The 56703-nt window shown below is 64.6% G+C and carries 52 protein-coding genes (2 of these 52 only partly in view); 20 read left to right on the top strand and 32 right to left on the bottom strand.

Going from position 1 to position 56703, the window contains the following annotated elements; translation table 11 throughout:
* On the bottom strand, window positions 1-177 hold the 5' portion of the coding sequence (locus tag KUW17_RS20860; protein ID WP_222482240.1) for a mandelate racemase/muconate lactonizing enzyme family protein. 1032 nt of this gene lie to the left of the window's left edge; only the first 177 of its 1209 coding nucleotides appear in the window; its start codon is at window positions 175-177; its stop codon lies off the left edge, out of view.
* Between the two features lie 13 nt (window positions 178-190).
* Window positions 191-1849, bottom strand: coding sequence for a GMC family oxidoreductase (locus tag KUW17_RS20855; RefSeq protein WP_222482239.1), 1659 nt, complete (start codon window positions 1847-1849; stop codon window positions 191-193).
* Window positions 1850-1953: 104 nt separating this feature from the next.
* On the opposite strand from KUW17_RS20855, the gene KUW17_RS20850 reads away from it, so the two are divergent.
* The gene (locus tag KUW17_RS20850) at window positions 1954-2841 is read left to right on the top strand and encodes a LysR substrate-binding domain-containing protein (RefSeq protein WP_222482238.1); all 888 of its coding nucleotides are present in this window, start codon (window positions 1954-1956) and stop codon (window positions 2839-2841) included.
* A 42-nt stretch (window positions 2842-2883) separates the two neighbouring features.
* On the opposite strand, the gene KUW17_RS20845 is transcribed toward KUW17_RS20850, so the two are convergent.
* Complete coding sequence (locus KUW17_RS20845; protein WP_222482237.1) at window positions 2884-3999, bottom strand: cystathionine gamma-lyase; 1116 nt, start codon at window positions 3997-3999, stop codon at window positions 2884-2886.
* A 114-nt stretch (window positions 4000-4113) separates the two neighbouring features.
* Window positions 4114-5805 carry a thiamine pyrophosphate-binding protein gene (locus tag KUW17_RS20840; protein WP_222482236.1) on the bottom strand — a complete coding sequence of 564 codons (1692 nt, stop codon included), beginning with the start codon at window positions 5803-5805 and terminating at the stop codon, window positions 4114-4116.
* Between the two features lie 218 nt (window positions 5806-6023).
* Between KUW17_RS20840 and KUW17_RS20835 the strand changes: the two genes are divergently transcribed.
* Together KUW17_RS20835 and KUW17_RS20830 are read left to right on the top strand one after the other, a co-directional pair.
* A complete protein-coding gene (locus KUW17_RS20835) occupies window positions 6024-7277 on the top strand; it encodes an aminotransferase class V-fold PLP-dependent enzyme (protein ID WP_222482235.1) in 1254 nt (417 codons plus the stop codon).
* 298 nt (window positions 7278-7575) lie between these two features.
* A complete protein-coding gene (locus tag KUW17_RS20830; RefSeq protein ID WP_222482234.1) occupies window positions 7576-9993 on the top strand; it encodes an FAD-dependent oxidoreductase in 2418 nt (805 codons plus the stop codon).
* 57 nt (window positions 9994-10050) lie between these two features.
* Here KUW17_RS20830 and KUW17_RS20825 read toward each other — a convergent pair whose 3' ends face one another.
* The 3 genes from KUW17_RS20825 to KUW17_RS20815 all read right to left on the bottom strand — a co-directional run bounded on the left by KUW17_RS20825 (window position 10051) and on the right by KUW17_RS20815 (window position 11626).
* Window positions 10051-10437 (bottom strand): type II toxin-antitoxin system death-on-curing family toxin, encoded by a 387-nt coding sequence (locus KUW17_RS20825; protein ID WP_222482233.1) that lies wholly within the window; start codon window positions 10435-10437, stop codon window positions 10051-10053.
* Window positions 10434-10658, bottom strand: a complete 225-nt coding sequence (locus KUW17_RS20820; protein WP_174148499.1) for an AbrB/MazE/SpoVT family DNA-binding domain-containing protein — start codon at window positions 10656-10658, stop codon at window positions 10434-10436. The genes KUW17_RS20825 and KUW17_RS20820 overlap by 4 nt, the downstream gene beginning before the upstream one ends.
* An 80-nt stretch (window positions 10659-10738) precedes the next feature.
* Entirely contained in the window at window positions 10739-11626 is an 888-nt protein-coding gene (locus KUW17_RS20815; RefSeq protein WP_222482232.1) for a LysR substrate-binding domain-containing protein, read from the bottom strand.
* A 208-nt stretch (window positions 11627-11834) separates the two neighbouring features.
* Between KUW17_RS20815 and KUW17_RS20810 the strand changes: the two genes are divergently transcribed.
* A complete protein-coding gene (locus KUW17_RS20810; RefSeq protein WP_222482231.1) occupies window positions 11835-13187 on the top strand; it encodes an MmgE/PrpD family protein in 1353 nt (450 codons plus the stop codon).
* 29 nt (window positions 13188-13216) lie between these two features.
* A complete protein-coding gene (locus tag KUW17_RS20805) occupies window positions 13217-14755 on the top strand; it encodes a trimethylamine methyltransferase family protein (RefSeq protein ID WP_222482230.1) in 1539 nt (512 codons plus the stop codon).
* Window positions 14756-14826: 71 nt separating this feature from the next.
* Here KUW17_RS20805 and KUW17_RS20800 read toward each other — a convergent pair whose 3' ends face one another.
* Entirely contained in the window at window positions 14827-16248 is a 1422-nt protein-coding gene (locus KUW17_RS20800; RefSeq protein ID WP_222482229.1) for an aldehyde dehydrogenase family protein, read from the bottom strand.
* Between the two features lie 279 nt (window positions 16249-16527).
* On the opposite strand from KUW17_RS20800, the gene KUW17_RS20795 reads away from it, so the two are divergent.
* On the top strand, window positions 16528-17946 hold the full coding sequence (locus KUW17_RS20795) for an efflux transporter outer membrane subunit (RefSeq protein WP_222482228.1): 1419 nt from the start codon (window positions 16528-16530) through the stop codon (window positions 17944-17946).
* A gap of 34 nt (window positions 17947-17980) precedes the next feature.
* Here KUW17_RS20795 and nqrM read toward each other — a convergent pair whose 3' ends face one another.
* The 3 genes from nqrM to KUW17_RS20780 all read right to left on the bottom strand — a co-directional run bounded on the left by nqrM (window position 17981) and on the right by KUW17_RS20780 (window position 19559).
* The gene (nqrM, locus tag KUW17_RS20790; RefSeq protein WP_222482227.1) at window positions 17981-18223 is read right to left on the bottom strand and encodes a (Na+)-NQR maturation NqrM; all 243 of its coding nucleotides are present in this window, start codon (window positions 18221-18223) and stop codon (window positions 17981-17983) included.
* Window positions 18224-18256: 33 nt separating this feature from the next.
* Window positions 18257-19291 carry an FAD:protein FMN transferase gene (locus KUW17_RS20785; RefSeq protein ID WP_222482226.1) on the bottom strand — a complete coding sequence of 345 codons (1035 nt, stop codon included), beginning with the start codon at window positions 19289-19291 and terminating at the stop codon, window positions 18257-18259.
* Window positions 19292-19370: 79 nt separating this feature from the next.
* Window positions 19371-19559: a hypothetical protein gene (locus tag KUW17_RS20780; protein ID WP_222482225.1), complete on the bottom strand. Its 189-nt coding sequence runs from the start codon at window positions 19557-19559 to the stop codon at window positions 19371-19373.
* Between the two features lie 110 nt (window positions 19560-19669).
* On the opposite strand from KUW17_RS20780, the gene KUW17_RS20775 reads away from it, so the two are divergent.
* Window positions 19670-20194, top strand: coding sequence for a CBS domain-containing protein (locus KUW17_RS20775; RefSeq protein WP_222482224.1), 525 nt, complete (start codon window positions 19670-19672; stop codon window positions 20192-20194).
* Between the two features lie 26 nt (window positions 20195-20220).
* On the opposite strand, the gene KUW17_RS20770 is transcribed toward KUW17_RS20775, so the two are convergent.
* Window positions 20221-20664 carry a MarR family winged helix-turn-helix transcriptional regulator gene (locus tag KUW17_RS20770; RefSeq protein ID WP_222482223.1) on the bottom strand — a complete coding sequence of 148 codons (444 nt, stop codon included), beginning with the start codon at window positions 20662-20664 and terminating at the stop codon, window positions 20221-20223.
* Window positions 20665-20818: 154 nt separating this feature from the next.
* On the opposite strand from KUW17_RS20770, the gene KUW17_RS20765 reads away from it, so the two are divergent.
* Window positions 20819-21397: a YceI family protein gene (locus tag KUW17_RS20765; protein WP_222482222.1), complete on the top strand. Its 579-nt coding sequence runs from the start codon at window positions 20819-20821 to the stop codon at window positions 21395-21397.
* Window positions 21398-21528: 131 nt separating this feature from the next.
* On the opposite strand, the gene nqrF is transcribed toward KUW17_RS20765, so the two are convergent.
* From nqrF to KUW17_RS20685, 16 genes are all read right to left on the bottom strand, one after another.
* Window positions 21529-22752 carry an NADH:ubiquinone reductase (Na(+)-transporting) subunit F gene (gene nqrF, locus KUW17_RS20760; RefSeq protein WP_222482221.1) on the bottom strand — a complete coding sequence of 408 codons (1224 nt, stop codon included), beginning with the start codon at window positions 22750-22752 and terminating at the stop codon, window positions 21529-21531.
* Between the two features lie 16 nt (window positions 22753-22768).
* Window positions 22769-23377 (bottom strand): NADH:ubiquinone reductase (Na(+)-transporting) subunit E, encoded by a 609-nt coding sequence (nqrE, locus tag KUW17_RS20755; protein ID WP_019296950.1) that lies wholly within the window; start codon window positions 23375-23377, stop codon window positions 22769-22771.
* Window positions 23377-24030, bottom strand: coding sequence for an NADH:ubiquinone reductase (Na(+)-transporting) subunit D (locus tag KUW17_RS20750; RefSeq protein ID WP_039180203.1), 654 nt, complete (start codon window positions 24028-24030; stop codon window positions 23377-23379). Before KUW17_RS20750 ends, nqrE begins: the two co-directional genes overlap by 1 nt.
* Window positions 24030-24833 (bottom strand): Na(+)-translocating NADH-quinone reductase subunit C, encoded by an 804-nt coding sequence (locus tag KUW17_RS20745; protein WP_222482220.1) that lies wholly within the window; start codon window positions 24831-24833, stop codon window positions 24030-24032. The genes KUW17_RS20750 and KUW17_RS20745 overlap by 1 nt, the downstream gene beginning before the upstream one ends.
* Window positions 24826-26034 (bottom strand): NADH:ubiquinone reductase (Na(+)-transporting) subunit B, encoded by a 1209-nt coding sequence (locus tag KUW17_RS20740; protein ID WP_222482219.1) that lies wholly within the window; start codon window positions 26032-26034, stop codon window positions 24826-24828. The genes KUW17_RS20745 and KUW17_RS20740 overlap by 8 nt, the downstream gene beginning before the upstream one ends.
* Window positions 26035-26039: 5 nt before the next feature.
* On the bottom strand, window positions 26040-27383 hold the full coding sequence (locus tag KUW17_RS20735; protein WP_222482218.1) for a Na(+)-translocating NADH-quinone reductase subunit A: 1344 nt from the start codon (window positions 27381-27383) through the stop codon (window positions 26040-26042).
* Window positions 27384-27740: 357 nt separating this feature from the next.
* Entirely contained in the window at window positions 27741-28865 is a 1125-nt protein-coding gene (locus KUW17_RS20730; protein ID WP_222482217.1) for a mandelate racemase/muconate lactonizing enzyme family protein, read from the bottom strand.
* A complete protein-coding gene (locus tag KUW17_RS20725; RefSeq protein WP_222482216.1) occupies window positions 28862-29956 on the bottom strand; it encodes an alcohol dehydrogenase family protein in 1095 nt (364 codons plus the stop codon). The genes KUW17_RS20730 and KUW17_RS20725 overlap by 4 nt, the downstream gene beginning before the upstream one ends.
* Window positions 29957-30052: 96 nt before the next feature.
* Window positions 30053-30292 carry a hypothetical protein gene (locus KUW17_RS20720; protein ID WP_222482215.1) on the bottom strand — a complete coding sequence of 80 codons (240 nt, stop codon included), beginning with the start codon at window positions 30290-30292 and terminating at the stop codon, window positions 30053-30055.
* 3 nt (window positions 30293-30295) lie between these two features.
* Window positions 30296-31747, bottom strand: a complete 1452-nt coding sequence (locus tag KUW17_RS20715) for an aldehyde dehydrogenase family protein (protein WP_222482214.1) — start codon at window positions 31745-31747, stop codon at window positions 30296-30298.
* On the bottom strand, window positions 31744-32898 hold the full coding sequence (locus KUW17_RS20710) for an aromatic ring-hydroxylating oxygenase subunit alpha (protein ID WP_222482213.1): 1155 nt from the start codon (window positions 32896-32898) through the stop codon (window positions 31744-31746). Before KUW17_RS20710 ends, KUW17_RS20715 begins: the two co-directional genes overlap by 4 nt.
* 95 nt (window positions 32899-32993) lie before the next feature.
* Window positions 32994-33908, bottom strand: a complete 915-nt coding sequence (locus KUW17_RS20705; protein WP_222482212.1) for a LysR substrate-binding domain-containing protein — start codon at window positions 33906-33908, stop codon at window positions 32994-32996.
* Window positions 33909-34045: 137 nt separating this feature from the next.
* Window positions 34046-34996 carry a GlxA family transcriptional regulator gene (locus KUW17_RS20700; RefSeq protein ID WP_222482211.1) on the bottom strand — a complete coding sequence of 317 codons (951 nt, stop codon included), beginning with the start codon at window positions 34994-34996 and terminating at the stop codon, window positions 34046-34048.
* Between the two features lie 73 nt (window positions 34997-35069).
* Window positions 35070-36059 (bottom strand): glycine betaine/L-proline ABC transporter substrate-binding protein ProX, encoded by a 990-nt coding sequence (gene proX, locus KUW17_RS20695; protein ID WP_222482210.1) that lies wholly within the window; start codon window positions 36057-36059, stop codon window positions 35070-35072.
* Window positions 36060-36098: 39 nt separating this feature from the next.
* A complete protein-coding gene (locus KUW17_RS20690) occupies window positions 36099-37034 on the bottom strand; it encodes an ABC transporter permease (RefSeq protein WP_222482209.1) in 936 nt (311 codons plus the stop codon).
* Between the two features lie 12 nt (window positions 37035-37046).
* The gene (locus KUW17_RS20685; protein WP_222482208.1) at window positions 37047-38129 is read right to left on the bottom strand and encodes a glycine betaine/L-proline ABC transporter ATP-binding protein; all 1083 of its coding nucleotides are present in this window, start codon (window positions 38127-38129) and stop codon (window positions 37047-37049) included.
* Window positions 38130-38290: 161 nt separating this feature from the next.
* Here KUW17_RS20685 and KUW17_RS20680 point away from each other — a divergent pair, with 161 nt between their 5' ends.
* From KUW17_RS20680 to KUW17_RS20665, 4 genes are read left to right on the top strand one after another with little or no spacing between them, the layout of a single operon-like run.
* The gene (locus KUW17_RS20680; protein ID WP_222482207.1) at window positions 38291-39001 is read left to right on the top strand and encodes a GntR family transcriptional regulator; all 711 of its coding nucleotides are present in this window, start codon (window positions 38291-38293) and stop codon (window positions 38999-39001) included.
* Window positions 39002-39008: 7 nt separating this feature from the next.
* Window positions 39009-39926 carry a dihydrodipicolinate synthase family protein gene (locus KUW17_RS20675; protein ID WP_222482206.1) on the top strand — a complete coding sequence of 306 codons (918 nt, stop codon included), beginning with the start codon at window positions 39009-39011 and terminating at the stop codon, window positions 39924-39926.
* A gap of 3 nt (window positions 39927-39929) precedes the next feature.
* Window positions 39930-41429, top strand: coding sequence for an aldehyde dehydrogenase (locus KUW17_RS20670; protein ID WP_222482205.1), 1500 nt, complete (start codon window positions 39930-39932; stop codon window positions 41427-41429).
* Window positions 41426-42766, top strand: coding sequence for an NAD(P)/FAD-dependent oxidoreductase (locus KUW17_RS20665; RefSeq protein WP_222482204.1), 1341 nt, complete (start codon window positions 41426-41428; stop codon window positions 42764-42766). Before KUW17_RS20670 ends, KUW17_RS20665 begins: the two co-directional genes overlap by 4 nt.
* A 96-nt stretch (window positions 42767-42862) precedes the next feature.
* On the opposite strand, the gene KUW17_RS20660 is transcribed toward KUW17_RS20665, so the two are convergent.
* The 4 genes from KUW17_RS20660 to KUW17_RS20645 form a co-directional block, all read right to left on the bottom strand.
* A complete protein-coding gene (locus tag KUW17_RS20660) occupies window positions 42863-43597 on the bottom strand; it encodes an SDR family NAD(P)-dependent oxidoreductase (protein ID WP_222482203.1) in 735 nt (244 codons plus the stop codon).
* Complete coding sequence (locus tag KUW17_RS20655; RefSeq protein WP_222482202.1) at window positions 43594-44328, bottom strand: SDR family NAD(P)-dependent oxidoreductase; 735 nt, start codon at window positions 44326-44328, stop codon at window positions 43594-43596. The genes KUW17_RS20660 and KUW17_RS20655 overlap by 4 nt, the downstream gene beginning before the upstream one ends.
* Before the next feature lie 13 nt (window positions 44329-44341).
* The gene (locus KUW17_RS20650) at window positions 44342-45445 is read right to left on the bottom strand and encodes a mandelate racemase/muconate lactonizing enzyme family protein (RefSeq protein ID WP_222482201.1); all 1104 of its coding nucleotides are present in this window, start codon (window positions 45443-45445) and stop codon (window positions 44342-44344) included.
* Between the two features lie 68 nt (window positions 45446-45513).
* The gene (locus KUW17_RS20645) at window positions 45514-47070 is read right to left on the bottom strand and encodes a trimethylamine methyltransferase family protein (RefSeq protein WP_222482200.1); all 1557 of its coding nucleotides are present in this window, start codon (window positions 47068-47070) and stop codon (window positions 45514-45516) included.
* Between the two features lie 493 nt (window positions 47071-47563).
* Between KUW17_RS20645 and repA the strand changes: the two genes are divergently transcribed.
* The 8 genes from repA to hutU all read left to right on the top strand — a co-directional run.
* A complete protein-coding gene (gene repA, locus KUW17_RS20640; protein ID WP_222482199.1) occupies window positions 47564-48739 on the top strand; it encodes a plasmid partitioning protein RepA in 1176 nt (391 codons plus the stop codon).
* Window positions 48739-49719: a plasmid partitioning protein RepB gene (repB, locus tag KUW17_RS20635; protein ID WP_222482198.1), complete on the top strand. Its 981-nt coding sequence runs from the start codon at window positions 48739-48741 to the stop codon at window positions 49717-49719. The genes repA and repB overlap by 1 nt, the downstream gene beginning before the upstream one ends.
* Window positions 49720-49900: 181 nt before the next feature.
* Entirely contained in the window at window positions 49901-51043 is a 1143-nt protein-coding gene (gene repC, locus KUW17_RS20630) for a plasmid replication protein RepC (protein WP_222482197.1), read from the top strand.
* Window positions 51044-51395: 352 nt separating this feature from the next.
* Window positions 51396-52709: an MFS transporter gene (locus KUW17_RS20625; protein ID WP_222482196.1), complete on the top strand. Its 1314-nt coding sequence runs from the start codon at window positions 51396-51398 to the stop codon at window positions 52707-52709.
* Window positions 52710-52825: 116 nt separating this feature from the next.
* Window positions 52826-54034, top strand: coding sequence for an imidazolonepropionase (hutI, locus tag KUW17_RS20620; protein ID WP_222482195.1), 1209 nt, complete (start codon window positions 52826-52828; stop codon window positions 54032-54034).
* The gene (hutH, locus tag KUW17_RS20615; RefSeq protein WP_222482194.1) at window positions 54031-55554 is read left to right on the top strand and encodes a histidine ammonia-lyase; all 1524 of its coding nucleotides are present in this window, start codon (window positions 54031-54033) and stop codon (window positions 55552-55554) included. The genes hutI and hutH overlap by 4 nt, the downstream gene beginning before the upstream one ends.
* The gene (gene hutG, locus KUW17_RS20610) at window positions 55551-56336 is read left to right on the top strand and encodes an N-formylglutamate deformylase (RefSeq protein WP_222482193.1); all 786 of its coding nucleotides are present in this window, start codon (window positions 55551-55553) and stop codon (window positions 56334-56336) included. Before hutH ends, hutG begins: the two co-directional genes overlap by 4 nt.
* Window positions 56333-56703, top strand: the 5' portion of a protein-coding gene (gene hutU / locus KUW17_RS20605; RefSeq protein ID WP_222482192.1) for a urocanate hydratase. Its footprint extends 1312 nt past the window's final position; 371 of the gene's 1683 nt are visible here — the first part of the coding sequence; it begins with the start codon at window positions 56333-56335; the stop codon falls past the right edge of the window. Before hutG ends, hutU begins: the two co-directional genes overlap by 4 nt.

The following is a 56703-nucleotide window of genomic DNA, read 5'->3' as shown; positions in this document are numbered from 1 at the left end:
GGCAAACATCTCCTCCGCCATCGCGCAGCACAGGTCCGGGCCGAAGGTGGCGTTATAGATCTCGCCCACCCCGGTGATGCCGCAGGCGGTGGTCAGCCGCACAAAGATGAAATAGCGCCCGCCGTGGCGCGGCGGCGGGTTGCCGAACACAAAGGTTTCGATGGTGTCGAGTTTCATCTGCGTATCCCTGTCATTCCGCCGCCAAGGGCCTGTTTTCAGTGTCATCCAGCACCATCTGCGCGCCGCGCGCCGCCAGCATCATGGTCGGCGCATTGGTATTGCCGGAGGTCACATTCGGAAACGACGAGGCATCGATCACCCGCAATCCCGCCATCCCATGCACCCTGAGCCGCGCATCCAGAACCGAGTCGGTTGCATTATGCCCCATCCGGCACGTGCAGCTTGCATGAAACACGCTACCTGCGCGTTCACGGAAGTTCTCCAGCAGCGCAGCATCATCCATCCCGGCGATATCCGGCACCCGCCGCTCCCGCGTGACCCGTTTCATGGCGGGGGTTGCGGCCAGCGCCTGCAGCAGATGGCTGGCGCGGATGGCGGTCGCCTTGTCCTCCTCCGCCGACAGCGAATTCGGCTCGATCAGCGGTGCCTGGCCTGGGTCGGCGGACTGGATAGTGATCTGCCCGCGGCTGACCGGGCGGCTCGGCTGCACGCACAGCAGAAAGCCGTTGTCCTTGTCGATCTGAGGCTTGCCGTTTGCCTGCGTCGAATATGACGCCGGGTTGCAATAGACCTGCACATCCGGCAGCGCCGCGCCCGCCGTACGGACAAAGCCGCTGCACTGATTGACCGGCACGCTCAGCGGCCCCTTGCGGGTCAGCACATAGTGCAGCCCGGCCTTCATCTGCTTGGCCAAACTGCCCAGCCTGTCGTTCAGCGTCGCTGTATTGGCCCAGAAGAAATGCGAAACCGCCAGATGGTCCTGCAGCCCCTGCCCCACTTGCGGCAGGTCATGGGCAACCTCGATCCTGTGCCGCTGCAGTAGCGCCGCGGGGCCGATGCCAGAGAGCTGCAAGAGCTGCGGAGAGTTCACCGCACCCGCGCTCAGGATAACTTCGCGCGCCGCCAGGGCGGTATGCGGCTGGCCCTTCACCCGGAATGCGACGCCGGTTGCCCGCTTGCCGGATGTCAGTACCTTCTCCACCAGCGCGCCGCTGATCACCGTCAGGTTGGCGCGCTTCATCGCAGGCCGCAGGAACGCATCCGCCGAGGACCAGCGCCGCCCGTCTTTCACCGTGCTGCGGACATAGCCCATGCCCTCGCTGGGCAGCGTGTTGGCTCCCTCCTCCGCTGCCGCGTTCATGTCCGGCAGGAACGGCCAGCCCATGTCCTGCCCAGCGGCGAGAAAGTTTCTGGCAAATGGATGCATCCGCTCGCTGAGGTCGGTAACGCGCACCGGCCCCGTCCCGCGCAAGCGGCGGCGGCCCCGGTGCCATTCGTCATTTGTTTCCAGCGCCTCGTAGCCGCGGCGCACATTGTCCCAGCCCCAGCCGGTTGCGCCTGCGGTCTCCCAGTCGTCGAAATCATGCGGCAGCCCGCGCACATAGGCCATTGCGTTGATGGAGCTGGAACCGCCCAGCACCTTGCCCCGCGGCCAATAGGCGGGGCGCCCGTTCAACCCCGGATCCGCCGCGGCGGAGTAGCGCCAGTTCACCTTGGGGTCCGAGAAGGTGAAGCCATAACCGACCGGGATCTTGATCCAGAACCGCCGGTCGCTGCCGCCGGCCTCTATCAGCAGCACCTTGTGACGGCCATTGGCGGTCAGCCGGTCGGCCAGCACACAGCCCGCCGAACCGGCGCCCACGATGATAAAGTCGAATGTCTGCGCCATGGCACGCCCGGTCCGTTGAGTTCCCGCCAGATTGCGCAGCGCAAAAGGCACAAATCAAACAATGTGTTTTGCCCCTATGGCCTAACTGTGCTTAAAGCTAATTCATGACCGACCTGCCCCATGTCACCTGGCTCAAGGCCTTCGAGGCCGCAGCGCGGCTCAGCAGTTTCTCTGCCGCCGCCGAGGAACTTGGCCTGACCCCTGCCGCCATCAGCCAGCAGATCCGGCTGCTGGAAAAGCATCTGAACACCCAGCTGTTCAAACGGCTGCCGCGCGGGGTGGCGCTGACCGACACCGGCCAGGCCTATGCCCAGCCGATCCGCAAATCCTTCATCGATATGCAGCAGGCCACCGCCGGCCTGTTCGGCAAGAGACGCAAGCGGGTGGTCAGGGTTCGGGCCTCAATCTCCTGCGCAGCCTTGGTCATCGCGCCCCAACTTGGCCGTTTTCAGGCGGCGCATCCGGATATCCTGGTAGAGCTGACCACGTCGGTCTGGGCAAACCGGTTTGACGAGGAAGGCCTGGACATCGACATCCGCTATGGCGGCGACTGGCAGGAGAGCGAAGTCCTGCATCTGGGCCACGAAAACGCTGTGCCAGTCTGCAGCCCCTGCTACCTGCACGATCTGGGCGGCAGCCCATCGATCCATGATCTGGCCGGATCCGACGTGGTGCAGATTTTCGGCTCGGAAACCGACTGGGGCCGCCTGTCAGAGCTGCACGGGCTGAACCTGCAAACGCCGGCGGACTGGCTCAAGGCGGACTCGTCCTTGCTGGCGCTGCAAACCGTGGCGGCAGGCCACGGGGTGACGATGGTGCTGGAAAGCTTTGCCCGGCAGTACATCGAGCAGGGGCTGGTGGTGGTTCCGACGGCCTACAAGCTGCCGAAACGGCGCTCGCATTACATCGTGATCAACGACAGGGCGGGCCAGCGGGAGGAGGTCAAATCCTTCTGCAATTGGCTCATGGCGCTGTATCACGCGCTGGTCTGAAGCGGTTTCCCACCCGTTTCTGCTGCGGCAGTGGCGGCTTCGCTATCCCTGCAGAGCGTCCAGCGAAGTGGCCATAGCGCTCCACAATTCCTCTGCCGGTTCGGTGCCAACCGAGATGCGGATAAATCCCGGCGCCACGGCATCGCCCCAGCGGGCGCGGCGCTCAGCTGAGGTATGCACACCGCCGAACGACGTCGCGGAGCGGATCAGCGGGCAACTGTTGATGAAGGCATCCGCTTGTTCCGCGCTGTCCAGGGTGATGGAAATCAGAAAGCCGAACCGCGCCATCTGCTGTTTCGCCAGTTCATGCGACGGATCGGATTTCAGCCCTGGAAAGCGGATCGCTTGCACCAGCGGATGCGCGGCCAGCCGTTCGGCCAGCACCTCAGCGGTGCTGCACATCCGGTCAAAGCGCACCTCCAGGGTCTCCAGCCCGCGGTGCGCCAGCCAGGCCTCCTGCGGGCCAGGGATGCCGCCGCCGAACTGGCGCCACTCGCGCGCGGCCTGCAAAACATCCGCATTGCGGGTCGCCAGATGCCCCATCAGCACGTCGGAATGGCCGCCCGGCGCCTTGGTGTCTGAGGCAACAACCACATCGGCGCCCAGCTCCAGCGGCCGCTGGCCCAGCGGGGTCATGGTGGTGTTGTCAACGATCAGCAGCCCGCCCGCCGCGTGCACCGCCTCCGCAATCGCGCGCAGGTCGCAGAGGTCCAGTCCGGGGTTCGAGGGTGTTTCCGCAAAAACAACGTCAAAGCCATCAAACCCGCCCTTTGCGAAACTGGTGGTCGGCCGCTGGTGCACCTCAACACCGAGGTTCTGCAAGAAGCGTTCGCTCAGGCGCCGGGTGACGTAGTAGCCATCCGACGGGATCAGCAGTTTCGACCCTGCTTTGACGGTGGCAAACAGCGCCGCCGAGATCGCCGCCATGCCCGACGGATAGGCCAGCGCAGGCGCGTCCTCCAGGTACCCCAGCACATGCTCCAGTTGCTCCCAGGTGGCATTGTCCACCCGGCCATAGCTGGGGCCGCCGGTCCAGTCGCCCGGCAGGTGGTACATCGAGCTTTGCGTCAGCGGCAGCGCCACCGGATCGCCTTCGGAAAGCGTGTTGCCGCGCAAGTGCAGCATGGCGCCGGATTTGGGAGCGGTGGGTTTGTCCATTGGGACGCCTTTCCTGAATGCGGGTTCGGCAAATTCATAGCGGGCGCTCCGCAAAAGAGACAAGGCCGGAAACGCAATGTTCCCGGCCATCAGCTATGTCCGGCTTTTGGGGGTTCAACCCATCCAGCGCCGGACCGGGGCGGCGGATTCTTCCAGCGCCTGGCAGACCACGTCGATCAAGGTCGGGCCATCATGGGCAAAGGCCTCCTTGATCGCCTTATCCAGATCCTCAGGCCGTTCCACCCGCCAGGTCTTGACCCCGAACGCCTCAGCCACTGCAGCATGGTTGGTGCGGTTGAAGTCCACATTGTAATAGCGCTTGCCGCAGTCGTCGCGCTGGCTCGCCTTGATCCAGCCGAAGTTCGAATTGGAGAACACCACATAGGTGATCGGTGCGTTGCAGCGCACCACGGTTTCCAGCTCGCCGCAGGTGAAGTTGAAGGAGCCGTCGCCCATCATCCCCACGACCTTGGCTCCGGGCCGCCCGAACCAGGCACCCAGCGACGCCGACAGCGAATACCCCAGCGCGCCATGGGCACGGTTGGTGATGTACTGGCGGCCCGGGTGCTTTTGCTTTGAGTAGGCATTGTAATACGGGCAGCTGGTGCCGGGATCGGAAACCACGATGGCATCCTCCGGCAGGTTCTGATTCAACGCATGAATGATCTGCTCCGGTAGCACTTGGTCGGTCTTGCTGTGCGCCAGTTCTTCAAACTTGGCGAATTTGCGCTGCTTGATGTCGGCAATTTTTGCGGCACCAACAAATGAGGGCAATTCGCCCTCGCGGCTGTCGAGATAGGCGTTCACCGCCTGCAAGCTGAGTTTCAGGTCCGCAACCACACCGACCTCGGTCGGGTAGTTGGCGCCGATGGTCATCGGGTCATTGTCGAAATGCACGATGCGCTGGCCGGGCTTTGGCGCCTCCCAGCGCGAGGTGGTGGTGGACCCGGCGCGGCAGCCCATAAAGACGACCAGATCGGCGCCCTCCATCATCTCCCAAGTCTCATCGGTGCCGCCATTGGAGCCGACCACACCCAGCGATTGCGGATGGGTATCGGCCAGCGAGCCCTTGCCGGAGATCGAGCTGCCCACGGCAATGTCGAGGCGGGAGGCAAGCCTGCCCAGTTCCTCCATCGCGCCGGAGATCACCACGCCGCCGCCGCAGACAATCAGCGGCGATTTGGCGGTGAGGATGGCCTCAACCGCAGCCTCCGCCGCGCCCGGCTCCGGCGCCGCGCGGTAGGCGGGGTAGCTCTGGTGCTTGGGGTCGCCCCAGATGTCATCCGCCGGAACATCGTCATACTGGATGTCATAAGGCAGCCCCAGATGCGCCGAGCCGGAACGGCCGGTAGTCATCGCCCGGAACGCCTGGCGCACCATGCGCGGGATGTGGTCGGCGCGCTTGATCACCGTGTTGAACTTGGTCAGCGGCCCCATCAGGACCTCCTGATTGACCTCGGTCAGCGGGTATTTCCCGTAAGACCCCACGGAAATGTCGGTGGTGATCGCCAGCACCGCATAGGAGCTTTCATTGGCCTCGATCAGCCCCGGCAGGATATATGTGGCACCGCCGCCAGAGGGCCCTTCGCAGACACCCACCCGTCCGGTCACGCGGGAAAACCCGTCGGCCATATAGGCCGCGCTGCGCTCATCGCGGGTGAGAACATGGGTGATGCCATGCTCCAGCCGGTTCATCGCATCATAAAAGGGCAGCGTGGTATCGCCGCACAGGCCAAAGATATGGGTGACCCCGTGCGCTTCCAGCGAGCGCACCATCGCATCGGCGCCGTTCATCGTGTTCTTCATGGGGACCCCCAAAGCCTGCGTGAAACCTGCCCCGGGGAAAGACCCGGGATTCGTGTTCCAAACTGTATACAATAATGTAGATAAATGTGAAGGCAAAAATCGGACGGCAGCCGGCCACAGGGATTTCTGCCCCTCAGCCCCGGAAATTTTTGTATGCCGCCGGCCCGGAACCGCCCTACTGTGGCGGCAAATCAATTGCTTTCCCTGATGGACTTGCCATGCCCCAGATCACCGACGCCCTGCTGGATCAGATCCGCGCCCGTTTTGCCCAAGTGGAGGAGTGCCCGCAGCAGGGCAGCCGCATCTTCTTTGAAAACGCCGGCGGCGCGCTCACGCTGAATTCAGTGGTGGAGACCTCGGCACGCTATGCCGCGGTTCCCGACAACCAGGGCCGCGACAACCCCGGCAGCCGGGAACTGGTGCGGGTGATCAACAAGGCCAAGGAGGACATGGGCGAGATGATGAACGCGCCCGGCGGCCAGTTTTTCGCGGGCGAAAGCGGCACCGAGCTGCTGTTCCGGCTGATCATGAACGCCTGCCTCGGCACCGCGGAAGGCGGCACCGTGCTCGGCTCGACGCTGGAGCACCCGGCGACCCGCTCCGCCTGCGCACGCTGGGCCGGGGTGGCGCGGCAGAAGCACGTTCTGATCCCGCATGACGACGCCAGCGGCACCATCGCCGCTGAGGCCTATGCCCGGGCGGTCACGCCGGACACCGTTGTGGCGACCATCGTCCATACCTCTCCGGTCACCGGCATGGGCGTGGATGTGGCCGCCTGCGCCGCCGCCATCCGCGCGGTGGCGCCGGAATGCTTCATCATCGTTGACGGCATCCAGCACGCGGCCCACGGGCGCATTGACCTCACCGAATACGGCGTGGATGGCTATGTGATCTCGCCTTATAAGATGTTCTCGCGCCACGGCTATGGCCTCGCCTGGATCTCGGACCGGCTGACTGCCCTGCCGCACAATGCGCTGATCGACGGCCCGGAAGACAACTGGGAAATGGGCACCCGCGACACCGGCAGCTATGCGACGCTGTCGGATGTGGCAGGATACCTGGAGTGGCTCGGCGGCGAGGTGAGCGATGCCACCGACCGGCGCGCAAAATTCGTGGCGGCGGGCGAGGCAATTCATGCCCATGAGAAGGCGCTGACCGACGCGATGATCCGCGGCACCGGCAATCTGCCGGGCCTGGCGGAGATGGAAGGCGTCACCATCCTGGGCGGTCCGGACAACCCGGCGCGCGAGGGGCTGGTCTCGCTGACCGTTGCAGGCGTGCCATCGGTGGAAGTGGTAAAACGGTTGAACGAACAGGGCATCCGCACCCATCTGCGCAAGGCGGATCATTATTCCGGCAATATCCTGGCACCCTTGGGCATGGACAGCTGCGTGCGCGTCTCCATGTGCCACTACAACAGCATCGGCGAAGTGGCGAAGTTCCTGGGCGTGATGAAAGAGATCACAGGGTGATTGCCCGGTTTGTCTGACCTGCAAGCTGAAGCGTTTCACCGAAACGCTCCGCCCGGCCGACAGGCCGGGCAGCGCCTGACCTTCCCCATGGGAAGGCGCTATCGCGCCCACCCAAGGTCAGGCGCCGCCCTTCCACTAGTACGCTGCCCAATGACCCAACAAATCCGGGGCCATTGGGTCTGAATTCTTCACGGGTCATCTCCCGCCCCCGCCGCTAGGGTCGCCGGAAGGATTTGACGGCCCGCCCCGGCCTGCAGGGCGCGCCGTGCCAGAGGCGCAGGCAAAGGAACACGGACGCATGAAAACCCATGCACAGGCAGTTGTCATCGGCGGCGGGCTGGTCGGCTGCTCGATCCTCTACCACCTGGCGAAACTCGGCTGGAAAGACGTGGTGCTGCTGGAACGCGACGAGCTGACCGCAGGCTCCACCTGGCACGCGGCGGCCAACATCCACGGGCTGCACGACAACAACAACGTGACCCGCATCCAGCACTACACGATGAACCTGTACAAGGAGCTGGAGAAGGAAACCGGCCAGGGCTGCGGCGTGTTCCAGCCGGGGTCCCTGTACCTGGCCAAGACCGAGGAGCGCGAACACCAGCTGCGCCTGCAGGAGGCCAAGGCGAAATACTACGGCCTGAATTTCCATGAGGTCAGCCGCGAGCAGGCCAAGGAGCTGCACCCGCTGGCCCAGTTTGATGACATCCGCTGCATCATGTTCGAACCCGACGGCGGCAACGTCGACCCTTCGGGCGTGACCATGGCCTATGCCGCCGGCGCCCGTGCCATGGGCGCCCAGATCGAACGCTTCTGCCCGGTGATCGGCACCGAACAGCAGCCCGACGGCAGCTGGATCGTGAAAACCGAAAAGGGCGACATCCACACCCAGTGGGTGGTGAACGCAGGCGGCTTGTGGGGGCGCGAAGTTGCTGCCATGGCAGGCCTCACCCTGCCGCTGCAGCCGACCGAACACCAGTATTTCGTCACTGAATCCATCGACGAGGTCGCCAAGCTGGGCCGCCGCCTGCCCTCGATCGCCGACCGCGACGGCGAATACTACTTCCGCCAAGAAGGCAACGGCTTCCTGATCGGCGCCTATGAAAAGGACATGCGCTTCTGGGCCGAGGACGGCACCCCTCTGGACTTTGCCCATGAGCTGTTCCCCGACGATCTGGACCGGATCATGGAGAACGTAATCCGCGCCACTGAACGGGTGCCCTGCGCCGAGACCGCCGGCGTCAAGCGGGTGATCAACGGCCCGATGATCTGGTCGCCGGATTCCAACGCCATCTGGGGCCCGGTGCCGGAGCTGAAAAACTACTTCTGCTGCACCGGCATCATCCCCGGCTTCTCCCAGTCCGGCGGCCTCGGCCTGCTGGCAGCCCAATGGATGATCGAGGGCGAGCCGCAGTACGACATGTTCGCCTGGGACCTGGCGCGATTTGGCGACTGGGCCGACAAGAAATTCACCAAGGCCCGCGTCGAGGACCAGTACGCCCACCGCTTCGCCATCCATTTCCCGAACGAGGAACGCAGCGCCGGCCGCCCGGCCCGCGTGCGCCCCGCGTATGAGATGCAAAAGGAAATGGGCTGCGTATTCGGCCTGAACTGCGGCTGGGAGCACCCGTTGTGGTTCTCCGGCACCCCCGGCACCACCGACACCAACAGCTTCACCCGCCAGAACTGGTGGGAGCCGGTCGGCCGCGAGGTGAAGATGCTGCGTGAGAACGTCGGCGTGATCGACATCTCGAACTTCGCCAACTACGTGATCAAAGGCCCAGGCGCCCATGCGTGGCTGGACAAGCTGGTCGCCAACAAGGTGCCGACCGAAGTGGGCCGCAGCTGCCTCACCCCGCTGATCTCGGTCCGCGGCGGCGTGGCCGGCGATTTCACCATTACCAAGGTGGCGGATGACGAATACATGATGGTCGGCTCCGGCATGGCGGAACGCTACCACCAGCGGTTCTTCAACATGATTGAGCTGCCGGAAGGCACCACGTTTGAAGTTGCCACCAACCGCATCGCGGGCTTCAATGTCGCTGGTCCGAAATCCCGCGACATGCTGCAGCGGCTGACTAATGCGGACCTGTCGAACGACGCTTTCCGCTTCATGCGCTCGCGCACCATCGACGTCGCTGGCGTCGAGTGCCTGGCAATCCGCGTCTCCTTCACCGGCGACCTGGGCTGGGAACTGCACTGTTCTGAGACGGACCAGGTCAAGCTGTACTCTGCCCTGCTCGCGGCCGCCGCAGAATTCGGCGGCGGTCCGGCTGGCGGCCGTGCATTGGGCAGCTTGCGGATCGAGAAGGGCTACGGCTCCTGGGGGCGCGAGTACAGCCAGGAATACTGGCCGCAGGAGGTTGGCCTGGCCGGTCTGATCAAGCTGGACAAGGACTTCCTCAACAAGGACGCCTATCTGAAGGTCAAGGACAACGCCCCGCGCGAAGTGCTGTCGGCCTTCGAGATCGAGGCGGTGAACGACGCCGACGCCTCCGGCGGCGAGCCCATCTTCACCCCCGAAGGCAAGCCGGTGGGCCGGGTGACTTCGGGCGCCTACGGTTATTCGGTCGGCAAGTCGCTGGCGCTGGGATATGCCAACCCGGCCGTTGCCAAGCCGGGCGATGCGGTCGAGGTCTATATCCTCGGCAAGCCGCACAAGGCGCGCATCCTGGAAGCGGCGGCCTTCGACCCCTCCGGCGCGCGGCTGCGGGCCTGATGGAAACAGCAAAGCCGCCCTTCGGGGCGGCTTTTCTTTGGCGGCAGCGGCTGAGGGTCAGAGCGGTTTCATCCCGGCCTTCAGCCATTCAGCAAATGCGGCCTCATCCACATCGCCGGTGGCCAGGTCCTCCATCATCCGCACACCCTCCACCGGGTCCGGGCGGAACTGGTAGCCATTGAGCCGCAGAAAAGTCACGGCAGTCACAAAGGCCGTGCGCTTGTTGCCGTCAACGAAAGCGTGCGCCTTGGCAATGCCGAACGCATAAGCCGCGGCAACCTCCGCCACGCCTGCATCGGAATACGCCGCCAGGTTCATTGCACGGGCGCAGCCCATCTCCAAGAGCGCCTTGTCGCGCATCCCCGCGGCGCCGCCATGGCGCGAAATCTGCCGGTCATGGAAGATGGTCACCGCCGCCAGCGGCACCCAGATGTATGTGCTCACGCCAGCGCCTGAAGCAGGTCGCGGTTTTCGTCCATCACGACTTCGGCGGCGGCCAGCGCCTCGGCCACCGAGGGGTCATGCGCCATCACCTTGAGGCTGCCGTCATCGCCGCGCACCACAAACAGCGTATCGCCTTCCTTGGCATCCAGCATCGTCAGCATCTCTGTCGTCAGGGTGATAACGGCGGAGTTTCCAACTTTTCTGATCTTGGTCTCAATCATTGGCAGGCCTCATGTATATATACCCGTATATACGCGAGACGCCGTCAGAATTCAATGCAGCCGCAGTCCGCACGGTCCGGCTACGGCTGCATCTCTTCCGCGGCCTTCAACAGCCAGCTCTTGAAATGCTTGACCGAGGGCGTCGCCGCCTTGTCCTTGAAGGTGGCGAAATAAGTCCAGGGGCAATCAAGGTCGAAGTCGAAAGGCTCCACCAGCCGCCCGTCTTCCACATGGGAACGGACCAGTGTTTTCGGCAGCACTGCGCAGCCCAGCCCGTTGGCCGCAAACTCCACCCCCATGTTGGAGGAATTGGTCTGCAAACCGCCCTTCAGTTCGATGCCGGAAAGCCCGAAATGCTTGGCGATCTTCTCCCAGTAGACCGGCCGCCCCAGGATGTGGATCAGCCTGGCCTCCGCCAGTTGTTCGGGCCGGGTCAGGGCTGCGTCGCCGGCCTTGTAGTCAGGCGCGCAGACCAGCGCCAGCTTTTCGTCCCACAGCTTGACCGCCGGCCCCATCACGTCATCCACGTGGTTGATGGTGATCGAAATGTCCGAGACATTGGTCTCCACGTCCACCCAGATCGTGCTGTGAATGGTCAGGTCGATATCCGGATGCGCCACTGAAAACCCCTCGATCACCTTCAAGAGCCAGCGCTCCGCCAGGCTGACGGGGCAGGAGATCACCACCTCCCGCTTGTGGCTTTGCGAAATCAACAGCTGGGTGGCTGAATCAATCTCCTGCAGCGCGTGGCGGACCGAGGGCAGATAGGCCTCGCCCACATCGGTCAGCGACAGGGACCGCGGATGGCGCACGAACAGCGGCCGGCCAATGAATTCCTCCAGACTGCGGACATGGTTCGATACCGCCGACTGGGTGCAGTTCAGCTCATCTGCCGCCGAGGTAAAGCTGAGATAGCGCGCCGCGGCCTCAAATGAGCGCAGGAAAGTCAGATGGGGGAGGTTTTTCATCAAAAGGTCCGCTGGCGGTTTCGGGGCCATGTTCCCATGCATTGGTTTGAGCTGCAATTCCAAAGGGATCGCGCCCTGGCGGTGCCGGAAAACGACGTCTAGCGCGCCTTTCGCGAAATAATGCGGGCCAATGACCCCGGTTTATTTGCGGGTCAGCTGCCGCCCCTGCCCCTAGGCTTTGGCAAACCTGTGCAATTGGACCACCCAAATGACCGATACATTCAACCGCGTTGCGGATTTCACCTTCGGCCTTTCCCCCGGTGATCTGCCTGAAACCACCCGCGAGGCCGCGGCGCTGATGTTCCTGGACACGCTGGGCATCACCATCGGCGCCACCCCGATGGAGGCCGGGCGCATCGCCCGCGGCACCGCCGCGGCGCTTTATGGCTGCGGTGAGGGCGGCTTCGGCGCCCGGATGATGTTCGACGGCCGCCGGGTCAGTGTTGCAGGCGCCGCCTATGCCGCCGCCACCGCAACCGACAATCTGGACGGCCACGACGGCTACTACCCGACCAAGGGCCACATCGGCGTGGTTGTGATCCCGGCGATTGCGGCATTGGCGGAAACGGTGCCGGATTTCTCCGGGCCGGAGGCGCTGGCGGTCACCACCCTGGGCTATGAGCTGGCAGGCCGCGCGGCGCTGTCGCTGCATGCAACCGTCAGTGACTACCACACTTCCGGCGCCTGGAATGCGCTGGGGGTGGCGGCGATGGCCGCCCGTATGCGCGGCCTCAGCCGGGATCAGCTGCGCCAGGCGCTGGGGATCGCCGAATTCCACGGCCCCCGCAGCCAGATGATGCGCGAGATTGCCAACCCCACGATGCTGCATGACGGTTCCGGCTGGGGCGCGATGGCAGGCATGTCGGCGGCTGTTCTGGCAGAAAAGGGCTTCACCGGCGCGCCTGCAATCACCATCGAGGAAGACCGGGTGGCCCCGCACTGGGAGGACCTCGGCAGCTTCTGGCAGATGGAGCACCAGTATGTGAAGCCCTACCCGATCTGCCGCTGGGCCCATGCGCCGATCGACGCCGTGCGGCAGGTGATGCTGGAACACGGGCTGAGCCACGAACAGATCGCCAAGATCCACATCAACACTTTCCACGAAAGCGCCTGCCTCTATCCGGGCATCCCCTCGACCACCAGCCAGGCACAGTATTCGCTGGGCTTTGCCGTTGCCATTCAGGCCGCATACGGGCGGATCGGGGTGGAGCATATCTCCGGCCCCGCCCTTGCCGATCCGCTGGTGGCCTCGATCCATGACCGCATCACCGTGGCAGAGGCCGCGCGCCACTCCGCCCGCTTCCCGGCCTGCCGGGTCGCCGATGTGGTGGTGACGCTGACCGACGGGCGGGTGTTCGAGACTGGCGACGTTCACGCCCGCGGCGGCCCCGAAGCGCCGTTTTCGCAGGAGGACATCGTGCAAAAATTCATGCAGTTCGCCGCGCCTTCGCTGGGCGAGGCCCGCGCCGGTGCCATCCGCGATGCGGTGCTGGGTTTCACCGCTGAGGGCAGCAAATTCTCCGATCTTGGCCGTCTCATCTATGACGCGCCCGAAAACTAAGCCTCGAACCTGACCAGAAAGACAGACACATGGCACGCGACAGACGCGGCGGCGGGCGCCGCGGCAAATCAGGCCGCTCCGGCGGCAGTATTGACCAGCTCCCCTGGCAACAGGTGAAAAACACCTACCCGGCGTTTGAGCTCTTGAACCCGGAGCAGATGGACCAGCTGCACGCCACCTCGATGCGGATCCTGTCGGAGGCGGGCATCCGGGTGATGGGCGAAAACGTGATGGGCATTTTCGAGGCCGCAGGCGCCATTGTGGACCGCGAGACCAAGACCATCCGCATCGACGAAAGCATCATCAAAGAGGCGCTGAAAACAGTGCCGGCGGAGTTCACCCTGACCGGCCGCAACCAAGACAAACGGATCACGCTGGGCGGCAACAATGTGACCTTTGGCCTGGTGGCAGGGCCGCCCAACGTGCATGACTGCGTGGGCGGGCGGCGGGCCGGGAACCTCATCGATTACCAGAACTTCATCAAGCTGGCGCATCACTTCAACGCCATCCACCTGATCGGCAACCAGGTCACCGCGCCGCTGGAGCTGCCCGCCAACAACCGCCATCTGGATACCTATCTGGCCAATATCACCTATGCAGATCTCTCGTTCCATTGCTCAGCCATCGGCCGCGGCCGGGCGCTGGACGGGATAAACATGATGGCGATCTCCCGCGGTCAGACGCCTGAGGAGATGAAGGATGATCCCGGCGTGATCACCATCATCTCGGTCAACTCGCCGCGGCTGTTTGACGACGCGATGGGCGACGGGCTGATCGCCATGGCGGAATACGGCCAGCCGGTGACGGTGACGCCCTTTACCCTGATGGGGGCGATGACGCCGGTGACTTTACCCGCCGCGCTGGCCCAGCAGAACGCCGAGGCGCTGTTCGGCGTGGTGCTGACCCAGCTGGTCAACCCCGGCACCCCGGTGATGTACGGCTCCTTCACCTCCAACGTCGACATGCGCAGCGGCGCGCCCGCCTTTGGCACGCCGGAAAACGCCAAGGCCAATATCGTCGGCGGCCAGCTGGCGCGGCGCTACGGCATTCCCTACCGGACCTCCAACGCCAACGCCTCCAACGCGGTCGACCTGCAGGCGGCTTATGAGACCATGATGGCGACCTGGGGCGCGGTGCTGGGCGGCGCCAATACCGTCTACCACGCGGCCGGCTGGCTGGAGGGCGGGCTGACCGCGTCCTACGAGAAGTTCATCCTGGATGTGGAGATCATCCAGAACATGATCGAGTTCCTGAAGCCGATGAAATTCGACACCGATGAGCTGGGCTTTGACGCCATCCAATCAGTCCCCACCGGCGGCCACTTCTTCGGCGCCGAACACACGATGGCGCGTTACGAGACCGCCTTCTACCGCCCGCTGCTGTCGGACTGGCAGAATTACGAGAACTGGGAGGCGGCAGGCGCGAAGGACGCGCTAAGCCGCGCCACCGGCCTCTGGCAACAGGCGCTGCACGATTACGAGGAACCGGCAATGGACCCCGCCGTCCGCGAGGAACTGGATGCCTACGTCGCCAGGCGCAAGGAAGAAATCGGCTCCGGCGAGCCCTGACGGAAAGGGTGCGAGGGGCCGGCCCCTCGCACTCCCCGGAGTATTTCGGGAAAGATGAAACCCTGCGTGCTTCAGCCGAAGTGCAGGGTTTTCACCTCCTGGTAATCTTCCAGCCCCAGCATGCCGCCTTCGCGGCCATTGCCGGACTGCTTGTAGCCGCCAAACGGCGATCCGTAGTTGAAGCCGCCGCCATTGATGTGAACCGCACCTGCGCGCAGCCGTGCGGCGACGCGCTCGGCCCGCTCCGGATCGCCGGTCTGCAGATAGGCGGCGAGGCCATAAGGCGTGTCATTGGCGATGCGGATGGCGTCTTCCTCATCCTCGAAGGGGATGATCACCAGCACCGGGCCGAAGATTTCCTGCTGGGCGATGGCCATGTCGTTGGCCACATCGGCAAAGACGGTGGGGCGCACGTACCAGCCGGTGTCCAATCCTTCGGGCCGACCCAGCCCGCCCGCCAGCAAGGTGGCGCCCTCGTCGATGCCTTTCTGGATCATCGCCTGCACCCGGTCGTACTGAATGCGGTCGAACATCGGGCCGATGTGGTCGCCTTCCTGTGCCGGATCGCCCACCTGCTGGCCCTCGGCTGCGGCATTGGCGATTTCCAGCACCTGATCGTAGCAGCCCCGCTCCACCAGCATCCGGGTCGGCGCATCGCAGCTTTGGCCGGTGTTGTACATGCATTCCAGCACCGAGGCGGTGACTTTCTCTTCGAGGTCCGCATCGGCAAACACCAGGTTCGGGGACTTGCCGCCCAGTTCCAGCGTCACCCGCTTGACGGTGTCGGCGGCGTCCTTGGAGACCGCGATGCCCGCCCGGGTCGAGCCGGTAAACGACATCATGTCCACGTCCGGGTGGCGCGACAAGCCCGCGCCCACCGTCGGCCCGTCGCCGTGGATCAGGTTGAAGACGCCCGCCGGATAGCCCGCATCATGGATCATCTGCGCATAGACGGCCGCCGACATGGGCGTATGCTCCGACGGTTTCAGCACGCAGGTGCAGCCCGTCGCCAGCGCCGGCAGCACCTTGAGCGCAATCTGGTTCACCGGCCAGTTCCAGGGCGTGATCAGGCCGCAGACGCCGATCGGCTCGCGCACCAGGATATCGCCGTTCGGCAGCGTCTCGCGCAGCTCCTGGGATTTCAGCGCCTCCAGGATGCCTTCCAGATGCCCGATCCCTGAATCGGCCTGCGCGTCCCGCGCCATGGTGATCGGCGCGCCCATCTCGGCGGACATGGCCTGCGCCAGTTCCTCGCGCCGGTCCCGGCTGATTTCCAGCAGGCGTTCCAGCAGCGCAATCCGTTCGGCGCGCGAAGTCTGCGAGAAGCTGGCGAACGCCGCCTTGGCCGCTGCCACCGCAGCGTTCACATCCTCCTCATCCCCCAGGATGATGGTTCCGATCTGCTGTTCCGTGGCCGGGTTCAGCACCGGAAATTCGCGGGCCGAATGCGGCGTCACCCAGGCGCCGCCGATGTAGAATTTCTGCAGGTCCATCTGGCGGTTCTCCCTCTCACGTTTCAGTTGCGGCCCGGACCCGGCAAAGCACAGCCGCCCCGCCGGCCAGCGGTTCTGGCTTGGCACCCTGCCCGCCTTTTGGCGCCCAGAATAGGCCAAAACCGCCAGAAGATCGCCTTTTTCCGCGCGGCCTGCATGTGGGCTGTGCGCATCAGTGGCCGGCAAACAGGCCGCGCGCCGCAGGAACCGTTTCGCGGCGCGCCTTGCCCCGGCTATGCTGGCTCAAAGCCCGCTAATAAGGGCGCCCAGAGGCAGAACATGAGCAGATCCCATTGGACAGCCCGTTCCGTGCTGCTGGCCGGTTGCGTCTTGTGCAGCTGCACCATCGTCGGCGTGGACTATCACCGCCCTGATTTTGCGGTGCCCGCTGCCTATTACCAGTCCCGCACCTATGCCACCGCCAGAGGCGCAAGCGAAACCTGGTGGCAGCAGCTGAACGATGCCACGCTGAACCGGCTGGTGGCGGCAGGGCTTCAGCAGAACCTCGGCCTAATGGCGGCCAAGGAACGGCTGAAAGCCGCAGAGGCCCTGCGCCGCGGCTCCGGCCGCCCGCAGCAGGCCAGCGGCGGCCTGGATGCCAGCTCAACCTTCTCGCGCCGGGAATCCGATGATGGCTCCAGCAACACCGACGCGGCCCAGCTCAGCGCGACCTATGTCTTTGACCTGTTTGGTGAGTTCCAGCGGCGTTCCGAACGCGCAGTTGCCGACCGCGATGCGCAGTTCTACCAGATGGCCACCACCCGCCTGGCGGTCATCGACGCCATCACCCGCACCTATATCCAGGCCCGCTTCTTCCAGCGCGGCGCCGCCGTCACCCGCAAGACCATCCAGCTGCGCGAGCAGATCCTGGCAACGGTGATGGAGCTGCAGGAAGCCCGCGCGGCCCTGGCGCTGGATGTGGAGCGCACCAAGCTGCAAGTGGTCAGCGCCAAGGCGGATCTGCCCGCCTTCATTGCCAGCTACGAAGCATCGGTCTTTGCCCTGGCGACCCTTCTGGACCGCGACGCCTCAGAGGTGTTTGCAATGATGCAGGGCAGCTACGGCCAGCCCTACCCGGCGACCCAGCCGGAACTGGGCGTGCCCGCCACCCTGCTGCGCAACCGCCCCGACGTGCTGCTGGCCGAGGCCCAGCTGCGCAGCGCCACCGCCGATATCGGCGTCAGCGAGGCAGAGCTGTACCCGTCGCTGGAGATCACCGGATCGGTTCAGGCCGTACGCGGCGTCAACGATCTTTACTCGATCGGCCCGGAGCTGAACCTGCCGCTGTTCAACCGGCCGGTGCTGCGCGCCTTCCACCAAAGCGCCATCGCCGAGGCCAAGGCCACCGAGTTCGACTACCGCGCCGGGGTGCGCGCCGCCGTGGAGGAGGTCCAGGCCCAGCAAAGCAGCCTGCGGGCCGCGCGCGAGCGGGCCGCTGCCGAGGCCCGTGCCGTCAGCCTCGGGGTCAAGGTTGCCGATCTGGCGCGCGAAACCTTCCGCGCCAGCGAGATCACCCTGTTCGACCTGCTGAACACCGAAGAGGCGCTGCGCGACAACGAGCTGAACCTGATTACCGCGCGCCGCGACCTGGCGCTGGCCTGGGCCGGCCTGCAGATTTCACTGGGCAAGGGCTGGGCGCCGCAGCAGGATCCGGACAGCGCCGTTGTTCTGGTGAAAAAACCGGACCAGGCGGAATAAGAACCCTGCATCGCAGGGGTGCGGGCGGCTGGCTTCAGGCCTGCGCCTCGCGCTCCATCTGCTCGACCATCTTGCGCGCGCGCTTGCACTGCAGCTTGTCGCGAAGCGGGCTGTCAGGGTCGATGTCCTTGGAGCAGACCACGCATTTGTCGGCACCCGAGATCGCATTCAGGCCGCCGCAGCTGCCCTTGATCTTCTTGCCCATCAGAATCACCCCCAGCGACATGCCCAGGGTAACGATCAGCAGCAGGATGAAGGCCAGAAGAAAGGTGCTCATGGGTGGTCCCTCGCAGGATGGCTTGGCGCGGCGTCAGTTTGCGGTCAGCGCCTCAAAGGCGCTGCTGGACGCTGTCATATAGGCATCCGCGCCGGCTTGCACGTCCCGATCAATGAAAAACACGGCAAGTTTATGCTCTTCCGCAAGCTTCAGCCCGTTTTCGCGGCCCAGAACCAGCATTGCGGTGGCCCAGGCATCGGCCAGCATGGCATTTTCCGCAATCACCGTGACCGAGGTGGTGCTGTGCGTCACCGGCCGCCCGGCCACCGGGTCCAGGATATGGGAATAGCGCCTGCCCTCATATTCGAAGTAGTTGCGGTAGTCGCCCGAGGTCGCCAGCCCCAGGCCGCTGACCGGCACGATCAGCTGCACGGTCTGCGCCGCCGCATCCGGTTTCTCGATGCCGATGCGCCAGGCTTCGCCCTTGGCGTTTTCGCCCTTGGTCACCAGATCGCCGCCGATCTCCACCATGTAGTTCTCGACACCGAACCCCTGCAGGGCTTCGGCCACCGCATCAACGCCATAGCCCTTGGCAATGGCGGACAGGTTGATGCCGGTTTCCGGTGCCGACTTCCGCAGCGTTCCGGCGTCCGCATCCAGCGTCAGCAGCCGCGCCTGGCCGACGCCCACCAGCGCCTTGGCAATCGCCTCATCCGACGGCACCGGGTCCTCCGGCTTGCGCGGGCCGAAGCCCCACAGCTCGATCAGCGGTCCCAGGGTCACGTCGAACTTGCCGCCGGTCTTGGCATGCACGTCGTTGGCCGCCGCCAGCACATGGGCAAACTCCGGCGACACCCGCACCGGCGCAGTGCTGCGCGCAGCCGAAAAGGTGGAGACCTCCGACGCCGGATCCCAGTTCGACATCTTGGCATTGACCGCTGCCAGGGTGCCTTCCACCGCGGACCCCAGCGCCTCGGCGTCCAGATCCTCGCCAATGGCGACCACGCTGTAGGTGGTGCCCATGGTCTGGCCCGACAGGCGCACCTCTTCCGGCCCGCTGCCAAACCAGCAGCCGGACGCCAGCAGCACCGCGGGCAGGGTCAGGGCAAGCAGGAACCTTCTGTGCATCGGGCAACCTCCGGCAGCAAAACTGGTGCTGCTATGCCCCTGCCCCGCGGCAGAGTCAAACAGGGCGTCAGACGGGGTGTCAGAACTTCAGCGGCAGAAAAGCCAGCGCCAGCAGGCCGATCGCGGCAGGCACCCCGTAGAGCCAGGCTCTAAGCCGCGCATTGGGCGCCTCGGACTTCCAGTTCTGCCGGTACAGATGGCCGCAGACCACCACCACGAACACGGTCAGCGCGCCGGTCACGGGGGTCAGGTAGAGGTTTTCGAACATGTTGTTTTCCGGCCCTTGTTAGCGCTCGCGTCATTTCGCCCCTTCCCGGATCGCAATCCGCCGCTAAGATGGGGTCATGACCTGATGCAGGATAGGAGGAGACCCCGCGCATGGCACCGTTCTCATACCAGCCTCCGACACGGGGCGACAAGGCCGGGCAAGCCAGCCACAGCCAGTCGCCCGAGTCGAATTTGTCGCATGAGCAATCCACCGTGGCCAAACTGCTGGACGCCAAGGGCGATGCGATTTTTTCGATCCGTCCCAATGACACCATCGGCCACGCGGTGGAGGCGCTGCGCGACAAGCGCATCGGCGCACTGGTGGTGACCGACCAGAACGGCGCGCTGCAGGGCATCCTGTCGGAGCGCGACATCGTGCGGCGGCTGGCGGAAACGCCGGGCCACACCCTGCCGCAGCTGGTCGAGGACATCATGACCCGCGAGGTCACCACCTGCGCGCCGGAGGATCTGCTGATCGATGTCGCCAAGGTGATGAACGAAGGCCGCTTCCGCCACCTGCCGGTCGAGAAAGACGGCCATCTCTGCGGCATGATCACCGTGGGCGACGTGGTGAACTTCCGCCTCAAGGAGCTAGAATACGAAGCCCTGCGCATGAAACAGATGATCGTCGGCTAGGCCGGGTCTCCAACCACGGCGGCCTGTTACGGGAACGGGCCGCCGCCGGTGTCCTTGAGCAGCTCCAGAAAGACCTCCAGGTCCTCCGCTGCCGCCAGCGGCGCCATCGCCTGTTTGATCGCGGCGCCGTAGAACTCCCACATCTGCAGGCGCAGGGCGGCGCCGGCTTCGGTCAAATGCAGCAGCTTGCCGCGGCGGTCCTGTTCGAACACGGTTTCGCGGACCAGCCCCCTGGCCACCATCTGGGCCAGAATGCGCGACAGGTTGGATTGCTCGAACAGCAGGTTGCGGGTCAGCTCATAGGCCCGAACGCCGTCCTCCCCGGCCATTTCGATCCCCCACAGCACGTCGTACCAGCGCAAGCTTGGCAGCCCGGCCTCCCGCAGCTTCGCCTCCATGTCCCGGTGGGTTTGCCGGTGCGCGCGGTTCAGCAGAATCCAGATTGCGGTTTCGCGTTTGTTTGGTGTCATGTCCGTTCACGAGTCAGTGAGTGTGCAGGCCTGAAACATAAATGCCTGTGGATACACTCCAATAGATGCCATAGCATCTATACCGGGTTCAATGCATACAGTCCGCCCGAAGTTCACAATTGCACCAAGACTGAAATCAGACAGGGATACCGTCATGATGATCAAGATTGCTCCCCTCGCAGCCGCCGCATTGCTGGCAGCCCCCGCCGCCTTGGCCGCAACCTACAAAACCGACCAGGGCCATACAGAGGTCCACTTCAGCTGGAGCCATGCAGGGGTATCGGTTCAAAGCGGTGAATTCACCCAAGTGGACGGCACCTTGGAGCTCGACCCGGAAAACCCGGAAGCGGCGTCCCTGAACGTGACAATCCAAACGGACAGTCTTGCCACTGGTTTCGGACCGCTGGACGATGACCTTGCCAGTGCGAATTTCCTTGAAACAGCGACTTACCCGGAAATCACCTTTGTCAGCACCAGCGTGGAAAAAACCGGCGAAAACACGGCCAACGTCACCGGCGACCTGACCATTCACGGCACAACGCAGCCGGTTGTGCTGGAGACAACAATGACCCACTTCGGGGACCATCCGCTGGCTGGGGTTTTTGACTACTACAAGGGCGACTGGGCCGCGTTTGAGGCCACCACCACCATCGATCACCTGGCCTTTGGCGTGGGCGGGTTCTCAACCGGCCCGATCAGCATCCGCATCGTCACCGAGATGAAAGCGCAGTAAGCGCCCGCCTTACCGGTGCACAGGGGGTGTACAGGGGGTGCACGCATGGCACTCCCCGGCCCGGTTCTGAGAACAGCAAAAAGCCCCGGATGTTTTCATCCGGGGCTTTCTGATTTTGCGGTCTCTCCGGCTCAGCCGCCGAAGTCGTCCAGCATGATGTCCTCGCGGTCCACACCCAGGTCCAAGAGCATGTTGATCACCGACTGGTTCATGATCGGCGGGCCGCACATGTAGAATTCGCAGTCTTCCGGCGCCGGGTGGTTCTTGAGGTATTCCTCGTACAGAACGTTATGGATAAAGCCGGTGTAGCCTTTCCAGTTGTCCTCCGGCTGCGCGTCGGACAGGGCGACGTGCCATTCGAAGTTGTCGAACTCCTCAGCCAGCTGGTCGAAGTCCTCGACAAAGAACATCTCCTTCTTCGAGCGCGCGCCGTACCAGAAGCTGATCTTGCGGTTGCGGTTCTCCAGCCGCTTCAGCTGGTCGAAGATGTGGCTGCGCATCGGCGCCATGCCGGCACCGCCGCCGATGAACACCATTTCCTTGTCGGTCTCGCGGGCAAAGAATTCGCCGAACGGGCCCGAAATGGTGACTTCATCGCCCGGTTTCAGGTTGAAGATGTAGGACGACATCTTGCCTGCCGGAATGTCGGTGCTGCCCGGCGGCGGCGAGGCAACGCGGACGTTCAGCATGATGATGCCCTTCTCGTCCGGGTAGTTCGCCATCGAATAGGCGCGCTCGACCGGCTCATCCACAACGGATTTGTACTGCCACAGATTGAAGCGGTCCCAATCCTCGCGGTACTCCTCCTGGATGTCGAAGTCGGTATAGGCCAGCTGGTGGGCGGGGGCCTCGATCTGGATGTAGCCGCCGGCGCGGAAGTTCACATCCTCGCCTTCGGGCAGCTCCAGCACCAGCGCCTTGATGAAGGTGGCCACGTTGTCGTTGGACCGCACCTTGCAGCGCCACTTCTTGACGCCAAAGACCTCTTCCGGAACCTCGACCTCCATGTCCTGCTTGACCGCAACCTGACAGGACAGGCGGTCGCCGCAGGCGGCCTCGCGCTTGGTGATGTGGCTTTCCTCGGTCGGCAGGATTGAGCCGCCGCCGGAATGCACACGCACCCGGCACTGGGCGCAGGTGCCGCCGCCGCCGCAGGCGGAGGGGACGAACAGTTTCTCTGCCGCAAGCGTCTGCAACAGTTTGCCGCCCGCAGGCACCGAGATGGTTTTCTCACCGTTGATGGTGATGTTGACGTTGCCGGACGCGACCAGGCGGGAGCGGGCAGCCAGAATGATGGCCACCAGCGCCAGCACGATCAACGTGAACAGGACAACGCCGAGCGAGAAAGTTTCCATAACTTCAGACGCTCCCTTACAGTTTGACGCCGCTGAAGGACATGAAGGCCATCGCCATCAGACCCGCGGTGATAAAGGTGATGCCCAGGCCCTGCAGGCCGTCCGGCACGTCGGAATACTTCAGCTTCTCGCGCACGCCCGCCATCGCGGTGATCGCCAGCGCCCAGCCAAAGCCGGAGGAGAGGCCGTAAGTGGTTGCTTCCGCGAAGTTGTAGTCGCGTTCCACCATGAACAGCGAGCCGCCCAGGATGGCGCAGTTCACCGTGATCAGCGGCAGGAAGACCCCCAGCGCGTTGTAGAGCGGCGGGAAATACTTATCGAGGATCATCTCCAGGATCTGCACCATCGCCGCAATCACTCCGATATAGGAGATCAGGCCGAGGAAGGTCAGATCGACATCCGGGAAACCCGCCCAGGCCAGCGCGCCCGGCTTCAGCAGGTAGGTCAGCAGCAGGTTGTTGGTCGGCACGGTGATGGCCTGCACCAGCATCACCGAAATCCCCAGACCCAGCGCGGTGGAGATCTTCTTGGACACCGCGATGAAGGTGCACATGCCCAGGAAGAAGGAGAGCGCGAGGTTCTCGACAAAGATGGCCTTGACGGCGAGTGAAATCAGCCCTTCCATCAGTGCGCCTCCACATTCTGGATTTTATATTCACGCTCTTCGACCTGGTTCGGCTTCCAGGTGCGGAACGCCCAGATCAGCAGGCCGATCACGAAGAACGCCGAGGGCGGCAGCAGCAGCATGCCGTTCGGAACATACCAGCCGCCGTTGTTCACGGTTTCCAGGATGGTGATGCCGAACAGGGAGCCGGAGCCGAACAGCTCGCGGATGATACCCACCAGCATCAGGATCAGGCCATAGCCCATGCCGTTGCCGAGGCCGTCAATGAAGGAGGCCACCGGCGGGTTGCTCATGGCGAACGCCTCGGCGCGGCCCATCACGATGCAGTTGGTGATGATCAGGCCGACGAAGACCGACAGCGTCTTGGAGATCTCAAAGGCATAGGCCTTCAGAACCTGGTCCACCAGGATCACCAGCGAGGCGATGATCACCATTTGCACGATGATCCGGATCGAGCTGGGGATCTGGTTCCGCAGGATCGAGATGAACATCGACGAGAACGCGGTCACGAAGGTCACCGCCAGGGTCATCACAAAGGCCACCTGCAGAGAGGAGGTTACTGCCAGCGCCGAGCAGATGCCCAGAACCTGCAGCGTGATCGGGTTGTTGTCGACCAATGGGTCGACCAGCATGTCTTTCTTGGTCTGCGCCATTAGAGCTCTCCCGCTTGCAGGGCGGCCAGGAAGGGTGCGTAGCCCTCTTCGCCCATCCAGAATTTCACCAGGTTGTCCACGCCGACAGAGGTCAGCGTCGCACCGGCCAGCGCATCGATGTGATGCTCCGGCCCGGCCGGGCCTTGTGCCTTGGCAACGCTGATCTGCAGCGCGCCGCTTTCGTCATGCAGCTTCTTGCCGCTCCACAGGGACTTCCAGCGCGGGTTGTCCACCTCGGCGCCGAGGCCCGGGGTTTCGCCGTGCTGATAGAACTGCAGGCCGAAGATGTCGTTGCCGTTTTCCTCAACCGCGATGAAGCCGTAGAGGGTGGACCACAGGCCATAGCCGTGGATTGGCAGGATCACCTTGTCCAGATCGCCGTTTTCCTCGCGCAGCAGGTACACGGTCTTGTAACGCGACTGGCGGCCGATGCCCGCAGGGTCATTGTCCAGCGCGCGGCTCAGCTCCGGGTCCTGCGCGGCGGCCAGATCGTCAAAGCTCGCGGCGTCGAACTGGTCGGTGAACTGGCCGGTTTCCAGATCCAGCACCTGCGGCTCAAAGGCGGCGAAGGCTTCGGCCACGTTCTGGCCCGGCTCATAGAGACCCGCGACCTGCAGCACGTTCAGCTGCTTGTCGCGTTTCTTGTTGATCTCCTGCACCGGGCGCAGGGACACCGCGGCGGTGGACACGATCATCGAGGCCACCAGGCAGACGGCAACAGCGATGAACAAGGTTTTGCCGACCGAGTCCGGCGATGCGGCGAGGAAGCGGCCGATCAGGCCTTTGCTTTGGGTCTCAGCCATGGCGGCGCGCCCTCCGTTTGATGTTGGCCTGCACGACGAAGTAGTCGATCAGCGGCGCAAAGACGTTGCCGAACAGGATCGCCAGCATCATGCCTTCGGGGAAGGCCGGGTTCAGCACCCGGATCAGCACCACCATCACACCGATGAGGGCACCGTAGATGTAGCGGCCCGCGTTGGTGTGGGATGCCGAAACCGGCTCGGTCACCATGAACACCAGGCCGAAGGCATAGCCGCCCAGCACCAGGTGCCAGTACCACGGCATCGCAAACATCGGGTTGGTCTCGGAACCGATCAGGTTCAAGAGCATCGAAAAGGCAATCATGCCGACAAGGCAGCCGACGATCAGGCGCCAGTTGGCAATTTTGGTGAACAGCAGGAAGCCCAGGCCGATGGCGCAGGCCAGCGTCGAGGTCTCACCGAAGCTGCCCTGGATGGTGCCAAAGAACGCGTCCGACCATTCGATGCCCTTGGCGGCCAGCGCCTGCACGCCGTCGGCGGCAGTCACACCCAGCGCTGTCGCGCCGGAGAAGCCGTCAACCGGGGTCCAGACAGCGTCGCCCGACATGTTCGCCGGATAGGCGAAATACAGGAACGCACGGCCCACCAGCGCCGGGTTCAGGAAGTTCTTGCCGGTGCCGCCAAAGACTTCCTTGCCGATCACCACGCCGAAGATGATGCCAAGCGCCACCTGCCACAGCGGCGCGGAGGCCGGCATGATCAGGGTGTAGAGCATCGAGGTCACCAGGAAGCCCTCGTTCACCTCGTGGCCGCGGACGGTGGCAAAGATCACCTCAAAAATGCCGCCCGCAACCAGCGTCACGATGTAGATCGGCAGGAAATACAGGAACCCGTGCGCAATATTGGCCATCGGGCTCGCCGCATCCAGCGAGATGCCGAACATCTGCAGCAGCGCAATCCGCCAGCCGGTGGCCGCGTCGGCGCCAAGCGCGGCAATCGCCGAGTTCGCCTGATAGCCGGTATTCCACATGCCCCACAGGATGCAGGGGATGGTGGCGATCACCACATAGGTCATGATCCGTTTCATATCGACATATGAACGGGCATGCGGCGCCACGGTGGTGACGGTTTTCGGGGTGTAAAGGAAGGACTCCACCATCTCGTAGACGGGGAAGAGCTTTTCGTATTTGCCCCCCTTCTCGAAATGCGGCTCGATCCTGTCAAAGAAGCTGCGCAATCCCATCCGGCTCAGCCCTCCTTTTCAATCTTGGTCAGGCAGTCGCGCAGCGCCAGCCCGTATTCGTACTTGGCCGGGCAGGCAAAGCCGACGAGGCCCATGTCCTCTTCGTCGAGCTCCAGCGCACCCAGCGCCTGTGCGGTGTCGGTGTCCATGACCAGCAGCGCGCGCAGCAGCTGCGTCGGCAGGTAGTCCTGCGGCATCAGCCGCTCAAAGGTGCCGGTGGGCACCATCGCCCGGCGGCCGCCGTTGAGGTTGCTGGTGAGGTTGAACAGCTTGCGGCTGAGCGCCGAGCCCAGCACCGGCTGCACGGCGTATTTGCCGGGCATCGGGCGGATCCAGCCCAGCGGGATCTGTTCGCGGTCTTCCTCGATGATGGCAACCTGGCGGGCGAAGCGGCCAAGGAACGCCAGCGAACCGGCAGCCTGGCGGCCCGACAGGATCGAGCCGGAGATCACCCGGACCGGAGCATCGGCAGCAATTTCGCCGCGGGTCAGCTCATCGGTGGAGGCGCCCATGACGGTGCGGACCAGACGGGGGGTGCGCGCAGCGGGACCGGCGATGGCAACCACGGTGGAGGGATCCAGGTGGCCGGTCATCAGCAGGCGGCCGATGGCGATCACGTCGGGGTAGGACACGGTCCAGACCTGATCGTCCGCGCGGACGGGATGCAGGAAATGGATGTGGGTGCCTGCCAGGCCAGAGGGATGCGGGCCGGAGAACGCGGCAGCCTCAACCCCGGCAATGCCGGTGCCCGGAATGCTGTCGCCTGCCTTCTGGCACAGGAAGGTGGTGCCATCGGTGAGGAGGGTAACGGCCTTGAGGCCCGCCTCAAACGCCTCAGCCGCATCATTGATGATCACCGCGGCATCACCGGCCAGCGGCTCGCTGTCCATTGCGGTCACGAAGATCGCGGCGGGCTTGGACCCCGGCTGCGGCATCTTGGAATAGGGACGGGTGCGGAAGGCGGTCCAGAGACCCGCGGCGCACAGTTTCTCGGCCAGCCCTTCGGCAGTGTCCGCATTGCCGGTGGCAGAGAAATCAATGCCGGTGTCGGCAGCGTCCGAAACTTCGATCACCACGCTTTCCAGCACCCGGCGGGCGCCGCGGTTGATCGCCACGACCTTGCCGGTCATCGGCGCAACCATCATCGCGGCCTCGGCATCCTTGTGGCAGAACAGCGGAGTTCCGCGGCGGACCTCCTCGCCTTCCTGCACCAGCATGCGGGGCTTGAGGCCCACAAAGTCGGGGCCCAGCACGGCCACCGAGGTGATGGCGGGACCTTCGTGGATCACCTGCTCCGGTGCGCCTGTCACCGGCAGATCCAGCCCCTTTCTCAAGTTGAATGTCTTCATGTTTGCGCTACGTCCCTCCAACGCCGAATCCCGAGGCGGTTCTTACCCCGTTCCGGCAGCGGCGGCAAAGAAAACGCACAAAATGCCGTTTTCCGCACATCCGCACAGCCTGTCCTGATTTCCGGCGCACTCGAATCAAATTCGGCACCGAATAGCAAGGCCGCCACCCGGCCCGTCCTCCAATTTCCTGTGCACTGCGCGCTTTTATCAGACTGTTGGCGCTCACGGGTCTTGGGAAACCGTCAAAGCAGGCGGGCGGAAACGGCAACAGCATTCCGGCAGGCACCGGCAAGGTGGTCCTTTGTGCCCGTCAGTCTCAACAGGCTGTAGAAACTGATTCTACCAAATACTGCGTATTCAGGCTTCCCAAACGGCCTGCGGCGCACCCATCAGTCCGCGGTCAACGGTAATGCCCAGCCCCGGCGCATCCGGCACCAGCACGCCGCCATCCTGCACAGGCGCGTCGAATTCCGCCGTTTTCAGCGTCACCATATCGCGGCAGTCCAGGATGCAGCGGAGACTGCGCTCCGGCACCGTGGCGCCCAGATGCGCGATGGCCGAGAACGCCACCACAGACCCAACGGTATCCTGCACGCTGACGGTGGCGCCCGCAGCCAGGCACATATCCCGGTGCCTGCGTCCGTGGGTCAGCCCGCCCGCTTTGGAGATCTTGAGGCCGATGCCGTCCGCCACGTCCTCCGCCAGCATCAGCGCGATGTCCTCATCCTGCTGCACCAGTTCATCCAGAATGATAGGAACGGTGCAGCGCTTGCGCAGCGACATGGTCTCGCGCCAGGTCTTGCAGGGCGCCTCCAGCACGAAATCCAGCCCCTCCGGCAGCATCCGCAGCATCCGCAGCGCGGTTTCCGGCGTCAGACCGCCGTTGGCATCAACCAGAAAGAACTCGCCCGGCTGGCGGTCGGCCAGCGACGCGCGGATGCGCTCGGCGTCCAGCGCCGGACCGCCTTCGGCATCCAGCGCGCCGATCTTCACCGAGTGGCCCAGATAGCCCATCTCGCGGTGCTGCGCGACGCGGGCGCGCATGTCCTCGGGACTGCCTGCGTAGATCGAGGAGATCACCGGCAGGCGTTTGCCCGTCGAGCCGCCCAGCAGCTCGCAGACAGGCATATTCACCGATTTGCCGAACAGGTCCCAGCAGGCCAGGTCGATTGCCGATTTGGCGTGGTTGTGGCCCAGCAGGGCTTCATCCATCGCCTCGTTGATCCGGTCCATCTGCCGCGGGTCGCGGCCCAAGAGATACGGCGCAATCTCGGCGATCCCGGCCCGCGCGCCCAAGGCATGCGATGCGATATAGGTGGAGCCGAACGGCGTGCTTTCGCCCCAGCCCTCCAACCCCGTATCGGTGGTAATGCGCACGAAGGACGCGTCAAAGCTGCGGTACTCCCGCCCGCCCGACAGCATGTAGACGCCGCCGGAATACGGCAGGTCCAGCTGATAAAGCTCGATCTTCCTGATCTTCACGCCCCGGCCTCCGGGATCATCAGCACCAGCTTGCCGGTATGCTTCTTGCTCAGGAAGTCCTCCTGCGCGGCGGCGATGTCGCTCAGCGGATAGGTCCTGGCGACCAGCGGGCGGATTTCCCCGGCCTCGATGTAGGAGATCAGATTGGCGAACACCTCATCCTCCTGGAAGGTGCAGCCCATCAGTGTCAGGTCCTTGAGGTAGAGCGTGCGCACGTCGATTTCGCTGATCGGCCCGGCAATGGCGCCGGCGGTGGTGTATCGCCCGCCCCGGCGCAGCACATCGAGGAACGACGGCCACTGCGGGCCGGCAACCAGATCGACCACAACGTCGATGGAGCCCTCGCCCAGTTCCTTGACCAGATCGGCGTTGCGGTCCACCACCCGGTCGGCGCCAAGCGCCAGCACTTCATCCGCCTTGGCGGCAGAGGACAGCGCGATCACCGTGGCGCCGCGGCGTTTGGCCAGCTGCACGGCGGCAGAGCCGACGCCGCCGGAGGCGCCGGAGATCAGAACGGTCTCCGCGCCTAGACCGACCCGGTGCAGCATGTTTTCTGCCGTGGAGTAGGCGCAGGGGATCGAGGCCAGCTCGGCATCGGACCAATCGCAGTTCACCGCATGGGTTTCGCACGCAGGCGCCACTGCAAACTGGGCAAAGCCGCCGTCGCATTCGCTGCCGAAGGTCCAGCATTCATAGGGGCGGTAGTCGACGTAAGTCCGCAGCATGTTGCGCACCAGAACCCGCTCGCCGATGCGGGCGGGATCGACCCCCTCCCCGACCGCGGCGATATACCCGCAGGCATCGGCGCCTTGGATGCGCGGGAATTCCAGCGGCTTGCCGGACCAGCTGGCATCATCGTCATTGACGCTGTCAAACCCGCTGGCGCCGCCCGCGTTGGTGTCGGCATCCACCGCCTTGGAATACCAGCCGATGCGGGTGTTGATGTCGGTGTTGTTGATGCCTGCCGCGGCAACGCGGATCAGCACCTCGCCGGGGCCGGGCTGCGGCACCGGCACGTCGGTGCGGTATTCCAGTTTATCGATGCCGCCGTGGCCGGTCAGCAGGACCGCCGCCATTTTGCTGGGGATCATGCCCTCACCTCCCTTGGTTTGAACTTCTTTGGCCGGCCCTCCCCTGCCGGCCAAACAGACCGCTGTCCCCACAGGGACAGCCGCCTGAAACTTATGTCACAGCTCCAGCGGATGCGCGCGGCCCCGTTCCGCCAGGCGGCGGTTCAGCTCCTTCGCTTCCGGCAGACCAGCCTCCAGCGCAAAGACAAAGGCATGGGTCAGGTAGAAGCAGGCGGCGTCAATGCTGCCCGCTGCCTCCGCCTGATCACCGGCCAGCGTGTACAGCCGGACCAGCTCTGCGCTGTCCTTGTCCTCATGCGCCTTCAGCAGCGCCCGGTCGAGGTCTGCGCGCTCCATCCCTCAGCCCTTCAGCGAGATCGCGATATTCTTGGTGCGCACGTAGTTATAGAGCGCCTCCAGTCCCTTTTCGCGGCCAAAGCCTGATTTGCCGACCCCGCCGAACGGGGTGGAGATGCCGCCCGCGAACCATTCGTTCACGAACACCTGCCCCGCCCGCAGACGGTTCGCGACGCGATGCGCCCGTGCCAGATCGCGGGTGAAGACGCCCGCGACCAGCCCGAATTCGGTGCCGTTTGCCATGGCAATTGCTTCCGCCTCGGTCTCAAACGGAGTGAAGCAGGTGACGGGGCCAAAAATCTCCTCCTGCGCCACGCGGGACGCGGGATCCACATCCGCCAGAATGGTCGGCGCCATGAAATAGCCTTCCCGCTCCAGCCGGCCACCGCCCGAAGCCGCGCGGGCGCCGCTTTGGCGGGCGGTGGCCGTCAGGGTTTCGATGCCATCCAGCTGGCGGGCAGAGATCACCGGGGTCAGACCGGGATTTTCCAGCCCGTGACCGACGCTGAGGCCGTTTGCCAGTGCGGCGGCGCGTTCCACCGCCTCGTCATAAATCGAGCGGTGCACCAGCACCCGCGACATGGCAGAGCAGACCTGACCGGCGTTGTAGAAAATGCCGCTTTGCAGGGAGGACATCAGCGTGTCCAGATTGGCGTCCTCGAACGCCACAGCAGCGGATTTGCCACCCAGCTCCATCAGCGCGGGCGTCACCGGGTTGGCGGCGGCGCGCAGGATCGCTTGGCCGGTCGGGACCGAGCCGGTGAAGACGATCTGATCCACCCCCGGGCTTTCCACCAGCCGTGCGCCCAGGTCCGCGCCGATACCGTTGAGGATCGATACTGCGCCTGCGGGGACCTCGGCCCGTTCCAGCGCCACGCCCAGCATCGCCAGCGCCATCGGGTCCAGCTCCGGCGACTTGATGATCACCGTATTGCCGGCCGCCATCGCAGGCGCCAAGGAGCGCGCCGCAATCGACACCGGGAAGTTCCACGGCACGATCTGCGCGGAAACGCCGTAAGGCTCATAGACCGTAAAGTCAGCGTAATCGGGGCCGAGCGGGATCGACTTGCCTTCGATCTTGTCGGCCATGCCGCCGTAGTATTCGAAATACTGCGCGGCCTCTTCGAACTCGTCATGCGCGGCGCTGAGGCTCTTGCCGCTTTCCAGGCACAGCAGCTCAGCACCCTCGTCCGCAATGCCCCGGATCTCCGCCGCGATGCGCTGCATCAGTTGGCCGCGCTTGGCGGGTTTCATGGCGGCCAGATCGCCGCGCTCGAAACTCGCCCGCGCCGCTTCCAGCGCTTTCGCCAGGGTTTCCTCACCCGCCAGCGCGCAGTCGGCCACATGGCTGCCGTTGCCGGGATCCTCGACGGCGATGCGCGCACCGCCGTCGCCTTCTACCCATGCACCGGCCAGGAAGTTCCTGGCCAGCCCGTCTTTCAGGAAGGCACTCATGCCTCGCGGCCCTTGGTCACCTGATCGGCCACCCAGGCATGGAAATTGTGGGTCGGCCCGTCCATCACGGGGGAGAACCGGCCGCCGTCGAACAGCTCGCCGTGGCGGCCCTTCTGCATGCCCTCGACGACAAAGACGTCTTCCTCGAACACAGTCTTCCACAGCTTGGCGTTCTCGGTGCGCAGGTTTTCCAGCTCCGGCGTGTCCTCGCTGGACTTCGCGTAGTAGAGCTCGATGTGCTCGACAGTATTTTCGGTGTCGACCGGCTCCAGGATGATCGCAAACGCATGGTCGCGCTGCACACCCAAGAGGACGTTGGGGTAAACCGCGGTGTATTCGCCGCCCTCGTCCCACTTGCTGCTGAGGCCCTCGAAATCCGGGAACACTTCGCCGTTTTCGCCCTTCAGCTGGCGGTAGACCAGGGTGCCCTGGCCGGAATACTTGCCCGGCACCTCGATGTTGTAGTGGTCTTCCAGCCGGGAGTAGCTGTTGAGGCCCGGATGCACCCACGGCAGGTGGTAGCTTTCGCAGTAGTTCTCGACCGCCAGCTTCCAGTTGGTTTTCACCTCCAGCTTGAAGCCGGAGCCTTCGCCGCCGTGATGCACCGGGGCCTCGAATTCCTTCCAGCGCTGCAGCAGGTCGGCGTGGGCCTCCTCGAACTCCGGCGCGGAGCCGTCGACGTTCACGAACACCACGTCGCGCCAGACATAGGAGCGGATGCGGACCAGGCCCAGCTCATCCAGCTTGATGTCTTCATGCTTGTTGTTGCCGGGGCCGCCGACATGCGGGGTGGAGACCAGGCGGCCGTCCAGACCATAGCACCAGCTGTGATAGGCGCAGCGGATGGCGCCGCGGATCTTGCCGGCCTTCTCGACCAGGATCATGCCGCGGTGGCGGCAGGTGTTCTGAAAGACGCCGATCTCGCCGTCCTTGTCGCGCACGATCAACAGCGGCATGCCCAGGAAATCCACGGGCTTGGCATAGCCCGGCTCCGGCACGTCCTTGCCAAAGCCGATGCCGGACCAGTTCTTGAACAGAACCGAGCGCTTCTCTTCGGCAAAGACAGCGGGATCGATGTAATGGGCGTTCGGCAGGCCGTTGGCCACGTTGACCGGAGCCATCACCGGGGCAAGCGAGTCATGCTTGTTCATCTGGGTCTCTCCAAGGCAGGAAAAAGATGTACGGATTTTGCGCCATTGAAGGGAGCGCGCGGATTCACTCAATAGCAGGAATTTTCGCGCTGGAGTTAGCTCAGCTCACCTGAACCCTGATGGACCTCGTCAATCACCCAATTGCGAAGCAAACGGGCGGATTCCGACAATTCCGCGTCCGGGCGGCCCACCATATGAAAGCCGTGCGGCGCGGCCAGAACATGCGGGCCGATCGGCACCAGCTGGCCGGTTGCCAGCAAGGGGTTCAGCAGCCGCTGCCAGCCCAGCACCAGACCCACCCCGTCCTGCGCCGCCTGCAGCGCCACCGCATAGTTGTTGACCCGCACCCCCGGCGCGATAGGGCCGCCGTAACCCAGCTGCTGGAACCAGTCGGCCCAGGTGGTCCAGCTCCGGTCGTCGGAGTCCAGATGCAGCAGCCGCTGCTGCGCCAGTTTCTCCAGCGGGCAGCCGGTGAGCCTGTCCGCCAGCTCGGCATTTCCGACCGGCACCAGGTGGTCGCGGTACAGCTCCGTCTGTTCCAGCCTTGTGTCCCTATCCCGCCCGTAGCGGATGTAAAAATCCACATCCGGCATGCTGCGGAACGGCCGGTCCTGAACGATCTGGTTGACGTTCACATCCGGGTGCCTGCGCCAGAACCGCACCACCGAGGGCGACAGCCACAGCGAGGCCACCGCCGAGGTGGAGCCGATGGTGACGGTGTCGCCTGTCTGGCGGTCGCGAATGGTTTTGAGGCTGAGCGAGATCTTGGAAAACGACGACGCCAGGGTTTCAAACAGCGCCTCGCCTTCCTCCGTCAGCTCCACGCCCCGGTGCTTGCGCTGGAACAGCGGCACCTGCAGCTCCGCCTCCAGCGCCTTCACCTGGTGGCTGACCGCGCCGGGGGTGACGGACAGTTCCTGCGCGGCGTTCTTGAAGCTCAGATGCCGGGCTGCGGCCTCAAACGCGGCCAGAGTGGTCAGCGGCGGCAGGTTGTAGTGGCGGCGGGACATCTGCGGCTCCTGGCAGGCGGCTCGGATGAAGGCGTTTCATTTCAATATGGGAAATGCGCCTTTGTTGGCCAGCAAAGATATAGCCGGCGCTTGCCGTTTTTGTGCGAGACGCAAAGCCGCGCCGGTTTCCGGCGGCCTCAGTCAATGCGGCCGCGCTGCAGCATCGGCGTCACGTTGAACGCGGCCTTGTAGACCCTTGAGAAATGCCCGGGGCTGTCGAACCCGCAGGACAGCGCCACATCCGTCACCGAAGCCTCGGTCTGGATCAGCAGGTTGCGGGCCCGCTCCAGCCGCATCTCCATCGAATACTTCTTGGGCGAGGTGTTCAGATACTTGCCGAACAGCCGCTCCAGCTGGCGGGTAGAGATGCCGATCTCCTCGGCAATACGGGCCGGGGAAATGGGATCGCTAATGTGGTCATGCATCATCTGGATGGCGCGGGCCAGGTGGGCGTTGCGCATGCCGTTGCGCGACTGCAGCGACACCCGCTGCTCGGCGGTGGCATTGCGCACCGCGTTATAGACCATCTGGTCGGCCACCGCGACCGCCAGGTCATAGCCGTGCTCGCGCTCGATCAGGTGCAGCATCAGGTCCGCCGTGGCGGTGCCGCCGGAGGCAGTCACGTGCTTTTCGTCGGCAACAAACACGCTGCGCACCAGGTTCACTTCCGGAAACGCCTCCATGAAACTGTCGTGGTATTCCCAGTGGATCGCCGCCTGCATGCCATTCAGAAACCCTGCCTCTGCCAGCACCCAGGCGCCGGAGCACAGCGCGCCGACCGAGATGCCGCGCGCCTTTTCCCGGCGCAGCGCCGCCAGCAGCGGCCGGGTCACATGGTTTCGCATGTGGATGCCCGACAGGGCAAACAGCCGGTCGCATTTCGGGATCGCGTCAAACCCGTAATGCACCAGCGTCACCGAGCCGTTGGAGCAGGTCGCGGTCTCGCCGTTTTCCGATCCGAACGACCAGTCGTACAGGTCCTTGCCGCTGACAAGGTTGGCAATCCGCAGCGGCTCCACCGCGCAGGAAAACGCCAGATGCGAGAACTCCTCCACCAGGAGAAAGGCAAAATGCTGTGTCTTGGTCATGGCTTGCCCCAGAAAAGACGGACTGCGCGAGGGGTTTGCCCCGCGCAGCCCGGTGGCACGGGTGTGGCTGCTATTATTCCGCTGCCGCGCGGGCCGCGTCCAGCCAGCTGTCGTAAGTTTCGCGGTTGGCCTCGATCCATGCGTCCACATGGCGGTCGATGTCGTCCGAGCTGTCCTCGCCATCGGCGATCAGCTTGTTCTGGGCCGAGATGTCGTTGATGTCGATCTTGGCCAGCTCGAACAGCTTGGCCGCGGCCGGGTTTGCCGCCAGAAACTCGTCAGTGGCAACAACCCGGATGCTGTCGACCGCAAAGCCCAGGTCCTTGCCGTCGAATGTGGTGTCGGCGGTGGCGCCGTCAGGCAGCGACGAGTAAGGCACCGCCAGGAATTCCACATCCTTGCCCGGCACCAGCGCGCCAGAGACCCAATAGGGCGTCCAGGTGTAGTAGAGCACGTTCTCGCCGGCTTCGTTGCGGGCGATGGTGTCGGCGATGATGGCGTTATAGGCGCCCTGGTTGTGGTTCACGGTATCGCGCAGGCCGAATTCGCTCAGCTGATGCTCGATCACCCGCTCGCAGCCCCAGCCCGGCACGCAGCCGGCCAGATCCGCCTTGCCGTCGCCATCGGCATCGAACAGCTTGGCCTTTTCCGGATCGCTCAGGTCGCCGAGGTTCTGGACGCCCGCATCATAGGCGGATTTGTTGACCAGATAGCCCTGCAGCGCGCCTTCGATCAGGGTGCCGACCTTCTCCAGCACCGCATCGCCGCCGGATTCCTCAAAAAAGGTGTTGTGCAGGGTGTTCCAATGCACCGCGGTGAAATCGGCGTCGCCGGTTCCCAGCGCCAGATGCACGGTCTGCGCTTCGACCTCCTGCGGCTCGGCCACCTCATAACCCAGATCCTCCAGCGCGCGGAACAGGATCCGGTGCTGGAAGAACTCCTCCAGATAGGACTGGATCACCGGGCGCACGGTAACGCCCTCGCCGGGTTTTTCGCCGGCCGCGGCAGCGCCCGCCAGCATGGTGGAGGCTGCCAGCGCAGCCAGTGCAGTCTTTCTGAACATGAATAAGTCCTCCCTTGGGTGTTCAGATGAAAGTGAAAGTCAGGTCTTGCCGGCCAGGCGCAGCACCGCGCCGACGGGGCCGCCCTGCCACCAGTGGCGGTGGCCGCGGTCGCGGCCCGACTGGCCCATGCCCTGGGTGATGCGGTCCAGCACGATGGCGAGGATCACGATGCCAAGGCCGCCGACAAGCGCCTTGCCCGCATCCAGCCGGCCCATGGCGCGCAGCACTTCGTTGCCCAGCCCCTTGACCGAGATCATCGAGGCGATCACCACCATCGACAGCGACAGCATGATGGTCTGGTTGACCCCGGCCAGAATGGTGGGCGTGGCCAGCGGCAGCTCCACCTTGAATAGGATCTGGCGCGGGCTGGCGCCAAACGCGCGCGCGGCCTCCACCACCGAGGCATTGACGCCGCGGATGCCCAGGCTGGTCAGGCGGATCAGCGGCGGCAGCGCGAAGATGATCGTCACGATCACGCCGGAGACATTGCCGATGCCGATCAGCATGACCACGGGCACCAGGTACACAAAGGCCGGAATCGTCTGCATGGTGTCCAGCACCGGCCGCATTGCCGCCTCGAACCGGTCGTTCTTGCCCGCCAGCACGCCCAAGGGCAGGCCGATGATGAAGCACAGGATCACCGCCGAAACCACAATCGCCAGGGTGGTCATCGCCAGCCCCCAGGCATTGGGCGACAAAAAGCCAAGCGCCAGCATCGAAACGCCGACCAGGATCGCCACCCGGCGGCCCGCGGCCTGCCAGGCGATCAGCACCAGCATTACCAGCATCACCAGCGGCGGCACCGCATTCAGCGCGGTGTCGATGCCGACGATCATCTCGTTGAAAAACTTCTTCACCGGCTGGATCAGCGCGCGGTTGGCAATTGCCCACTGCTTGACCCCGTCCGCCGATTCCGCCAGCCCCAGATCAACCGCCGAAAACGGGTCGAGGATGCTGTAGGTGTTCTCTGCCATGGTCTTGCCTCCTCAGTGCTTCAGGCTGCCGGCGTCGTCGGCATGGCCCTGGATGCCGCGCAGCAGGGCGTTCTTGGTGACGATGCCGATGGCCCTGCCGTCCGCCTTGACCACCACCGGGTGCTGGGTGGCGATGGACAGGTTGACCAGATCGTCGAGCGAATGATCGGGATGCGCCTCCGGCCAGCTGCCCAGGTCGATCGGCCCCTGCCGCTGCTCGAAAGAGGCGACCGGCTCCATGATCTTGCCCGCGGAAATCAGCTCCAGCTTGGAAATGCCCGCGACGAAGTCGGCGACATAGTCGTCCGCGGGGCTGGTCACGATGTCCTCCGGCGTGCCGACCTGCACCAGCGCGCCATCCTTCATGATGGCGATGCGGTCGCCGATGCGGATCGCCTCGTCCAGGTCATGGGTGATGAACAGGGTGGTCTTCTTCATCTCTGCCGACAGCGACATGAACTTGTCCTGCAGCTGGCGGCGGATCAGCGGGTCCAGCGCCGAAAAGGGTTCATCCATCAAGAGGATCGAGGGATCGGCGGCAATCGCACGGGCCAGGCCGACCCGCTGCTGCATCCCGCCCGACAGCTCGTCCGGGTACTTCTGGTCCCAGCCATTGAGGTCCACCGCATCAATCGCGCGCATCGCGTTCTCGCGGCGTTCGCGCGCATCATGGCCGCGCACCTCCTGGCTGAAGGAGACGTTCTCCAGCACGGTGCGGTGCGGCATCAGCGCCATGTTCTGGAACACCATGCCGATCTTTTCGGCCCGCACCTCGCGCAGCTCCCTGGCGGATAGCTGATTCACATCCTGGCCTTCGATGAACAGCTGGCCCGAGGTCGGCTCGATCAGCCGGTTCACATGGCGAATCAAGGTCGACTTGCCAGAGCCGGACAGCCCCATGATGCAAAAGATCTCCCCCCGCCCGACGCTGAAGGTCGCATCCTGCACCCCCACCACGCAGTCGAAGCGGTCGCGCACTTCCAGCTTGCCAAGCCCCTGTTCCTGAACGGCTTTCATCGCCTCGTCCGCGCGGCGGCCAAAGATCTTCCACAGATTGCGGCAGTCGATCACGGCTTCGTCTGCTTGCGTCGTCACCTGTTCCCCTCCTCCAGAAAACTTTCCTGGCATACAGCATATTTTTTCTCTGTACACAAATTGTATTTTCTCATAACACAAAATGAGCAATCAGGTTGCACAGGCCTGTGCCGCCGGGCCATCCTGCCCGCACAGGTTCAGATGCAACGATGGAGACTGAGATGAAGGACGCGTCCAAAAACAGGAAAGCAGAGCTTTATGGCCACCTGAAAACGGCCATCATGACGCTTGCCCTGCGGCCGGGCGCCGATCTCGACGAATCGAAGCTGTCGGAGGAATTCCAGCTGTCCCGCACCCCGCTGCGCGAGGTGCTGCGCCAGCTGGCCGGCGAGGGCTATGTCGATCTGCGGGAAAACCGCGGCGCGCGGGTCAGCGAGATGTCGCACATGACCCTGCGGGATTTCTTCCTGGCGGCGCCGATGATCTACGGCGCGGTGCTGCAGCTGGCGGCCAAGAACGCCACCGAAATGCAGATCGCCGCGCTGAAGGCGGCGCAGGAGGATTTCAAGGCGGCGCTGCGCACGGGCTCCGGCGCTGACCGGGCGATGGCCAACAACCGCTTTCACGAGATCACCGGCGAGATGGCCGACAACATCTATCTCGCCCCGTCCTTCCAGCGGCTGCTGATCGATCATGCCCGCATCGGCATGACCTTCTACCGCCCCCAGGACCGCCAGATGGCGGAAAACCTGGGCGAGGCCAGCGCCCAGCACGACGCCATCATCGCTGCCATCGAGGCAGGCGACGAGGCGGCGGCGGGCCAGCTGGCAATTGACCATTGGAACCTGTCGCGCGACCAGATCGAGCTGTTCGTCATGCCCGCCGGGCTTGACGTGCCGCTGGGGACGGTGGCGCGCAAAACCCCTGCATGAGGACGAGATGACCCCAATATTCCGGTTTGAGGGGATATACACCCCCGTCGTGACGCCCCATTTCGAGGACGGCAGCGTCAATTGGGACGCGCTGGCCGAGGTGATCGAATACCTGGTTGAGAACGGCGTGCACGGGCTGATCTCCGGCGGCTCGACGGGCGAGAACTATGCCCAGACCGTGGAGGAGCGTATCGCGCTGGCCCGTTTCACCCATGAACGGCTGGCGGGCCGCCTGCCGCTGGTGGTGGGCACCGGCGCCATGCTGACCAGCGACTCCATCGCTCTGGCGACCGGCGCCAAGGAAATCGGCGCGGATTCGATCCTGCTGGCCTCGCCGCCCTACTCGGTCCCGACCGACCGCGAAAACGCGCTGAACGCGCTGGCCATCGACAAGGCCGCTGACCTGCCGGTGATGCTCTACAACTACCCGCACCGCACCGGCACCATGATGGGAGAGGAGTTCCTCGACCGCGTCGGGCGCTCCCGCAATTTCTGCGGCATCAAGGAAAGCTCCGGCGATATCAACCGGGTGCACCTGCTGGCCCGCGACTACCCCCACATCCAGCTGGGCTGCGGCATGGACGACCAGGCGCTGGAATTCTTTGCCTGGGGCGCGCCCTTCTGGGTCTGCGGCGGCTCGAACTTCCTGCCGAAGGAGCACGTCGCGCTGTACAATGCCTGCGTGATCGAGGGCAATTTTGCCAAGGGCCGCCGCATCATGTCGGCAATGATGCCGCTGATGCGCGTCCTCGAACAGGGCGGCAAATTCATCCAGACCATCAAGCACGGCGTCACCATGAACGGCATCGCGGCCGGTGCCATGCGGGCGCCGCTGAAGGGGCTGAACAAGGACGACAAACGCGCGCTGGAACAGGTCGTGCGGGTGCTGAAACAGAAAATCGCAGATATCGAGGCGGAGGGCTGATCCATGACGCTGCTGACCCAGGACGAATACAAATCCATTGCCGCCAATCTGGACCTGCCCACAGGTGCGTTCATTGACGGCAAGTTTTGCCCGGCGGCTTCAGGCAAGACCTTCGAGACCGTGAACCCGGCAACCGGCGAGAAGCTGGCGGACATCGCAGCATGCGGTGCCGCGGATGTGGATGTCGCGGTTGAGAAGGCGCGCGAAGCCTTCGACGACGGCCGCTGGTCCCGTCTGCACCCCTCCGAACGCAAGGACGTGCTGATCCGGCTTGCCAAGCTGATGACCCGCAACGCCCATGAACTGGCGGTGATGGAAAGCCTCGACAGCGGCAAGACCATCTATGACTGCGAAACCGTCGATGTGCCGGAGACCATCCACTGCCTGAAATGGCACGCCGAAGCCATCGACAAGATCTATGACCAGGTTTCGCCAGCGTCGGACGATCACATCGCCATGGTGGTGCGTGAACCCATTGGCGTGGTCGGCCTGGTGCTGCCCTGGAACTTCCCGCTGCTGATGCTGGCGTGGAAGATCGGCCCGGCGCTGGCCGCTGGCTGCTCCGTGGTGGTGAAACCCGCCGCCGAGACCACCCTGACCGCGCTGCGGGTGGCCGAGCTGGCAATGGAAGCCGGCCTGCCGCGCGGTGTGCTGAACGTGGTGCCCGGCGGCGGCGCCGAGGTGGGCGAACCCATCGGCCGCCACATGGATATCGACATGGTCTCCTTCACCGGCTCCACCGTGACCGGCAAGCGCTTCCTCAGCTATTCGGCGGAAAGCAACGCCAAGGAAGTGGTGCTGGAGATGGGCGGCAAGAACCCCGCCATCGTGATGGACGACGCCGAGAACCTGGACCGGGTGGCCCAGCATATCGTGAACGGCGCGTTCTGGAACATGGGCGAGAACTGCTCGGCTTCGTCGCGCCTGATCGTGCACAAGGACGTCAAGGCAGAGCTGCTGGAGCGCATAGCCCATCACGCCAAGGCCTGGAACACCGGCGACCCGCTGGACCCGGAAACCCGCATGGGCGCTCTGGTTTCATCTGCGCATTTCGACAAGGTCTGCGGCTATCTGGAACAGGCCGAAAACGTGGTGCTGGGCGGCAAGGCGCATGACGGCGCCTTTGTCGAGGCCACGGTCGTCGAGGTGCCGGGCAATGACGCGGTGCTGGCGCGCGAGGAAATCTTTGGCCCCGTGCTGTCGGTGATCGAAGTCACCGGCTTTGACGAAGCGATCCGCATCGCCAATGACACCCAGTACGGCCTTTGCGCCTCGATCTTCACCGCCAATGCAAAACGCGCCATCCGCGGAGCGCGGGCGATCCGCGCAGGCACGGTGACGGTGAACAGCTTTGGCGAGGGCGACATCTCAACGCCCTTCGGCGGCTACAAACAGTCCGGCTTTGGCGGCCGCGACAACTCCGTCCATGCCCATGACCAGTACACCCAGCTGAAAACCATCTGGATCGACCTGGCCGACGATGCAGACGAGGCCGTGGATTGACCGCCTACACCGCCAGACGCCTGCCCCGGCAGACCGGCGCGGCGGGATGGAATGCCATCCTGCCGCCGCAGGACGCGCTGCCGGTGCTGGACCGTGATCTGACCGCCGATGTGACCATCATCGGCGGCGGATTTGCGGGCCTTTCCGCCGCCCGCCGCCTGCACCAGCTGGACCCTTCGCTGAAGGTGGCGCTGCTGGAGGCCGGGCGGTTCGCCGAAAGCTCCGCCGGGCGCAATTCCGGCTTCATGATCGACCTGCCGCATGATCTGGCCTCCGACAACTACGCCGGATCGGGGCTAGAGGCCGACAAGGCCGCGATTGCCATGAACCGCAAGGCCATCGCCTTTGCCACCGAAGTGGCCGAGGACTGCGCCCTGCCGCAGGAGATGTTCGACCCCGCAGGCAAGATCAACGCCGCCGCCACCCCCGCAGGCGACCGGCACAACCGCGATTTCGCCGCCCATCTGGAACGGCTGGGCGAGCCGCATCAGCTGCTGAACCGGCAGGAGATGCAGAACCGCACCGGCAGCCCTCATTACACTTCCGGCCTTTATGCGCCGGGCACGGTGATGATCCAGCCCGCCGCCTATATCCGCGCCCTGTCGGCGCATCTGGCAGGGCAGATCAGCGTCTTTGAAAACACTCCTGCCACCGGGTTCCGGAAACAGGGCAACGGCTGGAGCGTCAGCACCCCGAAGGGCCGCATCAGCACCGGCAGCGTGATCCTGGCCAACAACGGCCACCTGGAAAGCTTCGGTTTCTACCAGCGCCGCCTGATGCACATCTGCCTTTATGCCTCGATGACCGAACGTCTGACGCCGGAGCAGATCAAACGGCTGGGCGGCACGCCCCGCTGGTCGGTCACGCCCGCGGACCCGATGGGCACCTCTGTGCGGCGGATTTCCGGCTCCTACGGTGACAGGATCCTGGTCCGCACCTGCTCCAGCTTTCATCCAACGATTGAAACCAGCGAGATGCGCCTGCGCCGCGCCGGCCGGGTGCAGGACCGCAAGTTCAAGGAGCGGTTTCCGCAGCTGGACGGCGTCAGGATGGAGCACCGCTGGGCCGGTATGCTCTGCCTCAGCCGCAACGGATCTGCGGCGTTCGGAGAGCTGGACCAGGGCGTCTATTCCGCATGCTGCCAGAACGGCCTCGGCATCGCCCGCGGCACCCTGCAGGGGATGGGCATTGCCGAACTGCTGATGCAGGGCAGGTCTCCGGTCGCCAGCCATTTCCTGGCCCAGCCGATGCCGCCCAAACTGCCGCCGGAACCCTTCGCCTCGCTTGGCGCGAATACCTATCTGCGGTGGAAGGAATGGCGGTCCGGCAAGGAATAGCAGGTTGAGGGGGCGCTGCCCCCGGCCTGCGGCCTCCCCCGGGATATTTTCAGCCAGATGAAGAAGGATCCGGGCCTTGGAGGCCCGTTTTTCTGCTCAGGGCAGGCTCAGCTTGGCCATCCGTCCGCCGTCGACGGTGTAGACCTGACCGGTGATGAAGCCCGCATCTTCAGAGGCCAGAAAGGCCACCAGCGCCGCCACTTCCTCCGGCTTGCCGGTGCGGGCAACCGGGTGGATGCGGGTAATATCTCGGCGGAAGGCCTCCGGATCCGGCATCGCGTCGATGAAGTCCAGGTTCAGCTCGGTATCGATCCAGCCCGGCGCCACCGCGTTGCAGCGAATGCCCTCGTGCCCGTGATCCACCGCAACCGCGCGGGTGAGCCCGTGCAGCCCGGCCTTGGAGGCGCAATAGGCGGCGTGGCCGGGATTGCTGCCCAACCCCTCGATAGAGCCGGTGTTGACGATGCTGCCGCGGGACTTGCGCAAGTGGGGCAGCGCCGCCTGGATCATTAGGAAGGGCGCGGTCAGGTTCACGGTCAGATTGCGCTGCCAGTCGGCAAGGCTCATGTCCTCGACCCGCGCCTCCTGCATCATGCCGGCATTGTTGACCAGCACATCAAGGCCCCCTGCCCTGTCCACGGCCTCCGCCACCGCCTGCGCGGGGCTGTCCGGGTCGGTGAAATCGGCCGGGATCGCCTCGAATTCCGCATCCGCGCCGCGCTGCGCGGTGAACACCCGCGCGCCCTCGCCTGCCAGCCTCCGGGCGATTGCCTGGCCGATGCCACTGCGGCCGCCGGTGACCAGCGCCACCTTGCCCTGAAACCGCATCATGACACCGGTTTCCCGCCGTTCACCTCCACCAGCGCGCCGCACATGTAGCGCGCCGCGTCTGATGCCAGGAACAGCACTACATCGGCGATATCCTCCGGCTCGGCAATCCGGCCCAGCGGCACCGTCCTGCCCAGCTCCGCCACCGCGGTGTCCGGGTCGAAGCCGCGCTTTTCGAACCCTGTGCGCAGCATCGGCGTGTTCACCTCATTTGGGCAGACCGCGTTGATACGGATGCCCTGATGCGCGTGATCCATCCCCATGCATTGCGTCAGCGACGCAATCGCCGCCTTGGTCATGCAGTAGAGCGCATGGTCCGGCCCCGGATTTTTGCCGCCCCAGCAGGACGCGGTGTTGACGATGGCGCCGCCGCCGTTGCGCGCCAGGATCGGGATCGCGGCGCGGCAGATGCGGAACGGCGCCTCCACATTCACCCCCATCGACAGCGCCCAGTCGGCGTCCGAGGTTTCAGTGACCGGGCCGCGGGTGATGACGCCTGCGTTGTTGATGACAATGTCCAAACGCCCAAGCGCCAGATGGGCGGCCTGCGGCAGCGCGCCTGCGTATTCGGCGTCGAGCAGATCGCCCGGCAGATGCGCCTCGGCCTCGATCCCCGCGGTGTCGCGGTCAGCGACGGCAACCCTGGCGCCTGCCGCGCGCAATCGCTGGACAATGGCAGCCCCGATGCCGCCCGCGGCCCCCGTGACCAGCGCGCCTTTTCCCTGAAAATCCATTCATGCTCTCCAATCAGAAGGATGCCACCGGCGCGCCGAACAGGCCCTCGTCCGGGGTGATGCCCAGGCCCGGCCCCTGCGGCGCCGCGATATGGCCGCCCTCGATGCGGATGCCGTTTTCCGCGTCATAGTTGCCTTCGATATAGGGGGCGGCGAGCCAGACGCCCTCCAGCAGCCCCGGCTTCACGGTGGCGCCGACGTGGGTGCAGGCGGCAGCAATGATGTCGCCGCCCCAGCTGTCATCGCAGGTATGCGGCAGGTTGCGGGCCTCGCAAATGTCGCGGAAGGCGCGCATCGGATGCAGCCCGCCGATGCGGGTGACCTTCATGCCGAAGCCGTCCACCAGCCCGGTTCCGGCCGCGGTGATCACCGTGTTCAGGCTGGTGCTGTTTTCGTCCATATAGAGACCGTGGCTGATCTGCGGGCGGATTTTCTGCAGGTCTTCCAGCGTGTTGCAGGGCTGTTCCATGATGAAAGGCACATCGGGGCATTCGCGGCTGACGCGCAGCGCGTCCCGCGTGGTCCAGCCGCGGTTGCCATCGACCGCCAGCCGCATCCCCGAACCGCCGATCTTCTCCCACACCTTGCAGATGGTCTCGATATCCAACTCCACCGGGCGGCCGCCGACCTTGATCTGAAGGCGGGGATAGCCCTCTTCCAGTTTCTCTGCCGCGAGGCGCGCAATGTCGTCCGGGGCACCGACGCCGGTGGCATAGTAGGACGGCACCCGGTCCGTGGCCGCGCCGCCCAAGAGGGTTGAGACGCTGACCCCCAAGTGCCTGCCCAGCAGATCATGCGCAGCAATGTCGATGGCAGCCTTGGCGTAGTTGTGGCCGTTCAACAGCCCGTCCATCCGCCGGTGCAGGGTCACGGGCGCCACCTCAGCACCGATCAGGCCCTCGGCCATCGCAATCAGCGCCGCCCGTGCGCCGCCGGCATGGGCCTCGGCGTAGGTGGGGCCGACCGGGCAGGTTTCGCCCCAGCCGGTCTGCCCGTTGTCGGCCACCAGTTTCACCAGCGTCGTGTCCAGCGCCCAGACCTCGGCATTGGCCATGGTGTAGGGGCCGTTTTTCACCGGCAGATCATGCTGATAGATATGGATTTCCGCGATTTTCATGTGTTTTGCCCTGATGGAAAAAAAGGCCCGCCCTCTATCGTTCAGGGCGGGCCAGTCGGGGAGGAAGCCTAGTAGCTCTGGTTCAGCTCATCCGCGGCGGGGATTTCCCGCTCGCGCCGGGCGATGTAATCCAGCAGTTCTTCGTTCTTGGCCTCGTCCAGCTTCGGCTCCTGGTACTCCGCCAGCAGCTTCTTGGCGCGGGTCAGGGCGCGTTCGGTGATCTCGACGCTGCCCTCGGCCTGCCATTGCTCGATCGAGTTGTTGTCGAACAGCTCCGGCATGAAGAACGCCTCCTGGAAGTTCTCCTGAGTGTGCGGGTGGCCCAGGTAGTGGCCGCCGGGGCCGACATCCGGAACCGCGGCAATGGCCTGGTCGAAGTCGTGCCACTTGGGGCCTTCCGCCATCCGGTAAGCCATCGCGCATTGCTCCGCATCGACGATGAACTTGGCGACAGAGCAGTGCATGCCGGCCTCGTTCCAGCCTGCCGAGTGCCAGATGTAGTTGGCGCCCGCATGGATCACCGCCGACAGGGTGGTGGCGGATTCGTACCCCGCCTGCGCGTCGAACGTCTTGGCCCCGCCCAGGGTGTTGGAGGTGCGCCACGGCACGTTGTAGTAGCGCGCCATCTGGCCGATCATGAAGTTCATCAGGCTGATCTCCGGCGTGCCCGCCATCGGCGCGCCGGATTTCATGCTGACGGTCGACAGGTAATGGCCGTAGATCGCCGGCGCGCCCTTGCGGATCACCTGAGTGTAAGCCAGCGCCGACAGCGCCTCGGCATTCAACTGCGCCACGGTGGCGGGGACCGAGGCCGGGGTGTTGGCGCCGCCCAGAACAAAGGGCGAGCACAGCACCGGCTGCTTGCGCTTGCAGAAGGCCCGCATCGCGCCCAGCATGGTTTCATCCCAGACCAGCGGCGAGTTGCCGTTGCAGTTGCCGGTGGTGACCGGGTGATCCTCCAGGAACTCCTCGCCGAACAGAATGGCGCACATGTCCATCACGTCCTCGGCGTTCTTGGGGCTGGTGGTCATACCCATGAACATCTTGTCGGAGTATTTCATCGACGAATAGGTGATCCGCAGATGGCGCTGGCTGATCGGATGGTCATAAGGTTCGACGATGTGATGCGCCGAGGAGTGCAGGGCCGGCATCATATGCGCCAGCTTGTGGAACATCGCCAGGTCGTCCAGCATCGGGTTGCGGCGCACATCATCGAGATCGCGCAGGAACGGCGCGCCGGTCATCGGCACAAAGATCGAATGCTTGCCGCCCAGGCGCACGTTCTTTTTCGGGTCGCGCGCGTGATAGGTGAAGTCGCTGGGGATGGTCTTGATCAACTCGCGCACCAGGCCGCGGTCCAGATAGACCAGTTCGCCCACGACCTTGGCGCCGGCGCGTTTCCAGTCCTCCAGTGCGATCGGGTCGCGGAACTGGACGCCCACGTTTTCCAAAATATCCATCGAGGCGTTGTCGATCATCTCGACCTGGGCGCCGTCCATCACCTCGCACCAGGGAATATTGCGGGTGAGGCCCGGCAGCATGTCGAACTTGGGGGCGGTGCGCAGGGCGCGGCGGGCGTTGCGGCCGCCGGAGCGGGCGCGGGTGGCAGTGGCTTGCTCAGTCATCGCAGGGGTCTCCTTTGACGGTGAGTTTCACCAAATGAATCGGGTTTCACCTGCAGGATTGCGAAATCCGGTTGCAAAAACCGACACTCCAGCCCGCGGAACCGTCCTGGCGCGGTCTGCCTCGCCCGGCCCTGCCCGGACGACCTGCCCCTCCGGCCCGGCGCAAACCCTGTTTAGAGCCTGATTTTGCTGCAACACAGGATTTTCCGCGCCCGGCGCGACTCACCCCGGCAGCCATGGGCTGCGCATCATGCAAAGCCGCACCGGGTTTTGCGCCCGCCCCTGCCCCGTGCGGTGGAAACCGGCGAAAACGAATATATTTCAGCGTGTTAACGGAAAAGTTGCAGTTTTCCTTGCAATCCGGCAGACCGCCACACGGCCCTTCTGCAACCTGTAAATGAAGGAATCTATTGCAAAACGCTGCTCGCATTGCGTATAGAAACGATAAATAAGGCGCTGACGCAAAACAGCGTTACTATCGAGAGGGCAGCAGGTGGCAGTAGCACTCCACATCAATCAGCGTATCCGCGAGAACGCGGAGAACCTCAGTGCGGCCCTCAACAGCCACATGCTGGCCAGTTTCGCACCGGATGCAAGGAAAGAATTGCGCCTGTTCAGCGCCGGCGAGGCGGCGGAAATGCTGGGGATCTCTCCCAGCTTCCTGCGCAAGCTGCATTTCGACGGCAAATTCCCCGAGGTGCACACCACGCCCGGCGGCCGCCGCCACTATTCCGCTGCCGATCTGCTGGAAATGCGCAAGATCCTGGATGCCGCGGCCAAGACCCCCGGCACCTACCTGCGCGGCCGCCGCGAGGGCGACAAGGTGCAAGTGCTGTCGTTCCTGAACTTCAAGGGCGGCTCGGGCAAGACCACCTCGTCGATCCACACCGCGCAGCGGCTGGCGCTCAAGGGCTACCGGGTGCTGGCGGTGGATATCGACCCGCAGGCGTCGCTGACGACGCTTTTCGGCTACCGGCCAGAGGTCGATTTCCTCGAAACAGGGACGATTTATGACGCAATCCGCTATGACGACCCCCTGCCCCTGCGCCAGATCATCCAGCAGACCTATTTCGCCAATCTGGACCTGGCCCCCGGCGGGCTGATCCTGCAGGAGTTCGAGCATGAGACCCCGCAGGCGCTGATCAACAACGTGCAGCCCGCGTTCTTCTCGCGCATGGCGGCGGCGTTGGAGGAGGTCGAGAAGGATTACGACGTGATCATCTTCGACTGCCCGCCGCAGCTGGGGTATCTCACCATGTCGGCGCTCTGCGCCTCGACCGGCGTGATCATCACCGTGGTGCCGAACATGCTCGACATCGCCTCGATGTCGCAGTTCCTGCAGATGTCCGCCGAACTGCTGGATGTGGTTTCCAACGCCGGGGCCGCGCTGGAGTTCGATTTCCTGCGGTTCCTGATCAACCGGTACGAGCCGAACGATGGTCCGCAGCAACAGGTGGTTGCATTCCTGCGGCAGCTGTTTGGCGAGGAAGTCATGGTCGCCCCGATGCTGAAATCCACCGCGATTTCCGATGCGGGGCTGACCCAGCAGACGGTCTACGAGGTCGAAAGATCCCAGTTTCACAGGTCAACCTATGACCGTGCGGTCGATTCACTGAATCAAGTTAACGATGAAATAGAATCGCTCCTTCAACAGGCATGGAGGCGTTGATGGCACGCAAAGGCATTCTCAGCACGGCACTCAGCAGCCCCGCAGCATCCGCTCCGGGGCCGAAACCCAAGATGATGCCGCGCGGCGCGGTCGGGGCGCTGCAATCCTCGCTCAGCAAGCTGCAGGAAAGCGCGGTGCAGGAGATCGATCCGGCGCTGATCGACGACGCGGGATACGAGGACCGGCTCGGCATCGACGGCGCCGCCCAGAACCAGCTTATCGAAAGCCTGCAGACCTACGGCCAGCAGGTGCCGGTTCTGCTGCGCCCGCATCCCAAGGCGCCGGGACGGTTCGAGATCGTCTATGGCCGCCGCCGCCTGAAGGCGCTGCGCGAGCTCGGCCTGCCGGTCAAGGCGATGGTGCGGCAGCTCGACGACCACGCGCTGGTGATGGCGCAGGGGCAGGAAAACACCTCGCGCCTGGACCTCAGCTTCATCGAGAAGGCGTCTTTTGCGGCGCAGCTGCAGGAAGACGGCTATGACCGGCCGACAATTGCCGCCGCGCTGTCGATCGACCTGCCGATGGTGTCGCGGATGCTCAAGGTGGGCACGGCGTTCTCACTGCCCTTCCTGCGGCTGATCGGCTCCGCCCCCGGCATCGGCCGCGACCGCTGGATGACGCTGGTCAAGCTGTTCGAGGACCCCGGCGCGCGGGGCCGGGCGGTTGCCTATTCCAATACGCCCGATTTCCTGACGCATGACTCCGATGGCCGGTTCGAGGCGGTTCTGAAGCGGGCGCAGGATGCGCATACGGCCGCCAAACCGGCCCCTGCCCCGGCGCCGGCGAAACAGCGCCCCCTGCCCGGCCGCAACGGCGCCGCGGTGGCGGGCATCAAGACGACCGCCAAGGGCATCACCCTGACGATCTCCGGCAAGGACGCGCCCGGCTTCGACGCCTGGTTCGACACCCATGCGGAAGAGATCATGGCAGAGCTTCACGGCCGCTGGCAGCAAGACCAGCCCGAGCAGCCGGAAGACTGAAGAAGAGCAGAGAAAACAGGACAGGAGGCACGTAAGCAGGCAAAAGAAAAGCCCCCCAGGACATTACATCCCAGAAGGCCGTTCTCAGATTTAGCACCTTTGGAATAGCCTCTCAGACTCGTCAGTGTCAACTCTGTGCGCCGCACAGGGGCGGGTATTTTTTGTCTTTCGTGAAAAAATCATGGAACAGGCGTCCCAAATCGCATTTGGGCGGCAGGATCCGTGCGGCCGGCTGGCGGGTGCCCACGACAAGTGGGATCTTCTGGCTGCGCTGACGCACGCCGCCGCGGAATTTGAACTGAGCCACCGCACTCTAGGCGTGCTGAAGGCACTGCTGACGTTCTTCCCGGAGCGCGCGCTGCCTGCGGACCCGGATAGCGCCATCGTCTTCCCGTCAAACCGCAAGCTGATGGAGCGCTTGAACGGGATGCCCGAAAGCACCCTGCGCCGCCACCTGGCCGCCCTCACCCGGCTCGGCATTGTCAGCCGGAAGAACAGCCCCAACCGCAAGCGCTACGCCCGCCGGGTTGGCGAGGACACCGCGGTGGCTTTCGGCTTCGACCTCTCCCCCCTCGCCCGCCATGCCGCGCAGATCTTCGGCGCCGCATTGGACGCCAAGGAACGCGCCGAGCGCCTGGCAGTTCTGCGCGACCGCGTTGCCGTGCTGCGGCAGGAACTGCTGGAAATCGCCGATGAGACGGCAGAGACACTGCTGGAGGCTGCCCGCAAGCTCTTGCGCCGGAAGCCCTGCGAAACCGAATTGTCCGCAATGGCTGATCTCCTGCGCGCGGAAATTGCCAGTTGTGCGCCGGAAGAGACCCTCCAGGTCTCCCCGCTGGCAACACGCGAAATGAGCGCCCGCGGCAGCCAGAATGAGCGGCACATACAGGATTCAGTAAAAAATGATTCTGACTCTGAAGGGCCGCAGGCCAAAGCGCCCTGCCCTCAAACCCATGTTTCAGACGGCAAGGCGGGCAATGCAGAGAATGTGAGTGATCTGGCCACCGTTTTGCGCGCCTGCCCCGAGGTGCAGACCTATTACCCCGGCGCACTGCTCAGCTGGCAGGATGCCGACCGCATTGCCGAAACCCTGTCGCCGATGATGGGGATCGAGATGCCGGTGCTGAGCGACGCACGCGCTGCCATGGGCCGCAAGGATGCGGCAACAGCGGTGATGTGCATGCTGGAGAAGCTTTCCACCATCCGCAGCCCCGGCGCCTATCTGCGGCGGCTCGCGCAAAAGGCGCGCGCAGGCCAGTTTTCCACCGCGCCGATGCTGAATGCGCTGTTACAGGCAGGACCCCGGGCGGAAATTGCCAGCTGACAATTTTCACAAGCTGCCGGTCGTCAGTGACCGGATTGGCGCGGTGAATTCCGGATTTCAGCTTCTCCAGAACAGGAGCCAAAAGTGAATTGTCAGCTGACAACTTTTGAAGACAGCGCGCCGCCCTTCTGCACGCGGCGCCGGTTTCCGTATGGGGTATGGACCTGGAGCGGCGCAGTTTCCTGGACTGAAAACCATTCTGCTGCAGTCCGGAACCGGCACCTTCTGTATGAAATTGTCAGCTGACAATTTTGACCTTTGTCTCGGGTTCCGGCGGCATTGAACCATTGCTTTCAGCACTCGCCGGCGGCCACAGTGGCGGGGACATTCCCAGTCAGAAGGCAAAGCCTGCATGCTCTCCATCCTGAAGTACCGGACCTACCGGCATCTCTTCATGGCCCAGATCGTGGCGCTCAGCGGCACTGGCCTCGCCACCGTGGCGCTGGGGCTTCTGGCCTTTGACCTGGCGGGCGACCGCGCCGGGCTGGTGCTGGGCACCGCGCTGACGATCAAGATGGTGGCCTATGTCACCGTGGCCCCGATCGCCGCCGCCTGGGCCGAGCAGGTGGACCGGCGCCGGATACTGATCGCGCTGGACATAGTGCGGATGGCAGTGGCCGTCTGCCTGCCGTTTGTCAGTGAGGTCTGGCAGGTCTATGTGCTGATTTTCCTGCTGCAATCGGCCTCCGCCGGTTTTACACCCGCCTTCCAGGCCACGATCCCCGATGTGCTGACACAGGAGAAGGACTATACCCAGGCGCTGTCGCTGTCGCGGCTGGCTTATGAGCTGGAAAGCCTGGTGAGCCCGATGCTGGCCGCGGCGCTGCTGGTTCTGGTCAGTTCCTCGACACTGTTCTGGGGCACTGCGGCCGGCTTTGCCGCCTCCGCCTTGCTGCTCCTGTCCATTGCCCTGCCGTCGCCGGAACCCAAGGCGCCCCGGCCCATCTGGCAGCGCACCACCCGCGGCATCCGCAACTATCTGCGGACACCGCGGCTGCGCGGGCTGCTGGCGCTCAACTGGGTGGTTTCGGCGATGGCGGCGATGGTGCTGGTCAACACGGTGGTGCTGGTGCGCGGCGGCATGGGGCAGGGCGAAAGCACAGTGGCGCTGGCGCTGGCCTGTTTCGGCGGCGGCTCGATGCTGTCGGCGATGCTGCTGCCGCGCCTGCTGGAGCGTCTGCCGGACCGCAGCGTGATGCTGGCAGGCGGCGCCCTGGGGAGTGCTGCGCTGCTGCTGCTGGCGCTGTCCACGCTGATGCAGCCGCTGGGGTTTGCACGGCTGGCAATCGCCTGGTTCGTGATCGGCCTCGGCTACTCTGCGGTGATGACCCCCTCTGGGCGGCTGTTGGCGCGCTCGGCCCATGCGGCGGACCGGCCGGCGATCTTTGCCGCGCAGTTCACCCTGTCGCATGCCTGCTGGCTGGTCTTCTATCCGCTGTCGGCCTGGCTGATGGCGGCCTGGGGGGCAGGAGCGGCGATGCTGGCGCTGGCGCTGCTGGCGGCCGCGGGGCTGGCAGCGGCGCAGCATCTGTGGCCGCGGGACAGCGCAGCCCCGGTTGCGCACAGCCACCCGGAGCTGCCGCCGGATCACCCGCATCTGCAGGGCGGCCACCCGCATGCGCATCCGATCATCATCGACGATCTGCACCCGCGGCTGCCGCAATAAGACGCAATCCTGGATCGCCGGGGGCGGGTACGGTTTAATCATTTTATGACTAGACATAATCCTCTAAATGAGTAGGTTATTGCGAAACCGGCAATAACGCGACTCGGGGGGATTCCGTGACAGGGAACTACGTGCTGACAGGCGCCCGGCTGGCCACGATGGCCGGAACGGACACGCCATACGGGATGATTGAGGACGGTGCGGTTGCGGTCTCGGACGGAAGTATCGTCTGGGCCGGGCCGCGGCAGGAATTGTCAGCTGACAACTTTCCCTGGAAGCATGTCGATCTGGCCGGACGGCTGGTCACACCGGGTCTGATCGACTGCCACACCCATATCGTCTTTGGCGGCAACCGGGCGATGGAGTTCGAGATGCGACTGAACGGCGCCTCCTATGAGGAAGTCGCCAGGGCAGGGGGCGGCATCGTCTCCACTGTGTCCGCCACCCGCGAGGCGTCTCTGGAGCAGCTGGTGCAGGATGCGCTGCCGCGTCTGGATGCGCTGATTGCCGAGGGCGCCGCGGTGGTGGAGGTGAAATCCGGCTACGGGCTGGACCTGAAAACCGAACTCAACATGCTGCGCGCCGCCCGCCGCCTGGCCGAGCTGCGCCCGGTGACGGTGAAAACCACCTTCCTCGGCGCCCATGCCACCCCCGGCGAATACAAGGGCCGCGACGACGACTACATCGACGAGGTCTGCATCCCCGCCCTGCGCGCCGCCCATGCGGAGGGGCTGGTGGATGCGGTCGACGGCTTCTGCGAAAACATCGCCTTTGCGCCTGCCCAGATCGAACGCGTGTTCAAGGCGGCGCAGGAGCTGGGCCTGCCGGTGAAACTGCACGCTGAGCAGCTGAGCCATCAGGGAGGCACCGCGCTGGCGGCGCAGTACGGCGCGCTGTCGGTCGACCACGTGGAATACGCCACCGAAGACGACGCCAGGGCGATGGCCGCCGCGGGTTCTGTTGCGGTGATCCTGCCCGGTGCCTTCTATACCATCCGCGAAACGCAAATGCCGCCGATCGAGCACTTCCGCGCCCACGGCGTGCCGATGGCGCTGGCGACCGACTGCAACCCCGGCTCCTCGCCGCTGACCTCGCTGCTCTTGACGATGAACATGGGCTGCACCCTGTTCCGGATGACCCCGGAGGAGGCGCTGGCAGGCGTCACACGGCACGCCGCCCGCGCGCTGGGGCTGACGGACCGCGGCCAGATTTCCGCCGGCATGCGCGCCGATCTGGCGGTCTGGGACGTGGAAACGCCCGGCGAGCTGGCCTACCGCATCGGCTTTAACCCGCTTTACACCCGTATCTATGAGGGCAAACAATGATCGAGATGATCCCCGGCACGGTGACGCTGTCCACGCTGGAAGATATCTACCGCAACCTGACCCCGGCTCGACTGGATGCCTCTGCCCGCGAGCCGGTGGAGGCCGCTGCCCAGATGGTGGCGGATGCCGCGGCGGGTGAGGAAGCCGTCTATGGCATCAACACCGGTTTCGGCAAGCTGGCCTCGACCAAGATCGCTCCGGCCGACACCGCTACCCTGCAGCGCAACCTGATCCTCAGCCATTGCTGCGGGGTAGGGGAGGCGCTGCCGGAGGACAAGACCCGGCTGATGATGACGCTGAAACTCCTGTCGATGGGCCGCGGGGCCTCCGGCGTGCGCTGGCTGGTGATCGAACAGATCGAGCAGATGCTGGAGCGCGGCGTGGTGCCGGTGATCCCGTCGCAAGGCTCCGTCGGCGCCTCTGGCGACCTGGCGCCGCTGGCGCATATGGCGGCAGCGATGATCGGGGCAGGGGAGGCCACGTTCGAAGGCACCCGCATGTCCAGCGCGGAAGCGCTGAAAAAGGCCGGGTTAGAGCCTATTGTTCTGGGCCCCAAGGAAGGCCTGGGGCTGATCAATGGCACTCAGTTCTCCACCGCCTGCGCGCTGGGTGGGCTGTTCGACGCCTGGCGCATGGCTGAGGCGTCGATGGCAATTGCCTCGCTCACCACCGACGCCATCATGGGCTCCACCGCGCCGCTGGTGGCCGACATCCACAGCTTGCGCGGCCATGCCGGGCAGATTGACGTGGCCCGCGAAATGCGCGGCATCATGGACGGATCGGAAATCCGCGAAAGCCACCGCGAGGGCGACACGCGCGTGCAGGACCCGTACTGCATCCGCTGCCAGCCGCAGGTAGTGGGCGCGGCGCTGGACGTGCTGCGGATGGCCGCCAAGACGCTGGAGATCGAGGCCAACGCCGTCACCGACAACCCGCTGGTGCTGGTGAATGAGGGGCGGATCGTTTCGGGCGGCAACTTCCACGCTGAATATGTGGGCTTTGCCGCTGACCAGATCGCGCTGGCGGTGGCCGAAATCGGCGCCATCGCGCAGCGCCGGGTGGCGCTGATGGTGGACCCGACCCTGAGCCACGACCTGCCGCCGTTCCTGACGCCGGATCCGGGTCTGAACTCCGGCTTCATGATCGCCGAAGTGACCACCGCCGCGCTAATGAGCGAGAACAAGCATCTGGCCAACCCCTGCGTGACCGACTCGACCCCCACGTCGGCCAACCAGGAGGACCACGTGTCGATGGCCGCCCACGGCGCGCTGCGTCTGGCGAAGATGAACGCCAACCTGTCGGTGATCCTGGGCGTTGAAATGCTGTGTGCCGCGCAAGGGGTGGAGGCGCGCGCACCGCTGCAAACCTCAACGCGTCTGCAGGACGTTCTGGCAATGCTGCGCGCCGATATCCCCGCGCTGGCAGAGGACCGCTATCTGGCGCCCGACATCGAGGCTGCAAGCGCCATGGTCCGCGCGGGCCGGGTTGCGGATGCCGCAGGCGTGAAGGTGGCGGCATGATCGAAGTGACCCAAGGCGCCTCGCCGCTGGTGCTGGGGCTGCCCCACACCGGCACCGATGTGCCGCCGGAAATCTGGGACCGCCTCAATGAGACGGGCCGGGCGCTGGCGGACACAGACTGGCATATCCACGACCTCTATGCCGGGCTGGCAGGGGACATCACAACCGTCCGCACGCCGATCCACCGCTATGTGATCGACGTGAACCGCGATCCGGGTGGTATCAGTCTCTATCCAGGGCAAAACACCACTACTTTGGTGCCGCTCACGGATTTTGACGGGCTGCCGATCTGGCAGGAGGGCAAGGAACCCGATGAGGCGGAAATCACCCGCCGCCGCGACGCTTATCATGCGCCCTATCACGCGGCGCTGATGGCGGAGCTGCAGCGGGTAAAGGCGATCCACGGCTTTGCCATCCTCTATGACTGCCATTCGATCCGCGGCGACATTCCGTTCCTGTTCGAAGGCCGCCTGCCGGATTTCAACGTCGGCACCAACATGGGCGAAACCTGCGACGCGTCGATCGAGGCGCTGACCGTGGCCCATTGCGAGGCGGCGGAGGGCTATACCTCCACCCTCAACGGGCGCTTCAAGGGCGGCTGGACCACCCGCCATTACGGGCGCCCTGCGGAAGGCTACCACGCGATCCAGATGGAACTGGCGCAGGCGACCTACTGCCAGGAAAGCCCGCCCTGGACCTATCTGCCGGAGCGTGCGGAACAACTGCGCGCCCATCTCACCAACATTCTGACTGATCTCAAAAACTGGAGGCCCTCGGCATGAGCGATCCCCGCAAGAACACCCGCGACATCTTCCCGCCCACCGGCCCGGAAATCACCGCCAAGTCCTGGATGACCGAGGCGCCGATGCGGATGATGATGAACAACCTGCACCCCGACGTTGCGGAAAACCCGCATGAGCTGGTGGTGTACGGCGGCATCGGCCGCGCCGCGCGCACCTGGAAGGACTTCGACCTGATCGTCGAGACCCTGAAGAACCTCGACGAGGACCAGACCCTGATGGTGCAATCCGGCAAGCCGGTCGGCGTGTTCCAGACCCACAAGGACGCGCCGCGGGTGCTGATCGCGAACTCCAACCTGGTGCCGCATTGGGCCAACTGGGACCACTTCAACGAGCTCGATAAGAAGGG

It is taken from the genome of Leisingera aquaemixtae, from assembly GCF_019801145.1.
Classification (GTDB): Bacteria; Pseudomonadota; Alphaproteobacteria; order Rhodobacterales; family Rhodobacteraceae; genus Leisingera; species Leisingera aquaemixtae_A.
This window is presented reverse-complemented; position numbering and strand designations above follow the sequence as displayed.

What these genes read in the sequence shown, in the direction of transcription:
- KUW17_RS20625 (WP_222482196.1), top strand. Translation starts at nt 51,396, where the DNA reads ATGCTCTCCATCCTGAAGTACCGGACCTACCGGCATCTCTTCATGGCC.
- KUW17_RS20650 (WP_222482201.1), bottom strand. Translation starts at nt 45,445, where the DNA reads ATGAAAATCGCGGAAATCCATATCTATCAGCATGATCTGCCGGTGAAA.
- KUW17_RS20830 (WP_222482234.1), top strand. Translation starts at nt 7,576, where the DNA reads ATGAAAACCCATGCACAGGCAGTTGTCATCGGCGGCGGGCTGGTCGGC.
- hutG (WP_222482193.1), top strand. Translation starts at nt 55,551, where the DNA reads ATGATCGAAGTGACCCAAGGCGCCTCGCCGCTGGTGCTGGGGCTGCCC.
- repB (WP_222482198.1), top strand. Translation starts at nt 48,739, where the DNA reads ATGGCACGCAAAGGCATTCTCAGCACGGCACTCAGCAGCCCCGCAGCA.
- KUW17_RS20820 (WP_174148499.1), bottom strand. Translation starts at nt 10,658, where the DNA reads ATGATTGAGACCAAGATCAGAAAAGTTGGAAACTCCGCCGTTATCACC.
- KUW17_RS20710 (WP_222482213.1), bottom strand. Translation starts at nt 32,898, where the DNA reads ATGAACAAGCATGACTCGCTTGCCCCGGTGATGGCTCCGGTCAACGTG.
- KUW17_RS20735 (WP_222482218.1), bottom strand. Translation starts at nt 27,383, where the DNA reads ATGAAGACATTCAACTTGAGAAAGGGGCTGGATCTGCCGGTGACAGGC.
- KUW17_RS20845 (WP_222482237.1), bottom strand. Translation starts at nt 3,999, where the DNA reads ATGGACAAACCCACCGCTCCCAAATCCGGCGCCATGCTGCACTTGCGC.
- nqrM (WP_222482227.1), bottom strand. Translation starts at nt 18,223, where the DNA reads ATGAGCACCTTTCTTCTGGCCTTCATCCTGCTGCTGATCGTTACCCTG.
- nqrF (WP_222482221.1), bottom strand. Translation starts at nt 22,752, where the DNA reads ATGGAAACTTTCTCGCTCGGCGTTGTCCTGTTCACGTTGATCGTGCTG.
- KUW17_RS20850 (WP_222482238.1), top strand. Translation starts at nt 1,954, where the DNA reads ATGACCGACCTGCCCCATGTCACCTGGCTCAAGGCCTTCGAGGCCGCA.
- KUW17_RS20705 (WP_222482212.1), bottom strand. Translation starts at nt 33,908, where the DNA reads ATGTCCCGCCGCCACTACAACCTGCCGCCGCTGACCACTCTGGCCGCG.
- KUW17_RS20775 (WP_222482224.1), top strand. Translation starts at nt 19,670, where the DNA reads ATGGCACCGTTCTCATACCAGCCTCCGACACGGGGCGACAAGGCCGGG.
- KUW17_RS20855 (WP_222482239.1), bottom strand. Translation starts at nt 1,849, where the DNA reads ATGGCGCAGACATTCGACTTTATCATCGTGGGCGCCGGTTCGGCGGGC.
- KUW17_RS20675 (WP_222482206.1), top strand. Translation starts at nt 39,009, where the DNA reads ATGACCCCAATATTCCGGTTTGAGGGGATATACACCCCCGTCGTGACG.
- KUW17_RS20715 (WP_222482214.1), bottom strand. Translation starts at nt 31,747, where the DNA reads ATGAGTGCCTTCCTGAAAGACGGGCTGGCCAGGAACTTCCTGGCCGGT.
- KUW17_RS20645 (WP_222482200.1), bottom strand. Translation starts at nt 47,070, where the DNA reads ATGACTGAGCAAGCCACTGCCACCCGCGCCCGCTCCGGCGGCCGCAAC.
- repC (WP_222482197.1), top strand. Translation starts at nt 49,901, where the DNA reads ATGGAACAGGCGTCCCAAATCGCATTTGGGCGGCAGGATCCGTGCGGC.
- KUW17_RS20750 (WP_039180203.1), bottom strand. Translation starts at nt 24,030, where the DNA reads ATGGCGCAGACCAAGAAAGACATGCTGGTCGACCCATTGGTCGACAAC.
- KUW17_RS20720 (WP_222482215.1), bottom strand. Translation starts at nt 30,292, where the DNA reads ATGGAGCGCGCAGACCTCGACCGGGCGCTGCTGAAGGCGCATGAGGAC.
- KUW17_RS20800 (WP_222482229.1), bottom strand. Translation starts at nt 16,248, where the DNA reads ATGGACCTGCAGAAATTCTACATCGGCGGCGCCTGGGTGACGCCGCAT.
- KUW17_RS20700 (WP_222482211.1), bottom strand. Translation starts at nt 34,996, where the DNA reads ATGACCAAGACACAGCATTTTGCCTTTCTCCTGGTGGAGGAGTTCTCG.
- KUW17_RS20680 (WP_222482207.1), top strand. Translation starts at nt 38,291, where the DNA reads ATGAAGGACGCGTCCAAAAACAGGAAAGCAGAGCTTTATGGCCACCTG.
- KUW17_RS20725 (WP_222482216.1), bottom strand. Translation starts at nt 29,956, where the DNA reads ATGATCCCCAGCAAAATGGCGGCGGTCCTGCTGACCGGCCACGGCGGC.
- KUW17_RS20660 (WP_222482203.1), bottom strand. Translation starts at nt 43,597, where the DNA reads ATGATGCGGTTTCAGGGCAAGGTGGCGCTGGTCACCGGCGGCCGCAGT.
- KUW17_RS20835 (WP_222482235.1), top strand. Translation starts at nt 6,024, where the DNA reads ATGCCCCAGATCACCGACGCCCTGCTGGATCAGATCCGCGCCCGTTTT.
- KUW17_RS20810 (WP_222482231.1), top strand. Translation starts at nt 11,835, where the DNA reads ATGACCGATACATTCAACCGCGTTGCGGATTTCACCTTCGGCCTTTCC.
- nqrE (WP_019296950.1), bottom strand. Translation starts at nt 23,377, where the DNA reads ATGGAAGGGCTGATTTCACTCGCCGTCAAGGCCATCTTTGTCGAGAAC.
- KUW17_RS20795 (WP_222482228.1), top strand. Translation starts at nt 16,528, where the DNA reads ATGAGCAGATCCCATTGGACAGCCCGTTCCGTGCTGCTGGCCGGTTGC.
- KUW17_RS20670 (WP_222482205.1), top strand. Translation starts at nt 39,930, where the DNA reads ATGACGCTGCTGACCCAGGACGAATACAAATCCATTGCCGCCAATCTG.
- KUW17_RS20805 (WP_222482230.1), top strand. Translation starts at nt 13,217, where the DNA reads ATGGCACGCGACAGACGCGGCGGCGGGCGCCGCGGCAAATCAGGCCGC.
- KUW17_RS20745 (WP_222482220.1), bottom strand. Translation starts at nt 24,833, where the DNA reads ATGGCTGAGACCCAAAGCAAAGGCCTGATCGGCCGCTTCCTCGCCGCA.
- KUW17_RS20840 (WP_222482236.1), bottom strand. Translation starts at nt 5,805, where the DNA reads ATGAAGAACACGATGAACGGCGCCGATGCGATGGTGCGCTCGCTGGAA.
- KUW17_RS20765 (WP_222482222.1), top strand. Translation starts at nt 20,819, where the DNA reads ATGATGATCAAGATTGCTCCCCTCGCAGCCGCCGCATTGCTGGCAGCC.
- KUW17_RS20655 (WP_222482202.1), bottom strand. Translation starts at nt 44,328, where the DNA reads ATGGATTTTCAGGGAAAAGGCGCGCTGGTCACGGGGGCCGCGGGCGGC.
- KUW17_RS20780 (WP_222482225.1), bottom strand. Translation starts at nt 19,559, where the DNA reads ATGTTCGAAAACCTCTACCTGACCCCCGTGACCGGCGCGCTGACCGTG.
- proX (WP_222482210.1), bottom strand. Translation starts at nt 36,059, where the DNA reads ATGTTCAGAAAGACTGCACTGGCTGCGCTGGCAGCCTCCACCATGCTG.
- KUW17_RS20785 (WP_222482226.1), bottom strand. Translation starts at nt 19,291, where the DNA reads ATGCACAGAAGGTTCCTGCTTGCCCTGACCCTGCCCGCGGTGCTGCTG.
- KUW17_RS20690 (WP_222482209.1), bottom strand. Translation starts at nt 37,034, where the DNA reads ATGGCAGAGAACACCTACAGCATCCTCGACCCGTTTTCGGCGGTTGAT.
- KUW17_RS20770 (WP_222482223.1), bottom strand. Translation starts at nt 20,664, where the DNA reads ATGACACCAAACAAACGCGAAACCGCAATCTGGATTCTGCTGAACCGC.
- hutH (WP_222482194.1), top strand. Translation starts at nt 54,031, where the DNA reads ATGATCGAGATGATCCCCGGCACGGTGACGCTGTCCACGCTGGAAGAT.
- KUW17_RS20740 (WP_222482219.1), bottom strand. Translation starts at nt 26,034, where the DNA reads ATGGGATTGCGCAGCTTCTTTGACAGGATCGAGCCGCATTTCGAGAAG.
- KUW17_RS20815 (WP_222482232.1), bottom strand. Translation starts at nt 11,626, where the DNA reads ATGAAAAACCTCCCCCATCTGACTTTCCTGCGCTCATTTGAGGCCGCG.